We start from the raw sequence: 57671 nt of genomic DNA on the forward strand, positions 1-57671 counted from the left end.
ACCCGGGAAAACGGGCGACACCACTGCACAAAATTCGAAACCAGCCAAAAAAACCAGCCACCACACACGAAGTGCGCAGCAACCAGCAAATTCAACCAATCAAAAAACAATCGGTATCAACAAACTTGGCACACTATTGAGTTCTCAAACAACAGGAACAACCGGCACCAAACACGACCAAACCATCATGTCATCGCTCCGGAGCAACTTTTCAAGCCTACCCGCACCCACCCCGCAACCACAAATCCGCCGATTCCCGTCGTCCCCGCTCCCCGTTCCCGTCCACGTGGACAGGAGGTGAGCCTTGGTTCCGAGGTTGTCGGCCGACCAGATTACTTCGTCGGCGCGGATATAAACGATAGCACCGGCGGGGACCGGATGCAAAACAGCAGCGGACCCCGGGCCGGGGTCCGCTGCTGCCGTGGCGCGGGTGTCAGGAGGTGGCGGGCTTCAGGTACAGCACGCCGAGTGGCGGAACGCGGACGTCCCCATAGGCGGGCTGGCCGTTGTGCGCTCCCTCGCGGGCCGTCACGACCCCGGCGTTACCCACACCCGATCCGCCGAACTCCTCCGAGTCGGTGTTGAGCACCTCGGTCCACTCCCCTGCCCAGGGGAGTCCCACCCGGAACCCTTCGTGCGGGCCGCCGGCGAAGTTCGCGATGCAGACGAGCGGGTTGCCCTGGTGATCCCAGCGGATGAAGGACAGCGTGTTGTGCTCGCCGTCGTTCTCGTCGATCCACTGGAAGCCGGCGGGCTCGTTGTCGCGTGCATACAGTGCCGGTGTCTCCCGGTACACCGCGTTGAGGGACCGGACGAGCTGCTGGACTCCCTGGTGGGACGGGGTCTCCGTCAGCCACCAGTCGAGGCTGTGGTGCTCGGCCCATTCCGACTCCTGGGCGAACTCGGTCCCCATGAAGATCAGCTGCTTGCCCGGATGCGCCCACTGGAATGCGAGGTACGCGCGGACGTTCGCGAGCTGCTGCCAGCGGTCGCCCGGCATCTTGCGCAGCAGGGAACCCTTGCCGTGCACGACCTCGTCGTGGCTGATGGGCAGCATGAAGTTCTCCGTGTACGCGTACACCATGGAGAAGGTCGCCTTGCCGTGGTGGTACATCCGGTTGATCGGTTCCTCGGCGATGTACTCGAGGGTGTCGTGCATCCAGCCCATGTTCCACTTGATACCGAACCCGAGGCCGCCTGCGCTGGTCGCCCGGGTGACGCCGTCGAACGCCGTCGACTCCTCGGCCACCATGACGATTCCCGGAGCCCTCTTGTAGGCGGTCGCATTGACCTCCTGCAGGAACGAGATGGCTTCCAGGTTCTCCTGGCCGCCGAACTTGTTCGGACGCCACTGGCCTTCCTCGCGGGAGTAGTTGAGGTACAGCATCGATGCCACGGCGTCGACCCGGAGGCCGTCGATGTGGAATTCCTCGAGCCAGTACAGGGCGTTCGCGACGAGGAAGTTGCGGACCTCACGACGACCGAAGTCGAAGATGAGCGTCCCCCAGTCACGGTGCTCCCCGAGGAACGGGTCGCCGTGCTCGTACAGGGTTCCGCCGTCGAAGTTGGCCAGCGCCCACTCGTCCTTGGGGAAGTGCGCGGGGACCCAGTCCATGATCACGCCGATACCGGCCTGGTGCAGCTTGTCGACGAGGTACTTGAAGTCGTCGGGCGAGCCGAAACGGGACGTGGGCGCGAAGTAGGAGGTGACCTGGTAGCCCCACGATCCGCCGAACGGGTGCTCGGCGACGGGCATGAGTTCCACGTGGGTGAAGCCCTGCCAGGAGACGTACTCCACGAGCTGCTCCGCCAGTTCCTGGTAGCTGAGCCCCTGGCGCCAGGACCCCAGGTGCACCTCGTACACGCTCATGGGCCCGTTGTGCGGATCGGTGGCCGCGCGCGCCTGCATCCATTCGTCGTCACCGAAGACGTAGGTCGACTCGACGACCTTCGAGCCGGTGAGCGGCGGGATCTCGGTGCCCCGGGCCATCGGGTCGGCCTTCTGGCGCCACTGCCCGTCGTTGCCGAGGATCTCGAACTTGTAGCACGTGCCGGCACCGGCCCCGGGGATGAAGATCTCCCAGATCCCCGTGCTGCCCAGCACGCGCATCGCGTTGACGCTGCCGTCCCAGCCGTTGAAATCGCCCATGACACGGACTGCGCGGGCGTTCGGAGCCCAGACCGCGAACGAGACGCCCTGGATGTCTCCGAGGACGGACGAGTACCGCCGGACATGCGCGCCGAGCGCGGTCCACAGGGTCTCGTGCCGGCCCTCACCGATGAGGTGCATGTCGATCTCGCCGAGGGTCGGCAGGAACCGGTAGGGGTCGTCGACGGTGACGGGGTCGCCGTCGTAGGTCACCTCGAGCCGGTAGTCGGGGACGTGCCCGGGGTTCTCGGCCGGCAGCGCGCCGACCCAGATCCCGTTGTGCTCGTGGGTCAGTTCCGTGCGGCCGGTTCCGGTGACGACGACGACGGACCGGGCGAGGCGTCGCAGCGTCCGGACGGTGACGACGTCGTCGCTGCTCAGGTGCGCACCGAGCACGGCGTGGGGCTGGTGGTAGGAGCCCTCGGAGACCTGCTGCAGCACGGACGGCTCGACCGCGGCGGGCGTGAGGTCGGCTGCCGGGGCCGGGGATGGACCCTTCGCCTCCGGGGCCACGTCCTTCGCCTTGTCGGCGATGTCCGCGGTGGCGCTCTTCGCCTTGTCGGCTACCGCCTTCGCGGTCTCGGTGACGGCCTTTGCTGCCTTGCCCGCGAGGGTTTCCTTGCCTGCACCCTTGGCGGGACCGGCTTTCTTGGGGGGATTCATGTCAGCTGCTTTCGTGGCGTCCGCACCGGGATGTGCCCCCAGCGCGCGTCGGACATCCCGGACGGGCATCTCGACCCAGTCCGGTCTGTTGCGGATCTCGTAGACGACTTCGTACAGGGCCTTGTCGAGCCAGAGGGCGCGGAAGAGCGGACCGTCGGTGTCGACGGGCGTCCCGGCTTCCTCCGCGTACCCGGCGAGGAACGCCTCGCGGGCGGCGACGGACCACCGCTCCGTCTCGGCCGCCGCGGGCGAGCCGACCGGCGCGGCTCCCCGGGACGCGGCAGCGTATTCGAGCGAGCGGACCATGCCGACGACGTCACGCAGCGGCACGTCCGGGACGCTCCGCTCGGCCGTGGGCCGGAGGGGCTCGCCCTCGAAGTCGATGACGAGCCAGGTGCCGTCCGGCGCCTGCAGGACCTGACCGAGGTGCAGGTCCGCGTGGATCCGCTGCAGGGGCGGGATGTCCTCGAGCGTCTCCACGGCGCGGATGATGCGCTCCACCTCTGCGCCGAGCGGTCCGACGGCGTCGCCGGCCTCCTCCCAGGCCCAGCGGATGCGCGCCGCGAGGGCCTCCCTGAAGTCCTTCTTCTCGGCGTCGGTCGCCATGCGGTGCCCGAGGGCGACGTCGAGCTGCCGGTGGATCCTCGCGACGGCCTGACCGAGCCCGCGGGCCTCCGCGGTGAAGTCTGCGGCGGTGGATGCGGCGAGGGACGCCGTGCGCCAGGCGTCGGTGCTGCCCTCCACGAAGTCGCGCAGCACGCTCACGTGCCCCGTGACGTGGGAGCCGGGTTCGGCGCCGGCGTGCTGCCAGGTGCCCGTCACCCAGCTGAAGGTGTCCGGCGTGTCGGTGGAGCCGCCCGCGGTGAGCTGGGCGCTGAGCTCCACGTCGGGGCTCTCGCCCGCAGCGAGTACCCGGAAGAACTTCACGATCATGGAGCCGGGCCCGGAGCCGTAGATCACCGAGGTGTTCGACTGCTCGCCCTGCAGGATCTTGACGGGCTGGACGGTGCCGGGCTCCTGGTGGGCCGGCGCCTTGATGGCGACGCCGTTCAGGCGGCCGTCCGAGGTGCTGCCGGCGCTGAGCATGAAGTCCACCCAGAGGCGCACGAAGTCGGCGTCGTGTGTCGCGTCATAGGCCCACCGCGGACCCAGGTCGGGGTGTTCCACCTGTCCGATCAGGCCGGACGCGCCGTCGTCGAGCGGTTCGCTCCGGTAGCTGATCGGCACGCTGACGACGTCGGTGCGCCGTCCGGAATCGACGGCGAGGAAATGGAGCTCGAAGCGGGCTGTGCCCGTCGGGTCCTCGAGCACCGTGCCGCCGACGACCGTCAGGTCCACCGACTGGCCCCGTGCCGGGAACCATCGCTGGGTGGGAAGCCACGCCGTGAGGATCTCCGGGATGAACGGTGTGTGCGCCGCCATCATCGGGTCGCCTCCGGGACGGGGATGACCGGGAGTGCCTGGGTGTGCGGGGAGGACGTGTTGGAACTGGCGGAGCGGACGCGGAGCCAGAAGAAGTCGTGGCTGCCGAGCGTCAGGGTGACCTCTCCGTCCTCCGCGAACGCCGGGAACACCGAACCACCGAAGAGGTCCCGCAGTCCGCGGCCCGCGAACTCGGGAAGCCGCATCCTCGCCGCGACCGGGTGCTGCGAGAGGTTGAAGACGCACAGGACCGATTCCGCCTGCTCGCCCTCGGTGTTGCCCTCGTCGATCTCCCGGAGGAAGGCGAGCACATGCTCGGACTCGACGGCTACATGGCGGTAGGAGCCCAGCCCGAACGCGGGGTGGGTCTTGCGCACCGCCAGCATCTGGCGCACCCAGTGGAGCAGTGAGCTCGAGCTGGCCATCTGCGCTTCGACGTTCACGTGGTTGTAGTGGTAGACGAGCGACTGGACGACCGGCAGGTACAGCTTGCCGGGATCCACCGGGGAGAAGCCCGCGTTGCGGTCCGGGTTCCACTGCATCGGTGTGCGTGACGCGTCGCGGTCCTCCAGCCAGATGTTGTCGCCCATGCCGATCTCGTCCCCGTAGTAGAGGAACGGGCTGCCGGGCAGGGACAGCAGGAGGGCGTGGATGAGCTCCACCTCGGCCCGTGAATTGTCCAGGAGCGGGGACAGGCGACGGCGGATACCGACGTTCGCCCGCATGCGGGGGTCCGGCGCGTACCAGCCCAGCATGGCCTCGCGTTCCTCGCTGGTGACCATCTCGAGCGTGAGCTCGTCATGGTTGCGGAGGAAGGTGCCCCACTGCGCCCCGGCCGGGATGTCGGGCGTCTCCTTCATCGTCTCGATGATGGGCGCCGCCTTCTGGTCGCGCAGCGCGTAGAAGAGCCTCGGCATGATCGGGAAGTGGAACGCCATGTGGCACTCGGGACCGTCCGCGTCCCCGAAGTACTCGACGACCTCGTCCGGCATCTGGTTGGCCTCGGCGATGATGACGCGGCCCGGGTAGGTCTCGTCGACCATCGCTCGCAGACGCTTGAGGAACTCGTGCGTCTTCGGCAGGTTCTCGCAGTTGGTGCCCTCCTCCTCGAACAGGTAGGGGATGGCGTCCGCGCGGAAACCGTCGATGCCCTGGTCGAGCCAGAACCTCACGACGTCGAAGATGGCTTCCTGCACCTTGGGGTTCTCGAAGTTGAGGTCCGGCTGGTGGCTGAAGAAACGGTGCCAGAAGAACTGCCGACGCACCGGGTCGAACGTCCAGTTGGACTCCTCGGTGTCGACGAAGATGATGCGCGCGTCCTCGTACTTCTCGTCGGTGTCACTCCAAACGTAGAAGTCCCCGTAGGGTCCCTCGGGGTCGCGGCGCGATTCCTGGAACCAGTGATGCTGGTCCGAGGTGTGGTTCACGGGCAGGTCGATGATGACCCGGACGCCGCGGGCGTGTGCCTCGGCGACGAGCCGCTTGAAGTCGCTGAGGGAACCGAATTCGTCGAGGACGTCGTAGTAGTCCGAGATGTCGTACCCGCCGTCCCGCAGCGGGGACTTGAAGAAGGGGGGCAGCCAGAGGCAGTCGACACCGAGCCACTGGAGGTAGTCCAGTTTCTCGATCAGGCCGGACAGGTCGCCGGAGCCATCCCCGTTCGCATCGGCGAAGCCGCGCACCAGAGCCTCGTAGAAGACCGCCTTGCGGTACCAGAGGGGGTCATGGGCCAGTCCAGGTGCATTGAGCTGGAAGGGGTTGGGCACTAGTGCTGCCTCCTGATCGAGAGAATGTGGGCCGGTTCCACGTGGGCGTCCAGCCGGACGTAGTTGTGCTCGCCCCAGGCGAACGTCTGTCCCGTGATGAGATCGTCCACGAGGAACGTACCGCTCTCGTCGAGATCCGCAGCATCGAGGCCCAGCTTCGCCAGGTCGAGCGACACCGTGCTCTCCCGGGTGCTGTGGGGATCGACGTTGACGACGACGATGATGGTGTCCTTGCCCTCCGCCGTCTGCTTGTGCTTGACGAAGACCAGCGTGGCCGGGTCGGTGCTGCTGTGGATCGACAGGTTCTCGAGATCACCGAGCGCGGGGTGCGCGCGCCGGATGGCGTTGAGCCGCGTGATGAACGGGGCCAGCGAGCGGCCTTCGGCCTCCGCGGCGGCGTAGTCCCGCGGACGGTACTGGAACTTCTCGTTGTCGATGTACTCCTCGGCACCCGGCCGGGCCACGTGCTCGAACAGCTCGTAGCCGGAGTAGACACCCCAGAGGGGGCTCGCCATGGAGGCGAGCACGGCCCGGATCTTGAAGGCGGCCGGTCCCCCGTACTGGAGGTACTCGGTGAGGATGTCCGGGGTGTTGACGAAGAAGTTGGGCCGGAAGTACGCCGGGGAGACCTGGCTGATCTCGGTGAAGTACTCCTCGAGCTCCGTCTTGGTGTTGCGCCACGTGAAGTAGGAGTAGGACTGCTGGAACCCGGCGCGGCCCAGGGCGTGCATCATGGGCGGGCGCGTGAAGGCCTCGGCGAGGAAGATGACGTCGGGGTGCTTCTTGTTCACCTTGGCGATGAGCCACTCCCAGAACTGCACGGGCTTGGTGTGCGGGTTGTCCACCCGGAAGATCTTCACGCCGTGCTGGACCCACATGAGGACGATCCGCAGGATCTCCTTCGACAGGCCCTGGGGGTCGTTGTCGAAGTTGATGGGGTAGATGTCCTGGTACTTCTTCGGCGGGTTCTCCGCGTACGCGATGGTGCCGTCGATGCGGGTGGTGAACCACTCGGGATGAGTCTTGACCCATGGGTGGTCGGGTGCGGCCTGCAGCGCGAGGTCCAGGGCCACCTCGAGACCGAGCTCGCCGGCGCGTGCGACGAAGGCATCGAAGTCCTCGAAGGTGCCGAGGTCGGGGTGGATGGCGTCGTGGCCACCGTCCGCGGATCCGATCGCCCAGGGCGAGCCCGGGTCGCCGGGGCCGGCCGTGAGGGTGTTGTTAGGGCCCTTGCGGTGCGTGTGTCCGATCGGGTGGATCGGCGGCAGGTAGACGACGTCGAAGTTCATGGCGGCCACGGCGTCGAGGCGCTTGGCGGCCTCACGGAACGTGCCGGAGGTCCACTGCGCCGTCTCCGGATCGTAGGTGGCGCCTTCCGACCGCGGGAAGAACTCGTACCAGGCGGCGCGGCCGGCGAGCTCCCGCTCGACGTCGATCGGGTACGCCCGCGAAGCGGTGACCAGCGAGCGGAGGGGCCGGCGGGCGATCGCTTCGTGGATCTGGGGCGTCAGGCCGGCGGCGAGACGCTCGTCGACGGCCAGGGAGGTGTCGGAGAGGGTCGCGGCGGTGCGGCGGAAGAGAGCCGCATCGCGTGCGCTGCGCTCCCCTGCCGCGCGGGTGAAGAGCGCTGCGCCCTCCATCAGCATCAGCTCGACGTCGACGCCGGCCGCGATCTTGATGGTCGCGTCGTGCTCCCATGTCCCGAAGAGGTCGGACCAGCCTTCGATGGTGAAGGTGTGAAGGCCCTTCGTGCGCGGGGTCAGGATGCCCGCCCAGCGGTCCAGCCCCGAGCCGACCGGTGTCATCCGGATGCGCTGCACCTCCTTGCCCCTGGGGTCGTACAGGACTGCCGACACACCCAGCTGGTCGTGTCCTTCCCTGAAGACGGTCGCGCCCACGGCGATGTCCGAGCCGGGAAGCGCCTTGGCAGGGAAGCGTCCGTCCTCGACGACGGGACTGACCGCGGTGATGGGGATGCGGCCGAACCGCAGTCCTTCGGGATAAGGGGCATTTCGGTTCTGGTCGGTTGTGGTGGTCACCCGTACGACGTTAGCGAGTAATGGCCTGAATTGCTAAGGGAGCTTTGCGTAACATCGGCGCCGATAACACATCGAGCAAGCGTTTACGCAACGCTTCCGCGCTACTGCTCGGCAAGTGCGCTAGCGTAATCGGGGTGAAGGCAATCCGCAGATTTACCGTCCGAACCGTCCTCCCCGAGAAGATCGCACCGCTCGGCAAACTCGCGGGCAATCTGCGCTGGTCGTGGCACCTGCCGACCTCGCGCTTGTTCGAGGAGATAGACCGCGCGGCCTGGGAGCAGAGCGGCCACGATCCGGTGTCCTTCCTGGGCTCCGTGACACGCGAGAAGCTCGAGCAGCTCGCCGACGACGAGACGCTGGTCCAGCGCATCCAGGAGGTGGGTGCCGATCTCGACGACTACCTGACGAAACCGCGCTGGTACCAGGGGCTCGGCGACGACGCTCCGCGCAGCATCGCGTACTTCTCCCCCGAGTACGGCATCGCCGCGGTCCTCCCCCAGTACTCCGGCGGCCTCGGGATCCTGGCAGGCGACCACCTGAAGTCGGCCTCCGACCTCGGCATCCCCCTGATCGGCGTCGGCCTGCTCTACCAGTCCGGCTACTTCAAGCAGTCCCTCTCGCAGGATGCCTGGCAGCAGGAGACCTACCCCGTCCTCGACCCGGACGGCCTCCCCCTGACCCTGCTCCGCGAGCAGGACGGCTCGGCCGCGAAGGTGGTGCTGCCGCTGCCCAACGGCCGCCAGCTCTCCGCGCACATCTGGCGTGCCGACGTCGGCCGCGTCCCGCTCCTGCTCCTCGACTCCAACGTCCCGGGCAACGACGAGGCGGCGCGCAACGTCACCGATCGCCTCTACGGCGGTGGCGGCGACCAGCGGCTGCAGCAGGAACTGCTCCTCGGCATGGGCGGTGTGAAGGCGCTGCGCATTTTCGAGCGGCTCACCGGCACACCCGCGCCCGAGGTGTTCCACACCAACGAGGGCCACGCCGGCTTCCTCGGCATCGAGCGCATCCGCGAACTCATGGATCCGTCCAACGAGACGCCCATGAGCTGGGAGGAAGCGCTCACGGCCGGCCGGGCCTCGACCGTCTTCACCACCCACACCCCGGTGCCGGCCGGCATCGACAGGTTCGACCGCGCGCAGATCGAGCACTTCTTCCACGCGGGCCTCGCGCCCGCCGTCCCGACGGACCGCGTCCTGGCCCTCGGAGCGGAGAACTACGAGGACGGCGACCGCTCGAAGTTCAACATGGCCGTCATGGGCCTCCGCCTGGCCCAGCGCGCCAATGGTGTGGCGAAGCTGCACGGCGAGGTGTCCCGGGGGATGTTCTCGGGGCTCTGGCCGGGGTTCGACACCCAGGAGGTGCCGATCACGTCGGTGACCAACGGCGTGCATGTGCCGAGCTGGGTGGATCCCGAGATCGCGGACTTCGCCCGTGCCAACTTCGGTGCCGAGTCCGTCCTCGACCCGCAGTGGAACAAGGTGTACGACGTCCCGGACACCGACATCTGGGCGCTGCGCCGCAGCCTCCGCTCCAACCTCGTCGACGACGTGCGCCAGCGCCTGCGCTCCTCGTGGAAGAAGCGTGGCGCGGCCGACGCCGCCTTGAAGTGGACCGATTCGGTGCTGGACCCGGACGTCCTCACGATCGGGTTCGCGCGCCGTGTGCCGACCTACAAGCGCCTCACGCTCATGCTGCGTGACCCGGCCCGCCTGAAGGCCCTGCTCCTGCACCCGGAGCACCCCATCCAGCTCGTGATCGCCGGCAAGTCCCACCCCGCGGACGAACAGGGCAAGCGGATGATCCAGGACCTGGTCCGTTTCACCGACGACCCCGAGGTCCGCCACCGGATCGTGTTCCTGCCCAACTACGACATCGCGATGGCACGCACCCTGTTCCCCGGCTGCGACGTCTGGCTGAACAACCCGCTCCGACCCCTGGAGGCCTGCGGCACCTCGGGCATGAAGGCCGCCATCAACGGCGGCCTCAACCTGTCCGTGCTGGACGGCTGGTGGGACGAGATGTACGACGGCGACAACGGCTGGGCGATCCCGACGGCCAACAACGGGGCCTCCGCCGATGCCCGCGACGACATCGAGGCGAGCGCACTCTACGACCTCCTGGAGACGCAGGTCGCTCCGCGCTTCTACTCACAGGTCCCTGCCGAGGGAGCCGGGGCCGCCGGCCCGTCGGAGCCCTCGCGCGACGGCGTGCCGCACCAGTGGATCGCGATGATCAAGCACACCATGGCGACCCTCGGTCCCGCGGTGTCGGCCGAGCGCATGCTGCAGGACTACGTGGAGAAGCTCTACCGCCCGGCCTGGCGTGCCGGCCACGCCGCAGCGGCCGACAACTACTCGCTCGCGAAGCGGACCGCCGCGTGGCGTTCCCGTGTCCAGGGCAGTTGGCCGGCCGTCCAGGTGGAACACGTCGATTCCACCGGCGTCACGGAGTACCCGCAGATCGGTGACTCGCTGACGGTCGACGCCTACGTGTCCCTGGGCGGGCTCGACCCGGACGACGTCGCCGTCGAGGTGGCCTACGGCCGTGCCCTCGAGACCGACGAGCTGAGCGACGTCACGGTCAAGGACCTGGAGGTCGCAGAGAACCTCGGCAGCGGGCGCTACCTGTTCAGGGGCGGCATCCGGATCGACCACTCCGGCTCCTTCGGATACACCGTCCGCGTGCTGCCGAAGCACGCGACCCTCGCCACGAAGGCGGAACTGGGACTCGTCGTCAACGCCTGACCGTCTGCCGCCTGCAGGCGGTGCAGGACGAAGCCCGGGACCGGATGGTCCCGGGCTTCGTCGTGAACGGACCTCGCTCGGGCCGGCCGCCGGTCCGCGCCCACCCTTTCCGGTCCGCGCCGGACGGGCACTGCTCAGGGATGGGGGCGCGTCAGCAGCGATAGATGCGCACCGAGTCGGCGGCGACCGTGTCGGCGTCGCCGGACCGCAACCGCACGCGGGCGGGCATCGGTTCGCGGGAGGCGGAGTCGAAGATCGGACTGAACCAGCGCGGCTGTTCCTGTTCTATGCCCTGTCCCTGCAGGATCCAGGCCGAGGGCAGGTGGATGCGTGTGTCCTCGAGCGAGCCGTTGATCACGACGAGCCCGTCCACCGTCCCGCCGGCCGATCCGAGGATCAGCTGCACGGTCCTGGTCCGCGGGTCCTCCCACTCGTGCGCGGTCATCGGGAGCCCGGCGGCGTTGAACCACAGCAGGGTCGACTGGTCGCCGCGGGACGGGAAGGACGGCGGCTGCTGGGCCAGGAAGGCCCGTCGGACGGCCAGCAGCGTGCGGGTCGAATCGAGCAGGCGCCGGGATGCGGCGTCGTCGGGCCAGTGCATCCAGGCGAGCTCGTTGTCCTGGCAGTAGGCGTTGTTGTTCCCGGCCTGGGTGCGTCCGAACTCGTCGCCGGCCGTGAGCATCGGGACCCCCAGCGAGATGAGCAGCGAGGCCATGATGTTGCGCGCCGTCCGCTCGCGGGCCGCGAGGATCGCCTCGTCCTCCGTGCGGCCCTCGGCACCATGGTTGTAGCTGCGGTTGTCGTTGTGGCCGTCGCGGTTGCCCTCACCGTTGGCCTCGTTGTGCTTGCGCTCGTACGCCGTCAGGTCCGCGAGCGTGAAGCCGTCGTGGGCGGTGACGAGGTTGACGGAGGCGAGGGCGCTGCGGCCGGAGTGTGCGAAGGTGTCCGCCGAGCCGGCGAGGCAGCCCGCCAGGCGGGCGGGCGAGGACCCGGTGCCGCCATGGGTCAGGGAGGCGATATCGCGAAGCCAGAAGTCACGCACGGTGTCGCGGAAGCCGTCGTTCCAGTCGGCCCAGCCGACGGGGAACCGCCCGGTCTGCCAGCCGTGAGGGCCGATGTCCCACGGCTCCGAGATGAGCTTCGTGCCGCGGAGCGCCTTGGAGGCGCCCGCCGCGACCAGGAAGGGGTGCCTCGGGGTGAAGGCGTTGTGCTCGTCGCGGGACAGCGTGACGGCGAGGTCGAACCGGAATCCGTCGATCCGGCATTCCTCCACCCAGTAACGCAGCGAGTCCAGCGCGAACTCGACGACGCGGGGCTGGGAGAAGTCCAGGCTGTTGCCGCAGCCGGTCGTGTCCACGTAGTGGCCGGCGTGGTCGTGCCGGTAGTAGTCGAGATCGCCGAGTCCGCGCCAGCAGAGGGCCGGCCGATGCTGCTCACCCTCCGCCGTGTGGTTGTACACGACGTCGAGGATCACCTCGAGTCCGGCCTCGTGGAGCGCGCGGACCATGCCCTTGAACTCGTCGAGCACCGCGGCGGGGCCCGCGGCCCGTGCGGCCGCCGTCGCGTAGTCGGTGTGCGCCGAGAAGAACCCGAGGGTGTTGTACCCCCAGTAGTTGCTGAGGCCCAGCGGCTCGAGGTGCGGCTCGTCGAGGTGGAAGTGGATGGGCAGGAGCTCGACGGCGGTCACCCCGAGGTCGCGGAGATACCCGACCATGGCCGGATGCCCCAGCCCCGCGTACGTGCCCCGCAGCTCCTCGGGGATGTCCGGGTGGAGCTTCGTGAGCCCTTTGACGTGGGCTTCGTAGATGACGGTGTCCCGCCACGGGGTCTGGGGCCGTTCGCTCGTTCCCCAGTCGAAGGCGTGCTCGAGGAACACGGAGTAGTAGGAGCGCGACGTCGGCTCGTCCACCCCGGGCGGTGTGTCGACGACCTCGATCGCACGGGAGTAGGGATCGAGGAGCAGCTGCGCCTCGCCGACCGCACCCGGCAGCTCCTTGCCCGTGGGCCAGAAGGCGTAGAGCGAGCCCGGGGACACCGGGCCCACGACGCCGTGGTGGACGCCGCCGTCGAGCCCGACCAGCGTCTCCGACGTCCAGGACCCGTCAGCGCGGCGCCAGTGCACGTCGATGGACGGGATGGCCGGCGCCCATACCGCGGCGTTGGCATGCGTGTCCCGACCCCAGGCGCCGGCGATGGCCTGGAGTCCGAGCGGGAACTCGCGCGACGGATGGGGCGACGGCGCGGGATTCACCATCGACGGTCAGGCGGAGCGCTGGCGGGAGACCTCGTACAGCGTGATCCCCACCGCCATCGAGGCATTGAGCGATTCCATGGCGGAGTCGATCGGGATGGACACGATCTGGTCGCAGTTCTCACGTACCAGGCGGGAGAGGCCCTTGCCCTCCGAGCCGACGACGATGCAGATGGGGTCGCGGCCGAGGGACAGCTCCGGGAGGGAGACATCGCCGTCGCCGTCGAGCCCGAGGACGAAGATGCCCTTGGACTTGAGGGACTTCAATGCCGAGTTCAGGTTGCCGACGCGCGCCACGGGGACGCGTACGGCGGCGCCGGCGCTGGTCTTCCAGGCGGACGCCGTCACGCCGACCGCGCGTCGCTCGGGAACGATCACGCCGTGGCTGCTGAAGGCCGACGCCGAACGGATGATGGCGCCGAGGTTGCGGGGGTCCGTGATGCCGTCCAGGGCGACGAAGAGCGGCGCGTTGCCGATGTGCCCGCGCCGGAAACGCTCGATGGTCTCGTCGACGAGGTCGAGCGCGTCCGCATACTCGTAGGGCGGGATCTGCAGCATGAGGCCCTGGTGCACGGCGCCGTCGGTCATGCGGTCCAGCTCGGGCTTGCCGGTCTCCATGACGGGGATGCCGCGCTCGGCCGCCATCTTCAGGGACTCGCGGACGCGGTCGTCCATCTCGACACGGATGGCGACGTGCAGGGCCTTGGCCGGGATGCCCGCGCGAAGCGCCTCGACGACGGAGTTGCGGCCGGTGACGACCTCTTCGGCGGCCTTGCCCTTCGTGCGGCCGGTGCCGGCACTCTTGCCGCCGGCCCGCTTCGCCGCCGAACGTTCGGCCAGCTCCTTGTTCTTGAACGACTTGTGGTACGGGCGGTCCTCCGCCTTGGGAGTGGGGCCCTTGCCCTCGAGCGACTTGCGTCCGTGGCCGCCGGTGCCGATGGTGGGGCCCTTTTTCGTTTTGCGAACCGCGCCTGGACGTCCGTGACTGGCCATGGAAGAACACCTTTATATAGAAGAAGAATCGACTCCAGTTTACGCGGAGCGCGTCGACTGCCTCAGCACGCCTCGTCCCGGCGCTATCCGGGCGTCGACCGGCGCTGTCGGGGAGCTCCCGGTCAGTCCCCCGACAGCGACCAGGTGGCGCCGTCGGCGGAGTCCTCGAGCGTGATCCCAGCAGCTGCCAGGGTGTCGCGGATGCCGTCCGCCCTCGCCCAGTCCCGGGCACTGCGGGCGGCGCTGCGTTCGTCGATGCGGTCGACGACGAGGGCGTCGAGAGCCGCGGCTGCCGCCGTGTCCCCCGCCGTGACGGGGGCTCCGGCGTCGTCGAGCCCGAGCACACGGGTCATGGCGACGACGGCGGCGAGGGCTGCGCGCACGGCGTCGTCGTCACCCTCGGCGAGGCTGGTGTTGCCGGAGCGCACCGTGGTGTGGAGCACAGCGAGGGCCTGGGGGACGTTGAGGTCGTCGTCCATCGCGTCCGCGAAGGCCGCGGGGAGGTCGGCCGGGGAGAGTGCGTCACGGTCCGGGGCGCCGACGCGCGCGGACGCCTTCGAGATGAAGCCGTCGATGCGGGCCACGGCGGCTGCCGCCTCCTGCAGAGAGGTCTCCCGGTAGTCGAGCACCGAGCGGTAGTGTGCCTGGCCGAGGTAGTAGCGCACCACGCGGGGACCGGCGGCATCGATCATCTCCTGCGGGCTCACGGTGTTGCCGATCGACTTCGACATCTTCTCGCCGCCGTAGGTGACCATCCCGTTGTGCATCCAGAAGCGGGCGAAGGCGTGCCCCGCGGCCTGGGACTGGGCCATCTCGTTCTCGTGGTGCGGGAAGCGCAGGTCGAGCCCGCCGCCATGGATGTCGAACTCCGTGCCGAGGTACTTGGTCACCATGCTCGAGCATTCGAGATGCCAGCCGGGCCGGCCTGCACCCCATGGGCTCGACCACGACGCCGTCGGCGGGTCGGATTCCTTGGACCCCTTCCAGAGCGCGAAGTCGCGCGGATCCTTCTTGCCCCGGGGATCGGCGTCGGGGGCGGCCTGCATGTCGTCGATGTCCTGCCGCGTCAGGCTGCCGTAGGCGGGCCAGGAGCGGACGTCGAAGTAGACGTCACCGGAGCCGTCCGGTGCCGGGTAGGCGTGGCCGCGGTCGATGAGGAGCTGGATGAGGGCGTGCATCTCCGGGACGTGGCCCGTGGCCCGCGGCTCGTAGGTGGGGGGCCGGACGCCGAGAGCCGCATACGCCCGGTGGAACTCCTGCTCGAAGCGGAACGCGAGCGCCCACCACGATTCCTCCGGCACCAGGGACGGGTCCTCGTCCGTCGCCCCGGGGCGGAAGGAGTCCTGGGACCGGGCGAGGATCTTGTCGTCGATGTCCGTGACGTTCCGGACCACGGTGACGCGCAGTCCCCGCGCCTCGAGCCAGCGCGTGAGCTGGTCGAAGGCGATGGCGGAGCGCACGTGCCCCACGTGGGGCATGCCCTGCACGGTGGCGCCGCAGTAGTAGAGACTCGCCCTGCCCGGTTCGAGGGGTTCGAAGGGGCGCACCTCGGCGCGGGCGGTGTCATAGAATCGCAGGCTCACCGGTCCAGATTACCCGCCGACGGGCTTCACTCTTGCGGAGCGGGAGGAGCCGCCCGGGCAGCGGACCGGACGACGACGGCGGTGGCGATGGCCGCGACGCCCTCCCCCCGGCCGGTGAGGCCGAGGCCGTCGGTGGTGGTCGCCGAGATGCTCACGGGTGCCTGCGCGGCGTCGGACAGCACGGCCTCGGCCTCGGCCCGGCGCGGTCCGAACTTCGGTCGGTTGCCGATCAGTTGCACCGCGATGTTGCCGATATCGAACCCCGCCGCGCGCACGATCCCCGCGGCGGCCGAGAGGAGGGTATGGCCCGAGGCGCCGGCGTACTCGGGGCGGTCCGTACCGAAGTGCGTCCCGAGATCGCCGACTCCGGCCGCCGAGAACAGGGCATCGGCCGCCGCGTGGGCCACCACGTCGCCGTCGGAATGTCCCGACAGTCCGCGCTCCCCCTCCCACAGCAGGCCTGCCAGCCAGAGCGGGGCGGCCGGCGTGCCGGCCGCGGGCTCGGCTGCGAAGGCGTGGACGTCGACGCCGATCCCGGTGCGGGGAAGGTGGAGGTGCTCACTCAGGTACACGGCTGCTCCTGCTGGTGGGGATGGCGCCCGGGGCCGGGTCGCTCGGGCCCCGGTCGGACCGCTGGGCGCTGCCGGCAGCCCTCTGTGCGAGGACTGCTTCGGCTATGACGAGATCGAGCGGGGTCGTGACCTTGAACGCCAGGGAGTCCCCCTCGACCACCCGTACCGCGTGGCCGAGTGCCTCCATGAGCATGGCGTCGTCCGTGATGCCGGGGCGCGCTGCGGCGTCGCCGGCATGGGCCGCCCGGAGAGCACCGGCGTCGAAGCCCTGGGGGGTCTGCACGGCCCGCAGTGCCGCGCGATCGGGGGTTGCCGTGACGAGGTCGCCGTCGACGACCTTGACGGTGTCGACCACCGGCAGGACCGGGATGACCGCCGTCGCACCCTCCGCGACGGCGGTGGCGACCCGCCGGAAGACGGCAGGAGGTGTGAGCGCCCGCGCGGCGTCGTGGACCAGCACGACGCCGACCGTCGGCGGCAGGGCGTCGAGCCCGGCACGCACGGACGCCGTCCGCGTGGATCCCCCCACCACTGCCGAGACGACGACCGGGGGATGCGCCAGTACGGCGTCCCCTGTGCTCCCGGCCGGATCCGGACTGTCCGTCGCCGCGCCGGAGGCGGTGTCGGCCGTGCGGGACGCTGCGCTGCGGGCGGCTGCCTCCGCGACGACGGCAGCCAGGACGTCGTCGCCCTCGGGAAGCACCACGACGACGGCGGTCGCGACGCCTGCCAGGAGCACGGCGTCCACCGCGTGGTCCAGGAGGGTGCGTCCGCCACAGAGGACGCGGGCCTTCGGGATGCCGTGGCCGAGGCGTTGTCCGGAGCCGGCGGCGACGATGACGACGCCGACCTCGGCCGGGGTGCGGTGCTGGGGATTCATCTCGGACACTCCGTCACCCTATGACAGCGCAACAAAAAAGAGGGACCCGGAGGTCCCTCTTTCGTGGTCGGCCCATCTCCTAGGAGGCGAGGACCTCGTCGAGAACGCTTGCGGCCTTCTCCTCGTCGGTCTTCTCGGCCAGTGCGAGCTCGGAGATCAGGATCTGCCGCGCCTTGGCGAGCATCCTCTTCTCGCCGGCCGACAGGCCGCGGTCGTGATCGCGGCGCCAGAGGTCACGTACCACCTCGGCGACCTTGATGACATCGCCGGAGGCGAGCTTCTCGAGGTTCGCCTTGTAACGGCGTGACCAGTTGGTCGGCTCTTCGGTGAACTCGGCCCGCAGGACGTCGAACACATGCTCGAGGCCCTCCTTGCCCACCACGTCGCGAACCCCTACGAGGTCGACGTTCTCTGCTGGTACTTCAATCGTCAGATCGCCCTGGGCCACCTTGAGCTTGAGATACATCTTCTCTTCGCCCTTGACGACACGCATCTTGATCTCCTCGATCTTCGCTGCGCCGTGATGCGGGTAAACAACTGTTTCGCCGACCTCAAAAACCATGTGGACTTTCCCCTTTCCCGGGAATCAGTTTATCACGGCAACGACACGCCGATGAGCGCGTTTTCGCAGGTCAGGGGCTCGAATCAAGCGGAAGTGTCTATCATTCGCCTCTTGACGGACCGGGCATTAAGTGATCCGGGGCTCCTGCGCAGCCGAAACCGACACCACGATCGGACGGCGTTGCCGATAGTCTGTCCTGTAGGTCCCCTCCGGATTCCGTCCCTGTCCCACCTGTTCAACCCCAGGAGTTTGTGCTGTGAATTTCGCACCGAAGAACCGAGTGCAGCGGTCCGTGGCTGCCGGCGCCGTGCTGGTGATGCTGGGTGTCTCCGGCTGCACCTTCACCACCGAACAGTCCACGACGACCCAGTACGCCGCCTCGGATGGCATCGTGAAGGATTTCGGACCCGTCCTGCTGCGCAACCTCCTGATCGTGGGCAGCGAGGACGAGGCCGCGGGGCGGATCGTCGGTACCGTGTTCAACACGACAGACCAGCCCGTGGACCTGTCCATCCGGGCAGATGGCATCGAAACCACCATCACCGTCGAGGGAGACGGGGAGTTCAGGTTCGAGGACGAGACCGAGGACGACGCCACGCTCGAAGGGCTGGAGAACAACCCCGGCTCGCTGGTCGACGTCGACTTCGAGGTCGACGGCGAAGAGGCCACCTTCCAGGTGCCCGTACTGGACGGGACCCTCGAGGAATACCGCGACTTCGTACCCGGCGGCTTCACGCCCCGGCCGAGTGAACCCGCGGCGACCGAGGAAGCATCCGAGGGCGAGGAAGCAGCCGGGGGCGAGGAAGCATCCGAGGGCGAGTAGCCCGCAGCACCGTGACTGCCCGCACCCGATCGATCGGGTGCGGGCAGTGTCATTTCGGCGGGCCCTCACGCCTTTCGGCCGGCACCGGGGTCCAGGATCATCCTGGTCCGGGGGCCGGACTCAGGGCTCGAACTTGTAGCCAAGCCCCCGCACGGTGATGAGGTAGCGGGGATTCGAGGGATCGGGCTCCACCTTGCCACGCAGCCGCTTCACGTGGACGTCGAGGGTCTTGGTGTCCCCCACGTAGTCGGACCCCCAGACCCGATCGATCAGCTGGCCGCGGGTCAGCACCCTGCCCGAATTACGGAGCAGCATCTCGAGCAGCTCGAACTCCTTCAGCGGAAGTGCCACCTGGTCGCCGTCGACACTTACGACGTGCCGTTCGATGTCCATGCGGACCGGACCGGCCTGGATGGTGTTCGAGATCAGTTCCTCGGGTTCGCCCTGGCGCCGCAGCACTGCTCGGATACGGGCCACGAGTTCACGGGAGGAATAGGGCTTGGTGACGTAGTCGTCAGCCCCGAGCTCCAGTCCCACCACCTTGTCGATCTCGGCGTCCTTCGCGGTCAGCATGATGACCGGGACGCTGGAGCGCTGGCGGAGCTGCCGGCAGACCTCGGTACCGGGCAGTCCCGGCAGCTGGAGATCGAGCAGCACGAGGTCGGCGCCTGAGCGGTCGAACTCGGTGAGGGCGTCGAGGCCGTTGTCCACGACGGACACCTCGTACCCTTCCTTGCCGAGGAGATAGGACAGCGGGTCGCTGAACGACTCCTCGTCCTCAACGATCAGAATTCGGCTCAAGCCTTGACTCCCTGCTCATGGGCAGCACTGCTGCCCTTCTTTCCTGGCTTCCGCTCGACCGACGGGACGGCACCGTTGCCGACGTCGCCCGGGGCAGATTCGTCCGCTGCGGCGTCGTCGTCCACGGCGCCCTCCATCTCGGGCAACCGGACCGTGAAGGTACTGCCCTGTCCGGGCTGCGACCACACGGTGACCTCGCCGCCGTGATTGGACACCACATGCTTGACGATGCTGAGACCGAGGCCTGTGCCGCCGGTCTGGCGGGACCGGGCGGCGTCGATGCGGTAGAAGCGCTCGAAGATGCGTTCCTGTTCCTCGGGCGTGATGCCCGGGCCCTGGTCCGTGACCGACACCTGCACGAGGCCGTCCCGGGACCGGAGTCCCACGCCCACCCGCGTACCCTCGGGCGAATAGCGGATGGCGTTGTCGATGAGGTTGCGGAAGGCCGTCATGAGCAGGTCGCGGTCACCGTGTACGGGGGTGGAGACCGATCCGCCGACCACCATGTCGATCTGCTTGCTCTCGGCGGGAAGCTTGTTGCGGTCCACGGCTTCGGCGACGACGGAGTTGATGTCCACCGGCTTGCCGCGGCGGACGACGTCGGCCCCCTGGAGACGGGAGAGCTCGATGATGTCCTGCACCAGCGCGGACAGGCGGCTGGATTCCTTGTGCATGCGCTGGGCGAAGCGTCGGACGGCCACCTCGTCCTCGGCGGCGTCGTCGATCGCCTCGGCGAGGAGGGAGATCGCACCCACGGGCGTCTTGAGCTCGTGGGAGACGTTCGCGACGAAGTCGTTGCGGATCTCCTCGGTGCGGGTGATCTCGGTGCGGTCGTCCGCCAGGATCAGGATGTACTCGGCGCCGAGGGCCGCTACACGGACCTGGACCACGATCGTCCCCTGGCCGAGGGGGCCACGCGGCAGTTCGAGTTGCTGCTGCTCGATCACGCCGTCGCGCCGGACGCGGGCCGTGAGCTCGAGGAGCTCGGAGTGCACCACGGTATGTCCCCTGACGAGGCCGAAGGCGTAGGCCGCGGGACTCGCGCGGACGACGCCGTCGATCGCGTCCACGATCACGTACGCCCTGCCGATGATGGAGAGGACCTCCGCGGCGCCGTCGGGCAGGGAGGGCTCGTCCTCGTAGTGGAGTCGCAGCCGTTGTACCTCGCTCGCGCGGAACGCCGCCATACCGGTCACGCCGAGGGCCAGGCCTACCAGCCCGGCCACGAGCGTCAGGAGAAGGGGGTCCACGGACCTAGCTTATGCGCTGGTATTTCGGGTCCGCCCCATCCGGTGGCGTTGGGCGAGGGGTTCAACTAACGTTCACACAATGCGGAGAAACAGTTCACCGCTGGCTGGAAGGGTCGTCGGCAGAACTGTGGGAACGGTTCGATTCGAAACTTCCAGGGAAGGACGCCTACGTGCGTAAGGTTTTTCAGGCCGAGCTTCATCAGATCGGCGAGGAGCTCATCGAGATCTCCCAACTGGTGACCGAGGCCATTCAGAAGGCCAACAGTGCTTTCCAGGGCGCCGACACCGAGCTTGCACAGGAAGTGATCGCGGCCGATGCGCGCATCGATTTCCTGCAGAACTCCCTCGACGAGCGGGCCATCGACATCCTCGCACTTCAAGGCCCGGTGGCGTCCGATCTCCGCATGATCGTGGGTGCGCTGCGCATGAGCGCGTCGCTGGAGCGGATGGGTGACCTCGCCCGTCACGTGGCCCAGCTCGCCCGTCTGCGTTTCCCCGCGAACGTGATCCCGGAAGGTATTCGCGGGACCTTCGACGAACTCGCCGAACTCGACGTGCAGATCGCAATGAAGGTCAAGGAGCTCCTCGAGACGCGCAACCTCGATCTGACCAACGAGATCAGTGCCGCCAATGCCCGTGTCAACGAGCTGCACGCCAGCGTCTTCAAGGCTGTCGCGGCCGACGACTGGTCCGAGAGCGCACCGACGACGGTGGACGTCACCCTCGCCAGCCGGTACTACGAGCGTTTCGCGGACCACGGCGTCTCGGTGGCCCGGAAGGTCACCTACCTCGTCACGGGAGAATGGCATCCTACCGCTCCGCTGAACTGACTCCTCCCCGGTACTGACACGACGACGGCGGCCCCGCAAGGGCCGCCGTCGTCGTGTTCGTGCGTGCGTCGAGGCGCTGGCGCTAGTGCTTGCCCTGGTTCGCGACGGCCTCGATCGCGGCGGCCGCGGCGTCGGCGTCGAGGTAGGTGCCGCCTGCCTTGACGGGCTTGAGGTCCTCGTCGAGCTCGTACACGAGGGGGATGCCCGTGGGGATGTTCAGCGAGGCGATGTCCTTGTCACTGATGCCGTCGAGATGCTTGACGAGGGCCCGGAGCGAGTTGCCGTGGGCGGCGATGAGCACGGTCCTGCCGGCCTTGATGTCCACCGTGATGTCCGATTCCCAGTACGGCAGGAAGCGCTCGAGGACGTCCTTCAGGCATTCGGTGCGCGGCACGGCGTCGCCGAGATCGGTGTAGCGGGGGTCGGCGGCCTGCGAGTACTCGCTGGCGTCGTCGAGCGGCGGCGGCGGCGTGTCGTAGGACCGGCGCCATTCCATGAACTGCTGCTCGCCGTACTCCGCGAGGGTCTGGGCCTTGTCCTTGCCCTGCAGCGCTCCGTAGTGGCGTTCGTTGAGCCGCCAGTTCCTCTTGACGTCGATCCAGCTGCGGTCAGCGGCCTCGAGGGCGAGGTTGGCGGTGATGATGGCGCGCTTCTGCCGGGACGTGTACACGATGTCGGGAAGGATGCCGGCTTCGGTCAGGAGGTGGCCGCCGCGTGTTGCTTCCTCGCGTCCCTTCTCCGTGAGGGCGACATCCACCCAGCCGGTGAAGAGGTTCTTCTCGTTCCATTCGCTCTGGCCATGGCGCAGCAGGATCAGTGTGTAGGTCATGGGTCCTAGTCTGCCGCATCGTGTTGCGGCGGTCATGCTGCAGCGTCGTGTGACGATCGGGGGTGCAGACCCCGGGACGGTGCAGGGCGCTCTGCATGAATCCGGGGGAACGCGCACGGGCCCGGGGCTCCCGGCACGGCGGCACTCCTCCTGTGCCCTAGTGTTGATGGGTGCCTTCGCGTCTCCGTCCCCCCAAGCCCCTGGGGACCATCACCCGCGGCACCACCAACCCCAACCGGCTTCGCCGCGTCGATCGCTGGCTCGCCGGATCCCATGGCTCCCGGCTGCGCCGGACTGCCGACCCGCTCGTGGTCGACCTCGGCTACGGCGCCGCTCCCGTCACTGCCGTCGAGCTGTTCACCCGCCTTCGGTCCGTACGCGACGACGTCGAGGTGGTCGGCATCGAGATAGACCCGGCGCGCGTGGCGAGCGCCGAACCCCTCGCGCGCCCCGGCCTCAGCTTCCGACAGGGAGGCTTCGAGTTGCCGCTCGCCGGCCGGCGTCCCGTCGTCGTCCGTGCATTCAATGTGCTGCGGCAGTACGGCGAGGACCAGTACGGGGCCTACTGGGACGAGGTCCGAGGACGCCTGGCTCCCGATGGTCTGCTCATCGACGGGACGTGCGACGAGATAGGGCGCCGCTCCACCTGGGCGGCCATCGGGCCGTCGGGACCGGAGTCGCTGAGCATCTCCCTGCGGTTCGGTGCGTTTACGCTCCCGTCCGATGTCGCGGAAAGGCTGCCGAAGGCGCTGATCCACCGGAACGTGGAGGGCGAGCGGGTGCACGGATACCTGCAGGCGCTCGACCGGTCATGGCTCGACGCCGCGTCCCTCGCATCCTTCGGGAACCAGCAGCGGTGGATGGCGATGTGCGCAGCGATGAGGGCAGCGGGCTGGCCGCTGCGGGACGGGCCCTCGCGATGGCGTCTGGGCGAGGTCACCGTAGCCTGGGACGCGGTCGCTCCGGGGTAGGAACGGCTACCAGGGACCGTACGGGCCCTGATTGCCGCCGCGACCCGAGGTCTGGCTGACGGCCGGCTTGACGTCGGCGAGGTACACACAGGCCGCGATGATGGCGACCAGCTGGAAGAGGTTGAAGCCGCTCCCGCCACCGAGCACGGACAACAGGCCGACGACAACGGCGCCACCCGTGAGTGCCAGCCAGAACCCCTTGGTCCGCTTGAACGCGGCTTCGAAGGCGGTGCCGGGACGCCGCACGCAGTCCGAGAGGGCCCACATTTCGATGCCGAGGGCCACGACGCCCAGGGCGAGGTACAGGTAGGACTGGATTGCAAATACGAGGGCCACGGAATCAGCTTAGCTGGCTTGCCTCGGACGCGGTGCGGATGACACCGCAGCCGGGACTTCCACGTCGGATGCGGCGAGCCTGCGCCCCGCCGTCGTGCCCCCTGTCGCATCCGTCTGCACGTCCGTCGCCCTGTTCGTCCTCACGTCCACCGCCCTGTCTCTCGTAACGTCGGCCGTCAGGTCGGTGTGCACGTCCGCCGCCACATACGCCGTCACCTCCGCCGCCCTGTCGGCCGGCGCGCCTGCCGGCCCGTCTGCCGGCCCGTCTGCCGTCACGTCCGCCGGCGTGCCCGCCGCCCCTTCGCGCGGCTGCCGTTCCGTCCGCTGGCACGCCCGCCGTCTAGTCCGTCATCCAGTCCGTCATCTAGTCCGTCATCCAGTCCGTCAGCGTGCCCGTCTTGCCCGCCGTCGCGCTTGCAAGCTGATCGCCCGACGCCTGCCGGAGGGCCTGATCGAGGTCCGCCCACAAATCCTCGGGGTTCTCGATACCCACGGACAGGCGGACGAGTGCTTCGGGGACGGTCTTCGGCTCGGCAGGCTGTCGCCGACGGCGTTCGATGAGTGACTCGACGCCGCCCAGCGAGGTCGCCGGAAGCCAGAGGCGCACGGCCGCGACGAGGGCATCCGCCGTCGCGACGTCGTCGAGCTCGATACTGACGATCCCGCCGAAACCTTTGAACTGGCGGGCCGCACGCTCGTGCCCGGGATCGGCGGGAAGGCCCGGATATCGCACGCGGCGGACGACAGGATGGTCCCCGAGGAGGTGCGCGAGGAAGGCCGCGGTGGCCTGACTCCGCTCCATGCGCAGTGCGAGAGTGCGCAGTCCGCGCAGTGCGAGCCAGACCTCGAAGGGCCCGGCGACAGCACCATGCAGGGTACGGTGCGCCAACAGTCGCTCACGGAGTGCCGAGTCGGAGGTGACCAGCGCGCCGAGGACGACGTCGGAATGCCCGGCCAGCCACTTCGTGACGGAGTGCAGCACGACGTCGACGCCGGACTCGAGGGGGCGGTGGACGATCGGCGTGTTGAACGTGTTGTCTGCGACGACGATCGCGCCGGTCGCATGGGCTGCGTCGGTCAGTACCGCCAGGTCGGCGACCTCGAGCATCGGATTGGTGGGACTCTCCAGCCACAGCATCACCTGACCTTCATCGAACCGCGCGGCGAGCGCGTCAAGCTCCGCGAGGACACCCGCCGTGTCGGCGACGTCGACGGTGTGCAGTTCGAACCTGCCCTGTGCTGCGAGATCGGCGGCGAGACTGATCGACCCGGCATAGGCATGCCGTGGCATCACCACCGCTCCCCCGGTCGGGACGAGGGACAAAGCGGCCGCTGCCGCACCGAGGCCGGAGCTGAAGACGAGGGCCGGGAGGCCTGCTGCCTCGAGTGCACCGAGCGCTTCCTCGAACGGATCCCAGGTGGGGTTGGAGCCACGGGCGTAGATACGGTCGCCCGGGACGGGGGCGCGCGTCTCGTGGTAGGTCGTCGAGAGCACGATCGGCACGTTGACCGGGGCATCGTGCTCGCGTGGGGGTCTGCCTGCCGCGACGGTGAGGGTGTCCGGGGCGAGCCCGGTGTGCGGCAGATCCTCGCGAGATGTCGTCATGGGGTCAGCGTAAATGGGGGGAGCGCGTGCCTGAAAAAGAGGGAGGTCACAATCGCCGGCCCCGTGCGGTCCCCCACCCGTCGCGCTCGCCTGGATGACCGGCGTCACGGCGTCCCGCCAAGTGTGAGCTCGCGGTGCCGATTCCGCCGCGGAGTGCGATCGGGGTCGATGTAGGGCGGTGGCGTGAACCAGGGGATGCCGTGCTTCATCTGAATACTCCAGTTGCCCCGCTCGACGAGCCGGTGGTGGAAGGAACACAGGAGGCATCCATTGGAGACGTCGGTTCTTCCGCCCTCGGCCCACGGTGCGATGTGGTGTGCCTCCGACCAGACGGCCGGGACAGTGCAACCGGGGAAGGCGCACCCCCTGTCCCTGGCGACCAGTGCTCGCCGCTGGGCCACGCCGAAGAACCTTCGGGCACGACCGACGTCGAGGACCTCCCCGTGCCCTCCCAGCACGACCGGGATGATGTCCGCGTCGCACGCGATCTTGCGAACGATCCGCGCGGTGACAGGACCACCGAAGACGCTGTAGCCACCTTCGGGATGCGTTCGTGAAGCGCCTGAGGGGTCGCTGAAGCCTGCGGGTCCCGTGTCGCGCTTCGGACGACCGTCCTGCGCCGACTGCCGGTCCTGCCAGGAGCGCACGACCCGCCCGAAGTCCCCACCCGACCCGTCCTGCCCGAAGTCCCCACCCGGCCCGTCGTCCGATGAATCGACCGCACGCCCGTACGAGCCTCGTGCTCGCCGCCGGACCACTCCGCGGCTACGCAGGTCCTCGGTGAGAGCCCGGTAATCGATGGTGACCATCACCTGCGGTCGATGGCCGCCGGTGGCAGGAAGTGTGTCCGTGGCGAGGGCGACCTGGCAGGCACCGACCAACCCGTCGAGGTGGCGTTGGGGCCGGGTCCGACGTTCCCACTTCGACGCGGAGTCGGCCGGCAGCGGGTCGTTCGACATCGCCCCACCTGGCACCGACGGCACCGGCCCTGCGGGAGCGCCGATGCCGTCGGTGCCACTGCCGTCAGGGTCGGGAACGCCGGTGCAGTCGTTCCCGGCTTCCGCCCGGGGCTCGCCCCCTCCTGGGCCACCGCGGTCCCGCGCGGTGCGCGGGTTGGTGGCGGTGTTCATGACGGTGAGGAGGTACTCGAACTGTTCGTCGTCCGCCGCGATCTCGAGCCGGTGCAGTCCGCGTCGCCTGCCCCGCAGGAACACGCCCTGCTGTGCCTTCAACAGCTCCTCGGTGGGCTCGGCCCCGTCAGGATCGAGGACGGATTCCCATCGTCGGATGACCACGTTCAACAGATCGGCATCCGATTCCGCGGCCTGTGCGGCCAGGCCCTCCTCCATGGCCTGCAGTTGCAGGGTCGAGGCACAGGGCCGGACGCGTTCCACCGCATCACTGATACGGGTTGCGGCGTAGGAACTGATCACACCGGCCCTGAACCCGTCCCCGACGGATTCGAGCATGGCGGGGCAAGGCTCACCGGTGGCCGTTCGTCGTGGAAGCACCGACTTCCCGAGGCGGATCCGCCGTTGCGCCTCCTGCCGCGTGATACCCAGGCGGGCACGGAGATATTCGGCAGTGTCCCTGAACTCGTGGCTGTCACCGGGAACGGCCAGAGGACCGCTCCAGCCCAGGCCCTGCCGGGTCTCCCCGACCCTCGCGATCCCCTGCTGATCCGCCGCTGCCGCACCCACCACCTGCAGGTACTCGACCAACCGGGCAAGGTGCTCCACAGCCCCCAGTGCCGCAGCAAGATCGGCCGTCGAGGCCAGACCGGCTTCGACCTCGAACTGCTCGGCGATATGTGCCAGGTGGGACTGCACCCCGCCGACGGCCTGCGCCGTCGTCGATCGTGCCTCTGCTACTGCTGTCGCCATGGGACCAGCGTATTAGTACGGAGATTCGAATAATCGGGGGTCGCTCCGGATGTGGACAACTCTCGCGAATCATCCCTGGAAAGGCACACGAAGCACGCAACGCCGATCGTGTGACCTCGATGTCACGGGCACTCGGTAGGCTGGGCGCGTGACCTTTCCCCTCCCGCACGGGCTTCCCGGGCTCTTCATCGCGCTCGAAGGCGGCGACGGCGCGGGCAAGTCCACGCAGGCCGCACTGCTCTGCGCGGCCCTCGAATCCGGTGGGCGCACAGTGATCCGCACACGTGAACCCGGGGGCACTGCCATCGGGGAGAAGCTGCGCTCCCTCGTCCTCGACCACGGCCACGGCCAGATCGACGCGCGCACCGAAGCCCTCATGTTCGCGGCCTCGCGGGCAGCCCACGTCCAGCAGGTGATCGTGCCCGCACTGGAACGCGGCGACGTCGTCGTCTGCGACCGTTTCATCGACTCCTCGGTCGCCTACCAGGGTGCCGGGCGCGGACTGGGTGCGCAGGCCGTCCTGGACGTGAACCTCTGGGCCACCGACGGGCTCCGCCCAGACCTCACCGTCCTGCTCGACGTCGAGCCCGCCGAAGGGCGGAGCCGCCGCACCACCGGCGCGGCCGCCGAGGACCGCCTCGAGTCGGAACCCGACGACTTCCACGCCCGGATCCGCGCCGCCTTCCTGGACCTCGCCCGCGCGGAACCCGAACGCTACCTCGTCCTGGCTGCGTCGGGGACGCCCGAGGACCTTCACCGCTCCATCCTCGGAGCCCTCCCCCGGGTCTCGGCATGAGCGCCGTGACGCACAGCCTCCCCGCATCCGGAGTGTGGGCGGACCTCCGCGGGCAGGAACAGGTGGTCGAGCAACTGCGCCGTGCCGCGGAATCCGGTACACCGACGCACGCCTGGCTCTTCACCGGCCCGCCCGGCTCCGGCCGGTCCAATGCCGCCCGCGCTTTCGCCGCCGCCCTGCTCTGCGAGCGCGAGAATCTCGCCGAGCGTGGTTGCGGCACATGCAAGGCCTGCCACACCGTCCTCTCCGGGGCACACGCCGATCTGACCAACGTCACCACCGAGAAGGTGACCATCAGCATCGACGAGGCACGTGAACTGGTCCGCAAGGCACAGGACAAACCGTCGACCGGGCGCTGGCGGATCATCATCGTCGAGGACGCCGACCGCATGCAGGAGCGCAGCACCAACGTGCTGCTCAAGGCCATCGAGGAACCGCCGCCGCGGACCATCTGGCTGCTGTGCGCTCCGAGTCCCGGCGACGTGCTCGTCACCATCCGCTCCCGGTGCCGGTCCGTCGGCCTCCGCCTACCCCCCGTGCAGGACGTCGCCGATCTGCTCGTCGCCCGCGACGGGATCGATCCCGCGACGGCGGAAGCGGCCGCCCGCGCCGCCCAGAGCCACATCGGCATCGCGAAGAGGCTCGCCACGGACGACGGCGCCCGCGGGCGCCGCAACCAGATCGTCCGGCTCCCGCTGACACTGCGCTCGGTGGCCGGTGCCATGCGTGCTGCTGCGGACCTGGTGAAGCTCGCCGAGGCGGAGGCCCAGAGTTCCTTCGAGCAGCGCGACGCCGAGGAGAGGACAGCACTGCTCACCACCCTCGGCGCTCCCGAGACGGGTGTCCTGCCGCCGTCGATGCGCGCACAGGTCAAGCGGTTGGAGGACGATCAGACGCGACGGGCCAAGCGTTCCAAGAACGACTACTTCGACCGCGCGCTGACGGATCTCATCTCCTTCTACAGGGATGTGCTGATGCTCCAGGTCTCCAGCGGGCAGATGCTCGTCAACGAGCCCCTGCGGCCCGAACTCGAGGAGTTCGCCCGCCGGGAGAGCCCCGAAGACACCCTCCTCCGGCTCGAGTCCATCAACGAAGTGCGTTCCCGGCTCGTGAGCACCAACGTGTCGCCGCTGCTAGCGATCGAAGCGATGACGGTGAGCCTCCTGTCCCGGAAGGACCTCGACCGATGACCAGCGGACCGCTCCACCTCCCCGGCCGCGGCCCCCGCAGCATCCTCGACAGCAGCCCCCGTAGCCCTCTCGGCCGCGCCGCCGCGCTCCTCGCCGCATCCACCGCCGTCGTGCTGGGGCTTTCCGGATGCATGCTGCTGGCACCCGATGACGGGCCCGCCCCGCCTGCGGGCGGGCTCGAGACCGCCGACCCCGCCGCGATCGGTGACGTGGCCGAGGGCCTCCGGACCTTCTACACGCAGGACGTGCGGTGGGAGAGCTGTGAGGGATCGTTCTCGTGCGCGACGATCGAGGTGCCCCTGGACTACACCGACCCAGGGCGGGACAGCATCGAGATCGCGGTGATCCGCGCCGATGCCTCGGGTGAGGCGCAGGGGACGATCCTCATCAACCCGGGCGGACCGGGCGGCTCGGGCTTCAACATCGTGAAGGACTCCCTCGACTACGTCACGAGTGACCGCCTACGGGAGGACTACGACGTCGTGGGCTTCGACCCCCGGGGGGTGAACAGGTCCAGCGCCGTGGAGTGCTACACCGACGCCGAGCAGGACGAGGCGCGGCAGGAGACCTACCCGGCCGAGGCCTCCCCCGATGAGCTCCTGGACCTCATGACGGCGGACGCGGAGGAGTTCGCGGACCTGTGCGCCGAACGCACGGGTGAACTGCTGGGCTTCGTGGACACCGAATCCGCCGCACGGGACATGGACATCCTGCGTGCCCTCGTGAGCGACGAGAAACTGAACTTCCTGGGCTTCTCCTACGGGACGCAGCTCGGAGCGACCTACGCGGAACTGTTCCCGGAGCGGGCCGGGCGCCTCGTCCTCGACGGCGCGATCGACCCGTCGCTGAGCAGCGAGAACATCACCCTCGGCCAGGCCCGCGGCTTCGAGAACGCCCTGCGCGCCTACGTCGCCGACTGCCAGCAGGGCCCGGAGTGCCCCTACACCGGGACGGTGGACGACGGTATCCGGCAGATCCAGGACCTGTTCGCCGCTGTCGAGCGCGAACCGATGACGGCGGAGGACGGCCGCCTCGTGCCGATCTCCACCTTCGTCCAAGGCTTCATCCTGCCCCTGTACGACAACGGCAACTGGCCCACGCTCACCCAGGCCGTCTCCGACGCCCTCGACGGCGATGCGTCCACCATGCTCTACCTCGCGGATCTCGCCGCCGAACGTGGGCCGGACGGCACCTATGCAGGCAACTCGACCGCGGCGTTCCTCTCCGTCAACTGCCTCGACTACCCGATGACGAGCGATCCCCTCCAGATGCGCACCGACGAGAACGAACTCGTCTCGGCATCACCGACCTTCGGCCGGTTCCTCGCGTTCGGCGGCGTCACCTGCGCCCCCTGGAAGTACCCGCCGGCCCTCGGCCCCGCGCCTGTGGAGGCTGCCGGCGCCGATCCGATCGTCGTCATCGGCACCACCGGCGATCCGGCGACGCCGTACGAGTGGTCGACGGCACTGGCGGACCAGCTGGAGTCCGGCGTCCATGTGACGTGGGAAGGCGAGGGCCATACCGCGTACGGCCGCTCCAACGACTGCATCCTGGACCTGGTCGATGATTTCTTCATCGACGGGACGGTCCCGGAGGACGGCGTCCGCTGCTGAGGAGTCAGTTCCGCTGCGTGACGCCGAGGCCGTCCGGCGAGCCCGGCAGGTCGATGGATCGAGAAGCGGCCGCGGACGCATGGCGCGGCGCATCGCCGGCGGGAACACCGAGCGGCGCGGCGACGGCGGGCCCTGCCGCAAGCCATCGGGGCAGGTGGCACATGGAGGGCAGCACGACGTCGGCGCCCGCGAGCCGCAGCTCGGCCTCGGGGTGGGCGCCGGTCAGGACTCCGACGACGGCGCCCGCCCCCGCGCGCCGTCCCGCGACGACGTCCGACGTCGTGTCCCCCGCGGCCAGCACGGAGCGCACGTCCTCGATGTCGAGCGCGAGGACCGCGGTGAGGATGATGTCGGGGTAGGGGCGGCCGCGTCCCGCGTCCGAGGGGCACAGGCTGAGATCCGCCAGCCCCATCCAGCCGAGGGACTCCAGGATCATGTTCTGGGTGTGCCGGCCGAACCCGGTGGCGAGGCAGATCCTGAGCCCGGCATTCCGCAGCTCCAGGATCGCTTCCTCGGCGCCGGGGATGGGCTCCACTCCGTGGCGTGCCAGCAGGTCGTCGTACGCCGTCTCGAAGGTCCGGTTGACCTGGGCCGCGACGGCGACGTCGGGAAACAGGCGCCGGAAGACGAGCTCCTTCGACGTCCCCATCTCCTGACGGGCGTACGCCGTCATCCGGTCGAAAGCGCGGGTGCCTTCCTGCACCCCGTGCGAGGTGAGGGTACGCGTCAGCGCTTCGTCCTGCAGTCGGCCCTCGTCCACGGTGGTTCCGGCCATGTCGATGACGGCGAGCGAGAACGAACGGTCCTGTGTCATGCGGCATCCCCCTTGGTGGCCGCCCCGCTCCGATGCGGGACAAGTCTGCTGGCCACACTCTCCGAGGGTGCTGACGCGTCACCGTCCGCAAGGCTGACGGCGCGTGAACTGTTGGCGAACTCCCGGGCAGGGACACCATTTTGACCGCGGGCCGACCCCTCCTATAAAGTTGTGCCTTGTGGATCGGCCCGGACGATGTTCCCGGTCAGGAAGCATTGCCTCCTTAGCTCAGTCGGTAGAGCGTCTCACTCGTAATGAGAAGGTCGCCAGTTCGACTCTGGCAGGAGGCTCCACGATCGCCCTGGTTGGTCCGCAACCAGGGCTTTTTCGTGTCCGGATACTTCTCCGCCTCCAGGACGGCGAGTGCCGGGAACCATCGGTGCGGCGAGCGCCGGGGCACACGCGTCACCGGGCCGGCCGACCCCGGCAGGCCTCGGACCGGTGGCGTTGGACCGCAAGCGGCGGAGGTTCCGCGGCGACATCGGCCGGGCCGCCGTGGGTCCGCGGCATGGTGGAGGCGTGGGTCAGGCCTCTGGCAGCCCCCGTCAGGGATTCGGCTGGTCGGCGCCCGCGTCGTCGGCGGAGACCTTCGCCCCGGACTGCAGCAGGGCTTTCAAAGCATCGGCGCCGTCGGCCCCGGCCGACGCGGCCGCCAGGTTCGCCTCGGTGACCGCGCGGAGCACTTCCTCGCGCTGGATCTTGACGCCCCGAGGAGCGTCGATGCCGATGCGCACACCATCACCGCGGGAATCGAGCACGGTGATGACGATGTCGTCGCCGATCAGGATCTGCTCGCCGACCTTTCGCGTTAGTACAAGCACCGTGTCACTCTATCCCGGCCGGCTCCGCACGACGTCGACCGCCGCCCGGCCTGCGCGGCCCGGCAGGCGCAGAGGCGGACGCCGGTGCAGAGGCCGAGACAGGTGGAGCCTCCCCTGCGGGGCGCCCCTCCAGCCATCCGATGGGGAGACCGAGCGCCTGCACGGTCTCCGGCGTCGCCGTGCCTGCCGACCCGACGACGGCGAGCCCTGCCGGAGCGAGCCCGGCACGCTCCATGCTGCGTCGTAGCGCCCCGACCCACGCCGCGGTGTCCGCCTCCTTGCGCCCGGCGTCGACGGCGAGCCATACCTGGTCGGGCCTCAGCGCGAGCAGGGCGCGACCGTCCGCCACGGGATCCTCCGAGGACAGCGCGACGAAAACGGCGTGGCCGCCGTCGACCCCCGCCGCACGAGCGGCATTCGCCTCCAGGCTGTCATCGACGGATCGGGCCTCAGGACGTACCCAGTGCGGCGGTCCCGAGACCGCGACGGCCGTGGGCGCTCCCCTGCCCAGGACGGTGGCCATCGAGGAGGCAACCCCCCACGCTGTGGCGGGCGCTCCGATGACGACGACGAGATCGCCGGGTGCACGCAGCACCGAGGGCGCGGGCGGCGCGGCGGCGGGCGCACGGAGGACCTGGCCACGGACGTCGGGCAGATCGGTCGGGTCGCCTGCACCCTCCCGGAGGAACGCGGCTCCGGACTCGGATCCGGACCCGGGCCGGGACGGATCGGCGTCCGGCTTCTCGGCCACCACGTCCGGGTCCACGGCGAACGACCGCCGGGGTTCAGCGGTTCCAGTCCCGGAGGATCCTCCGGGAGGGTGCTCGGCCACCGCATCCGGCCCCACGGCGAACGACCGCCGCGACCCGGCCGCCCCGGTCCCGGATGTAACCGGCGCGACCGGCGCGACCGGCGCGACCGGCGCCGAGGAGGATACCGGCGTTACCGGCGCGGGGTTCGTCGCGAACGTCAGCTCGTCCATGAGTGCCGCGAAGAGACCGGAATCCGTGGAGACCGCAGCCGGAAGCGAGTTGCCGCGCTCCTGGGTCCCGCCGCGGTCGGCGTCGGGCCCTCCCGCGATACGGACCTCGTCGAGTTCGGCCTGCTGGAGGAGAGCATCGAGGCCTGAGGGGGCCACGACCGCGCTCCGGCGTCCGCGAGGCCGGCCACTGGAGGCACCGCCCCGCCGCACGGCACCGGCACCACCGGAGGAACCGTCGCCCACGCCCTCGCGAGAACCACCGTCGCCGTCGGGCTCCGGCACCTCGACCACGATCTCGTAGTGCTTCCGCGCGAGGACGCCGCGGATCCCACCGACCGTCACGAGTTCCGCGGACACGATGAGGGCGCGCGGACCGTACAGCCCTGCGACCTTCGCCTTCAGCTCCTCGAGGGAGGGACCCTCAAGATGAAATAACTGCGGTGCCACGGACCACTCCTACTGTCTCGATCGCGACGTTGGCACTCGTGACCTCCTGATAGGACAACACCGGCAGGTTCGCCGCCTGCGGTCCGACGAGCCGCCTGAGGGCCGGCCGCAGCGCGGGCGCACACACGAGCACGGCGGAGTTCCCGGCTGTCTCGATGTCGGCGACCGTCGACCGGACGGAGGAGAGCACGGCGTCGGTCCGCGCAGGATCGAGCATGATCTGTGTGCCCTGATCGGACGGCCGGAGCCCCTCGAGCATCGACTGCTCGAGCAGGGGGTCGATCATGATCACCCGCAGCAGCGTGCCGTCGAGGTACTGCTGGGTGACCGCCGGCCCGAGGGCCAGCCGCGCCGCCTCGATGAGGCCCTCGGGCTCGGAGGACGATTTGGCCTTGAGCGTCAGCGCCTCGTAGATGCGGGCGAGGTCGTTGATCGGCACCTGCTCGGACAGGAGTCCCTGCAGGACGCGCTGGACCTCGGCCAGGGACAGCAGCCCGGGGACGAGCTCCTCGACGGCCGATGGGTTCACCTGGCGGACGCCGTCGGTCAGCACCCGGACATCCTCGCGGGACAGCAGGCGCGCGGCGTTCGCGGTGATGACCGAGGACAGGTGCGTCACGAGCACGGATACGCGGTCGATCACCGTGGCGCCGGCCAGCTCCGCGTTGTGCCGGAGCTCGGCGGGCACCCACTTCCCGGCGAGTCCGAAGACCGGCTCGACGACGGCGGTGCCCGGCAGGTGCGCGAGGTGGTCGCCGAGGGCCAGGACCTTGCCGCGCGGAGCTTCACCACGCCCCGCCTCGACACCGGCGATCTTGATGACGTACGTGGCCGGAGGCAGCTCCACGCTGTCCCGCGTGCGCACCGGAGGCACCACGACGCCGAGTTCGAGGGCGATCTTGCGCCGTAGGGCGCGGACACGGCCGAGGAGGTCGTCCGGCGCCCCGGTGACGACGTCCACCAGGTCTGGCGCGAGCAGCACCTCCAGGGAGTGGACGCGCATCTGCTCCAGCAGGTCGTCGGTGTTGTCCGTCGACGGCCGGGCCGCCTCGGCCTCGAGCGCGGCGGCGGCCGTCCGGGCGTCGGCCTCGGACTTCCTGATGCTCTGCGCGATGACGATCAGGCCCGCGCCCACCACGATGAAGGGCAGCTTCGGCATCCCCGGGATCAGCGCCATGACGACCGCCGCCGCACCCGCGATGCGCAGGGCGTTCTGCGACTGGCCGAGCTGCTGGGCCGCGGTGGAACCCATGTCCGCCTCGGCGTTGGAGCGCGTGACGATCATGCCGGTGGACACGGCCATGAGCAGCGCAGGGATCTGGGTGACGAGGCCGTCGCCGATGGTGAGCAGGCCGTAGGTGGTGAGCGCCTCGGAGACGGGCAGGCCGTCCTGCAGCATCCCGATCGCGATGCCGCCCACGAGGTTGATGATGATGATGATGATGCCGGCGATCGCATCACCCTTCACGAACTTGGACGCACCGTCCATGGCCCCGTAGAAGTCGGCCTCCGCAGAGACCTCGGCGCGCCGCTCGCGGGCCTGCGTGTCCGTGATCAGCCCGGCGTTGAGATCGGCGTCGATGGCCATCTGCTTGCCCGGCATCGCATCGAGGGTGAAGCGGGCTCCCACCTCGGCCACGCGCTCGGCGCCCTTGGTGACCACCACGAACTGGATGACCACGAGGATGAGGAAGACCACGGCTCCGATGATGATCGATCCACCGACCGCGACGTGCCCGAACGCGGCGATGACCTCCCCGGCGTAGCCTTCCCCGAGGACGAGACGGGTGGAGGCGACGTTGAGGCCCAGGCGGAACAGCGTGGCCACGAGCAGCAGGGACGGGAACACCGAGAAGTCCAGCGGCTTGCGGATGAACATCGTGTTGAGCAGGATCACCAGTGCGAGCAGGATGTTCACGATGATCAGCAGGTCCAGCAGTACCGAGGGCACGGGCACCACGAGGAGCAGGATGATGCCGACGACCCCGACGGGCACGAGGAACTTGGGGGCGGATGAGCGCATGGTCTAGAGGCCTCCGGCGGTTGCGGGTCGGACGGGCAGGGTGTGGACGCCGCGCGCGGCTCCCCTGGTCTTCAGGGACATGACGAACGCGAGGATGCGGGCCACCTGGTCGTAGTTCTCGAAGGGGATCTCCTGGCCGAGCTCGCACGCGGCGTGCAGCGCTCGGGCGAGCGGGATGTCGGAGACCATCGGGACGTTCTCCTTCTCCGCTTCCTCGCGGATTCTCGCGGCGATCACCCCGGCACCCTTCGCGACGACGCGCGGCGCGGAGCGTCCGGGTTCGTACTTCAGGGCGACGGCGACGTGCGTCGGGTTGACGAGGACGACGTCGGCCCCGCCCACGGCGGCGATCATGCGGTTCCTGCTCATGGCGAGCTGGCGTGAGCGCCGCTGGGACTTGATGAGGGGGTCGCCGTCCGAGTTCTTGTTCTCGTCCTTGACCTCCTTCTTGGTCATGCGGGTCTTCTTGCGGTTGCGGCGCTGCACCACCAGGACGTCCATCGCCGCGAGGGCGAGGCCTGCGACGACGGCGGCCTGCAGGAGTGCCGCCGTCCCCTCCCCCGCGGTGTTCAGGAGGGCAGCCACCGACAGCCCGCCGGCCGCCATGAGCACGGGCATCAGGTTCTGCACGACGACGACGAGCACCAGGCCGACCACGCCGGTCTTCAGGAGCGCCTTCGCGCCCTGCCAGAGGGCCTGCCCGCCCAGGATCCGCTTGAGGCCGGTGACCACGTTGAACTGCTCGAACTTGCCGGAGAACTTCTTGACGTGGATCCCGCCCTGCAGCGCCGCGGTCCCGAGGACGGCGACCAGCAGCACACCGAGGAAGGGGCCGAGGGTCCCGGCGAGCGAGGCGCCGCCGTCGGCCAGGGCGTCCAGGGCGGCTGCGGGGTCGGGGCTCGCAATGGTGTCGGTCACGCGGACGAGTTGTTCGGTGGCGGCGTCGGCCGATCGGGAGAGGAGGGAGGGCAGCATGAGGGCGGCCGCCCCGACGCCGATCCACGCCGTGAAGTCCTCGGACTTGGACAGCTGGCCCTTCGAGCGGACGTCCTTCATCCGCTTGTCGGTGGCCTGCTCGGTCTTCTCCCCGGAGTCCTCCGCCATCGTCAGCCCACCCCCATCAGGAGTTCGGCGGCGGTGTCCGCGAGGGTCGAGACCACCCGCGGGAGCGCGATGAACACCACGCCGCCGAGGCTGAGCGTGATGAAGATCTTGAGCGGGAAGCCGAGCGCGAACGCATTGAGCGCGGGGGCCACACGCGTGAGGAGCCCCAGGCCGACGTCGGCCAGGAAGAGGACGACGATGAGCGGCCCGGCGATCTGCACCGCGGCCAGGAACATCCCGGTCACGGCGCCGGTGAGTGCCTCCGCGGGCTCCGCGAGGTCCAGCCCGCCGCCGAGTGGCAGGGCGTCGAAGGTGCGCACGAGCCCGCCGATGATCAACTGGTAGCCGTCCGAGGTGAAGAGCAGCGTCAGGGCCGTCAGCTGGAACAGGCGCGCGAACTGGGCGCCGTTGACCATGGACTGCGGGTCGAAGCCCTGGGCCAGCGAGAAGCCGCCGAAGAGGTCGATGAGGCTGCCGGCGGACTGGACCGCGGAGAACACGACCAGGACGAGGAAGCCGAGTGCGGCACCGACCACGAGTTCGAGGACCAGTGCGCCGATGTACTGGCCGGTCCCGCCGGTCTCGTAACCGGCCTCGACCGTCGGGGACACCGCGAGGGCGAGCCCGACGGCGAGCATCGCCTTCACGCGTGCGGGGATGCCCTTGTAGGAGAAGGGCGGCGCGATCACGAGGAACGCGACGATCCGCACACCCGCGAGCATGATCGCTTCGATGCGGGACTGGTCCAGGACGATCTCCATGTCAGCCGCCCCCGAGGAGCCCGGGGATGCGCTCGAACATCTCGTGCGTGAAGGAGATCATCTCGGAGATCATCCAGTGGCCGCAGACGAGCAGGGCCAGGCACACGGCGGCGGCCTTCGGGACGAAGGAGAGCGTGACCTCCTGGATCTGGGTGATGGACTGCAGCAGCGAGATCGCGAACCCGACCACGAGGGCCGTCAGGAGGACGGGCGCGGACAGCTTCGCGGCGACCCAGATCCCGGCGAGACCGATGTCGAGGACGGCGTTGGTATCCACGTCAACCGCCCTGGTAGCTGTTGATGAGGGCCGTGATGATGAGGCCCCACCCGTCCACGAGGACGAACAGCAGGATCTTGAAGGGCAGCGAGATCATGACCGGCGGCAGCATCATCATGCCCATGGACATCAGGGCCGCGGAGACCACGAGGTCGATCACGAGGAACGGCACGAAGATCACGAAGCCGATGATGAACGCGGCCCGCAGCTCGGAGATCATGAAGGCGGGGATCAGGGTGGTCAGCGGGACGCTCGCGGCGTCCTCGGGATTCGGTTGCCCGGCGGCCCGCGTCATGAGCGCCAGGTCCTCCTCGCGGGTGTGCGCCAGCATGAAGGTCTGCAGCGGTCCGGAGCCGTCCGTGAGTGCCTCCGTGAACGTCGTCGAGCCATCGAGGTAGGGCTGGACGGCGAGGTTGTTGATCTCGGTGAGGACCGGCGCCATGATGAACAGCGACAGGAACAGGGCGAGCCCCGCGAGCACCTGGTTGGGCGGGATGGACGGCAGGGACAGGGCGTTCCGGGTCATGGCGAGCACCACGAAGATCTTCGTGAAGGACGTCATCATCAGCAGCAGGGCCGGCGCCACCGACAGCAGGGTGATGCCGATGAGGGTCAGGACCGCGGAGCTCGGTGCACCGTTGACGCCGTTGATCTCGACCGAGAGCCCGTCGTCGCTGCCCGGCGCCACGGGGGCGGTGGGGTCCGCGGGTGCGGACGGCGCCGTGGGTTCGGGGACACCCGGGTCCAGTTCGCCCGCATGGCCGGCGGGGGCACCGAGGAGGACGACGACGACGGCGAGCACGAGGGCCGCAAGCGCCGTGAGCACCGTCGGGAACGGCGCGCGGAAGGACCGGGCGGGGAAGCACCGGGCGGAGCGTGCACCCGCGTCAGAGCGCACGGCCACGCCCGGAGCGGGGTGAGGTACGCCGGCGAAGCGTGCCGGGCTGACCGACGGCAGGAACGCCGTCGTCACCCGACCCGTCCCTGGCGCAGGAAGGCTGCGGTCTGCTTCCAGGTGGCCGGCGCGAGGATCGAGCCGTGCAGTGGTGCCGTGGGGCGCACGGGCTCGACCGCCCGGGCAGCCCGGGCCGCACGGCGTGTGGCGGGCACCGGATCGTTCCCGGTCGTGGCGAGGCGCAGCGATGCGGCGAAGTCCGCGTCGGGTGCCGGGCCGGAGGAAGGATCCGCTCCGGAGTCTCCGGACGGGACCGCACGGGGCGGCAGGGCGACGGCGTCGGCCGCGGGAACGGCCTGCAGCGTCCGCGGGGCCGCAGCGGAGTGCAGTACCGACACCGCCTGCTCGGTGACGCCCAGGTAGAACCGGGTGCCCTCGGCGTCGACCACCACGAGGGAGGCCTTCGCGCCGAGGCCCTGGCGGGCGACGACGGACACGAGGTCCGCACCGGCCCGCGTGCCGTTGAGCTTCGAGACCTTGCGGTGCAGCACGAAGAGCAGCGCGAGGACGACGCCGAGGGACAGCAGCACCCGCAGCGCGAGGACCACGACGTCCACTAGAGGGCGCCGTCGGTGACGTCGAGGATCTGCGTGATGCGGACGGCGTAGTCCTGGTCGACCACCACGACCTCGCCGTGCGCGACGAGCCGGCCGTTGAGCAGGACGTCGGCAGGAGCACCGGCGGAGCGGTCGAGTTCGATGACGGCCCCGGGTTCGAGGTCCAGGACGTCCCGGACGGACATGCGGGTGCGGCCGATCTCGACCGTCATGGCCATCTCCACGTTGCTGATGCGCCCGAGGTTCGCCGCGCCGGCGGACGCGGAGGAGCGGCGGGGGGCGGCGCCGGGCCGCGCGCCGCGCAGGCGCAGGGCGAACCATCCCACGGTGCCGGAGGGCCCGGCGAGCCGGAACACGGAGGTCTCGGCGTCGCGGAACAGCGGCAGGGCGTCCTGCACGGCGGGGGCGCCGAGCACGCCGTCGCCGAGGGACGAGGAGGCGGCCTCGAGCGCCGGCACGAGCACATCGGCCGGGGAGACGAGGGGTGACGACGTGCCGGCGGCCGCGGCCAGGGGCTGGGTGTCGATCAGGACGACGGCGAGGTCGGCGGAGGCCGCGCCCACGAAGGACGCGACGACGGCGGTCGACGCGCTGGCGGACGGCACCTCGGAGGCGTTGCAGGTCTGGGCCGTGAGCGGCCCGGGAAGGGGCAGACGCGCGGCGAGGGATGCGGCGGCGTCGAACTCGGCGGTGGTGGTGTTCATGGTGCGGGGTTCTCCTCGGTGGTCACTACTACGCAGGCAAGACGGGATCCGTTCTGGCCCAGGGCGGCCTCGCCGAGCCGCTGCCCGTTGACGGCGAGCTCGAAGGGCCGGTGCTGCGGATGCGGCAGCTTCAGGACGTCCCCGACGGCCAGGTCGAGGATGCGTGAGGGCAGGACGGGCAGCGCCGCGAGCTGTACGGCGACGTCGACGGGCACGTGCGCGACCTGCTGTTCGATCAGCTCGCGGGCGTCCTCGCCGGTCGCGGTCGGGTTCGTGTCCCCGAGCTGTGCGAGCAGGAGCTGCGCGGGGATGGCGACCGTCGCGGGGCAGGACCGCTCGCCGACGCGGATCTCGAAGGTGCCCACGATCATGAGCTCCGTGGTCGAGGCCGCCTGGGCGAACTGCGAGTTGTACTGGAGGGAGTCGATCCCGAGCTGGTGCGTCAGCACGGACCCGAGCGAGTAGTGGAGCCCCTCGAGGGCGTCGTCCATGAGCCGCCGGATCAGGGCCTGCTCGATCTGCGTGAACTTCCGTTCGCCCGGAGGCACCGTCCCGTGGCCGCCGAGCATGGAGTCCACCCAGAACAGGCCCGCGGAGGCGGGGAACTGGATCACGGCCTTGCTCGTGTGGTCCGGGATGGTGCACAGGACCATCGCCGTGGTGGCGGGCAGCGACGCCGCGTACTCGTTGTAGGTCTGCATGAGGACCTGCTCGCTCGTCACCTGCGAGATCACGCGGACCTTCGCGGTGAGCTGCGTGCCCCACTGGCGCGCGAAGGTCTCGAACGCGAGTTCGAGTACTCGGGAGTGCTCGCGGGCGAGCGTGGTGGGCCGGCGGAAGTCATAGACATCCACCGCCCTTGCGGGTGCCGAGGGCACGCCAAAGGAGAGTTGTTCCTGGACCGTCACGCCAACGACTATCGGACGACGTCGGCCGGTCGTTAGCGGTTCAGGTGCCGCCGGTGATTCCCGGGATGAGAGCGCGCACGCTCTCGGGTTCGTCGGAGTGCACCACGATGTCCACGCGGCGGTTCAGTTCGAGCTCCGCCTCGGTGGTGCCGGGCGCCAGCGGCCGCGATTCGCCGTAGCCGATGGCCACCAGGCGGGGCGCGGGGACTCCGCCGGAGTCGATGAGGTTCCGCACCACGTTGACGGCCCGTTCAGTGGACAGTTCCCAGTCGAGCGGCCGCGGCACGGAGTCGGGCAGGCGCGCGGTGTGTCCCTCGACGCCCACCTCGTTGGGGATGGTCGCCAGGATCGGTCCCACGCTCTCGAGCACGCGCTGCGTCTGTTCGGTCAGCTGCGCGCTGTCCGGGAGGAAGAAGGTCTCGGAACTGACGAGCCGGATGGTGAGGCCACGCTCGTCGATCACGTAGCGGACGGCCGTCTCGAGGTCCCGCTCGCGCAGCCCGGCGTCGATCCGCTCCTGCAGTGCCCGGAGGTTCTCCACTTCCGCCGTCGCGCGCTCGCGGTCCGTCGTCGGCTCCGCAGCGTCCCCGCCGGCCGATGGTGAGGGCGACGGCGTCGGTGCGGTGGTCTCGGACGCTCCGCCGGCGGACGGCGACGGCGACGGCGTCGGGACGGCGACGTCCGCGGCTCCGGGTTCGTCCTTCGGTGTCTCCGGGGCGACGTCCGCGAGTGCGGCTCCCCCGGTGAAGGACTCCCCCTCGGCGTTGACGTTCTCCGCGGCGACGACGGTTCCCTCCGCCGTGTCCACGGTCGCGGTCTCGACCGTGCCGAAGCCCGTGGCGAGCGAGGCACGCAGCTGTTCGAACTTCTGCTGGTCCACACTGGACATCGCGTACAGGACGATGAACATGCACATCAGCACGGTGACCATGTCCATGTAGGACGCCATCCAGCGCTCGTCCGGATGTTCCTCGCCGTGCTCTTCGCTGCGCCGGCGGCGGTGCGGGCGTCTGCTCACGCCGCGGCCTTGCCCTGCGCGGCCGGCCCGTCGGCGGCGCCCTTCGCGCCCTTGCCGGAATCCCTGCCACCCTTGCCCTGCGCATGCTGCGGCACCATGGCCTTCAGCCGCTCGCCGAGCAGGCGGGGCTGGCTGCCGGCCTGCACCGCGAGGACTCCCTCCATCAGGAGCGTCATGCGCGCCGTCTCCATCTCACCCAGGCGCTTGATGCGGGTGCCGATGGGCAGCCACAGGAAGTTCGCCGAGAGCAGCCCCCAGAGCGTCGCGACGAAGGCGGCGGCGATCATGGGCCCCAGCTTGTCGGGGCTGGAGAGGTTCTCGAGCACGTGGGTCAGCGAGACGACGGTCCCGATGATGCCCACCGTCGGGGCGTAGCCGCCGAGGCTCGCGAAGAACTTCGAGGCCGTGCGGTGCGTCTGGGAGGCGGAGTCGATCTCGTCCTCGAGGATCTCGCGCAGCTCCTCTCCATCCGTCCCGTCCGCGATGTTCTGGAGAGCCCCGCGCAGGAAAGGGTCGCCTACGGTGTTGGCTTCCTCCTCGAGCGCGAGCAGACCCTCACTGCGGGCCTTCTCCGCGAGGACCACCACGCTGTCGATCGTCTCCTGCGGCGGGACGGTCTTGCCCATCATGGCCGGCGGGACGGCCTTCACCGCGACCAGGAAGTCCTTGAAGGTGCCGCCGGCGATCCCGATGGCGATCGTGGCGCCGAACACGAGGATCATGGGCGCCGGCAGCAGGAGCGCCTCGACGCTCGCGTGCTCCAGGGTGATCATCGCGTACAGCGCGCCGAAGGCGACGAGGATACCGATGATTGTTGCGGGATCCATTACGTGGTCCTTGGTCTGAACTGGACGGGCTCGCCGGCACCCTCGGTGCCGGCCGACCCGCTCTGGCTGGTGTCGGTGGGGGCCGCGGTATCCGCATCTCGGACGAGGCCGAGCGGACGCTGGGCTGCCTGGTCCCTGCCCTCGGACGGGTCACCGAACGGGTCGCCGGGCATGAACCGCGCCAGCGAGATGATGCGCGCGCGGTACGCGGCGATGAGTTCGATCACCTCGATGAGGGACTCCGTGACGATGTACTTCGCGCCGTCGACCATCACGAGCGTGGTGTCCGGATTCTCGTGGATGCGCTCGATGAGGTCAGGGTTCACCGCGAACTGGCTCTCGTTGAGCCGGGTCACCACGATCATCGGACATCCTGGGGTCGGGACACCCCGGCGGGGTCTCTTCCTCCCACTGTCGGCACGGGCACCGGCTTCGTAAGGGCGGGCACCCCGCGGACGCCATGGTGGACCAGCGCGGGGTGGGAGACGAGCTTCTTCTCCCGGGTGTCGGGTCACCAGGCCGACCCCGCGGTCCCCGGAGGCACGCCGGCACCGGGAGTCGTGGCGCGGAGCAGCCGCCCGGCGGGCCGCCGATCAGGCGGGCGGGTGCTCGGGTGTGCGGGTGCGCGAAGCGGTGAGGACACCGATGGTGGCGAGTACGGCCATCACCAGAGCCATCTCCGGGTAGCCGCCGAGCACTGACGCGAGCGCGGGGCCCGCGGCGGGAGCCAGCGCTCCGACCACGGTCACCGGCGCCGCGAAGACGCCCTGCAGGGCGCCGAAATTCCGTGTTCCCCACCGGTCCGATACGGAAGTGGCCAGCAGGAGCGTGTTACAGCCGCGCACCATCCCGGCGATCACCACCACGATGACGAGCAGTCCTGGTGGGCCCGGTATCAGCGCCAGGGCCCACACCGATGCGGCTCCGACGGCGGTGAGCACCACGGTCCGAGCCACGGCTGACGTGTTCGACGGCAGCGCCGAGTACACGATCCGGCCGATGACCTGCCCTACCCCGATCAGGCCGAAGGCCACTGCCGCACTCTGGTAACTCACCCCGCGCTCCAGGAACAGGGCTACCAGATTGAAGGTGACCGCGTAGAGGGCGAGCGTCGAGAGGGCCATGGTGGCCTGCAGCAGACGGAACGGCCGGCTTCGGGACACCATACGAGTGTCCTGCGGCGGCCCTGCCCCGGCAGGTGGAGCGGCAGTGGAAGACCAGTGGGCGTTGAGGAAGAACCAGTGCAGCGGGATCGTCACGACGGCCAGGATCCCCGCCAGGACGAGGTAGGCGGTCCGCCATCCCAGCCCGTCGATCAACGCCGCAGTGACAGGCGCGAAGATCGTCGACGCGAACCCCGCCACCAGGGTCAGAGCCGTCAGGGCCCGCACCCTGGACGGCCCGAACCAGCGGGTGATGACGACGAACGCCGGCTGGTAGAACACTGCAGCCTGCGCGAATCCCGCGACGATCCACGCGGCAGCGAACACCGGGAAGTTCGGGGCCAGACCCACCAGCACCAGCGCCACGACGCCTATGACACTTCCGATACTCATCAGAAGCCGTGGCCCCGTCCGGTCCAGCGCACGCCCTACCCGCACACCGGCGAACGCGGAGACGATCAGTCCAGCCGAGAACGCGGCCGTCATCGCCGGCACGGACCAGCCGGTGTCCTTGCTGATCGGGACGAGGGCCACCGGCAGCGAGTAGTAGAGCAGGCCCCAGCTCGTGGTCTGCGCGACACACAGTGCCGCCAGACCCCCACGCGGCCGATCCCGCTCGACACCCATCACCAGATAACCCTAAAGTCCCCCGCGACCTCTTCTTGCTCATCCATTGCCCGTGGGACTGCTGCTGCCCGCCACGCCCCAGCCCCCGGCACACGCTCCCCTCTACTGCAGCAGGCCGAGTCGGCGTTCACTCCGGGCCGACTCGGCCTGCTGCAATCATGCGACCTCTGGTGGAGGCAGCGTCCCCTGCAGCCTTGGACGGCAGCCCTTCGGGACCATCGGTGAGCCGGGGGACGGCATGGAGTTCCGGATCATTACCTCTTGAGGTTCGTGAGCTCCTGGAGCACTTCGTCCGACGTCGTGATGATGCGCGCGTTCGCCTGGAAACCGCGCTGCGCCACGATGAGGTTCGTGAACTCCTGGGAGAGGTCCACGTTGGACATCTCGAGCGATCCCGCGTCGAGCGATCCGAGGCCGTTGCTGTCGGCGGTGCCGATCTCCGCCGCACCCGAGTTCGCCGTCGCGCGGTAGGAGGAGCCGCCCGCCTTCTCCAGGCCCGCGGGGTTCGTGAAACCGGCAAGCGCCACGCGTCCGAGGGGCTGGCGGGAGCCGTCGCTGAACGCACCTATCAGGGTGCCGTCGGGGCCCACGGTGAAGGACTCGAGGGTACCGGCCGCGGAGACCTCACCCTTCCGGGGCATCCGCAGATCGCTGACCGGGCCACCCTCCTGAAGGACGCCGTTGACAGCGGGCCATCCCTGGACGATGGAGCCGTCCGGCGTGACGAGCCTGCCGTCCGCGTCGGGAGTGAAGGCACCGGCACGGGTGTAGAGCGTCTCCGCGCCGTTGCGGGTGATGAAGAAGCCGTCGCCGGAGATCATCATGTCCGTGGCGCGGCCAGTTGCCTGGGTGGAGCCCTGCGAGAAGTTGGTGATGATGCCGGCCACCTGCGCGCCGAGGCCCACCTGGGCGGGGTTGGTGCCACCGAGGGCTTCCTGCGGAGCACCGGCCCCCTGCGTCAGCTGGGACAGCGTGTCCTGGAACTGGGTGGCGGAGGCCTTGTAGCCCGTGGTGTTGACGTTGGCGATGTTGTTGCCGGTGACATCGAGCATGGTCTGGTGGGAGCGGAGCCCCGAGATGCCGGAGTAGAGCGAGCGAAGCATGATGGTGCCTTTCGAAAGCGGAGCGGGCGGATCAGGAAGTAGGGTGCGGGATCAGGAAACGGGTGCGGGCGCCGGCGCAGGGAGCACGCCCACGCCGGAGACGAGGTCGAGGGCGATGCTCTTGCCGCCGATCGTGACGGTGGGTACGGGACCGCTATAGGAGACGGCCGTTGCCAGGCCGCGGGCCTCGACGCCGTCCGCCCCCGTGTAGGAGACCTCGTTGCCGATCAGCGCGGCCGCCGAGGAGCGCATCTGGAGGTGGAAGTTCTCCTCGCTGACGCCGGTCATCTGCGTGATCTTCTCCATCATGGCCAGCTGCGTGGTCTGCGCGATCATCTCGTTGGTGTCCATGGGAGCGCTGGGGTCCTGGTTGCGGAGCTGGCTGACGAGCAGGGACATGAACACCTCGGAGTCCATGGTCTGCTTCCGGGTTCCGGTGGCCGGGGCCTCGGTGGGGGCGAAGGTCGCGGACGCGACGGGGTCGATGGGCATGGTGTCCTTCCGGGTCAGGCGAACAGATCGAGGGTGGAGGAGCCCGCGGCGGGGCTCGGGGTCCAGGGGGTGCCCTGCACCGGGCGGTGGATCGCTGTGGCGGCATGGCCGGACGGCTCGTCGCGCCGCTCGTCCCTGCGGTCCTCGGGCGTGCCGGTCCCGAGATCGAGCGATGCGGACAGGCCCGACGACAACGCCTCGCGCCGCAGGTCCGGCATGGCCTGCTTGAGGGCCTCGCGCCCGACGTCCGTGGAGGAGAAGAACTCGAGCCGCGTGCCATCCGGGGCGAAGCTGGCGCGGATGGTGATGGGTCCGAGATCGTCGGGTGCGACGGTGACGGTGATGGTGCTCGTCCCGCCCGGGGCGTCGGCCGCGGACTGGGCGAGCGCGAACGCGTGGCCGCCGAGTTGCTGCGGCAGGGGTACCGTGGCCGGTCGGACCGGAGCCGCTGCTGCCGCATCACCGGCTCCGACGACGGCGGCCCCGGACACCGGCGGCAAGGGCACGGGCAGTTCGGCGCGTCCGGGTGCCGGCTGCGGGGCCGCCCCGGCCTGCTCGATGATCCCGTCGGCGGCCGTTCCGTCACCGGCCTGGGTCGGCGTGCCGGAATCGGTGGTGTCCTGCATGCCGGCCACCGCTGCGGGGGCGTTCGCCTCGGGTGTGGGGTCGGATGCAGGCACGACGCCGTCCGCCGGAACGGTAGGAGCAGTAGGAGCAGTAGGAGCAGCTGCGACGCCTGGGCCGGTTGGAGCAGGTGCGGCGCCTGTGGCAGTAGGAGCCGCTCCGGCGCCCGTACCGGCGGAACCCGCCGTGGCACGAGAAGCCGACGACGACGCCGGGACGGTGTCTGTGCCTGCGTCTGTGGCTGTGCCTGTGCCTGTGTCTGCCGATGGCGCTCCGGTGTCCGTGCCCGACGTCGCCGCACCGGAAACGGCTGTTGCCCGCGGCGTCCCCGTTCCCGCGTCCATGACCGGCCTCGCCTCGCTGTTCTCCTCCGTCGGCACCGCGCCGGGGACCGTTCCCGGAATCGCCCGTGCAGGGGATACCGGGCCACCGGGTACGCCGGCATCGCCACTGGACGACGCTGCGGCTCCGGGGACGGTAGGGCCGGTGGTCGCCTCGACGGCAGGGGGGACCTCGGGACCCGGCGATGTCTGCGTGGCCGGTCCGTCCCCGTGCCCGGGCGCCGGGGCGGACGCTGCCGAGGCAGTGGTGACGCTCGACGTCATGGCTTCCGTGGATCCGGCACCTGGAACCACTGCTGCAATGACAGTGTCGGTTCCCTCCGCAGCGGAGGCTGCCGGTATCACCCTCGAGCCGGCGTCCGGGTCGTGGGGACGGCTCGTGGGACGGACACCGCCTGGGGCGTCGTGATCCGGGCGATTCGCTTCGGCATGCGCGGTCGGGCGAGCTCGGCTCACGGCCGGGCCCGAGCCGGGTCCGGCTGCCGTGCCCGCTGCAGGACCGGAGACACTGCCAGGAACAGGGCCGGAGGTGCGGCCGACAACCGGGGTGGCGGTGCGATCCGTCGCACGCCCCGCGGCGCCGCCCGCGACATCGCCACCACGGCCGATCCCGCGCTCGCCCGGGCGCTCCCCCGCATGCCTCCGGTACAGCTCGCCGAAGGACGACGCCGAGTGCGTGTCCCGGGATCCGGCACCCGGGCGCGACGGATCCGCTGCCGCGCGCGGAACGGCTGCCACGGGAAGCCCCTGCACGGGGGTCATCGCGCCATGCTCGCGAGGAAGGCCGCCTGGGCCGCGTAGGCCGGCTCGGCAGACTCCGGAGTTGCGGCAGCGCCGACCACCGGGGCCGCCACGGACGCGGCTCCGGCGGGAGCCGTCGGCAGGAGGCGGCGGATGGTGGTGATGTTCGCGTCGGTCTCCCACATGTCCCGGACCGCGACGGTCTTGCCGGGCTGCGGGGCGTCGATCGCCTTGCCTCCCCCGAGGTACATGGACACGTGGCCGCCCTCGAGGCTGAACAGCAGGTCGCCGGGCTGTGCCTCCGCGAGCGACGGGACGTGGGTCCCGGCGTTCATCTGGTCCCAGGTCACGCGCGGGATCTGGATGCCGATATCCGCGTATGCGCGCTGCACGAAGCCCGAACAGTCGAGGCCGGACGCGGGGTCGGTGCCTCCCCACACGTACGGGACGCCCTCGTAGGACCGCGCGGCCTCGATGAGCCGGGCCGCGTCCGCCGATGCCGGAACGGGTACAGGTGCGGTGCCTGCTCCGGCGACGGGCGCCGGGGAACCGACAGCGGGTGCGACGGCGGGCGCCGGGTCGACGGCCTCGGCGGCTGCAGCACCGGAAGCACCGGAGACACCCGCGAGTGCATCGGCGAACAGGTCCGCGGTGCTACTCGCCGGTGTTCTGGACGAACCTGCCGAGGTGCCGCCCGTCGCCGCCGCTGCCGGAGCGGCCTGCGCCCGCGCCGCCGGGGCGGAGAGCATGGTCAGGGTGGACTGGATCTGCTGGATGCGGCCTACCGCGTCGGTGATGGTCATGGTCTCTCCTCTGCACTGCGCCGGGCACTGCTGACCGAGGCGAGTTCGTCGAGGACACGCTGCTCGGCACCGATCAGCGCCGTCGCCTCCGCGTCCCGGTGGCGGTCCTCGAGTTTCTCGAGGCCCATGGTCGCCGCTCGAGCGGCGCGGTACTGGTCCTGCGCGCGGCACTGCTCACCCTGCAGCTGCTGCTCGAGAGCGTGCAGGTCGGCGAGCATGCTGCGGGCCGACGCCCGGGCCGCGGCCACCGCGTACAGCGACGCCGAGCCGGCGGGGCTGATGTCCGTGCCGTCGAGGGCGTCGCTGAGGTCGTCGGAGCGGGTGCGCGAAGCCCGGAGGCGTTCGTTCGCTGCCGCCAGGGAACCCGCGGCCTCTTCCTCCCGCAACTGGCGCAGCCGGAGCAGGCCCGCGAGGGGGAACTGTCGTGCCATCAGGAGACTCCCATCGATGTCGTGAGGCCGGCCAGGCGGTTCCAGGCGTCGTCGAACGGGGTCTGCTCGTCCATCCGCTGCTGCAGGAAGGCGTTGATGCCGGCCTCGTGGTTCAGGGCTGCGTCCACGAGCGGGTTGGACCCGCGGGCGTACGCACCGACGTCGATGAGGTCCTGGGCGGCTTTCCGTGCGGCAAGGGTCCTGCGCAGCACGGCGGCCACCGCAGCCTGCTCGCGCGTGGTGACACGGGATGCCACCCGGGAGATGGAGGCCAGCGGGTCGATCGACGGGAAGTGTCCTGCGACGGCGAGCTTGCGGTCGAGCACCACGTGCCCGTCGAGGATGGACCGCGCGGCGTCGGCGACGGGCTCGTTGTGGTCGTCGCCGTCCACGAGCACCGTGTACATGCCGGTCACGGAGCCTGCCGCGCCGGTCCCCGCCCGTTCGAGGAGCTGGGCGAGCAGCGAGAAGGTGGAAGGCGGGTAGCCGCGGGTGGCGGGGGGTTCGCCGACACTGAGGCCGATCTCGCGCTGGGCCATCGCCACCCGTGTGAGCGAGTCCATCATGAGCATGACGTCGGCGCCGCCGTCGCGGAACGCCTCGGCGATCCGCGTGGCCACGAACGCGGCGCGCAGGCGGAGGAGTGCCGGCTCGTCCGACGTCGAGACCACCACGATCGACCGGGCGAGGCCTTCGGCGCCGAGATCGTCCTCCAGGAAGTCCCTGACCTCGCGGCCGCGCTCGCCCACGAGGGCGATCACCGAGACGGCGGCGTCGGTGCCGCGGGCGATCATGGACAGCAGCGAGGACTTGCCGACCCCGGACCCGGCGAACAGCCCCATGCGCTGCCCGCGGCCCACGGTGGTGAGCGTGTCCATCACCCGCACGCCGAGCTGGAGGGGTTCGGTGATGCGGGTGCGTTCCAGCGCCGGCGGCGGGGTGTTGTCCAGCGACACCCATGCGACGTCGGTGAGCGGGCCGCGCCCGTCGATGGGCCGGCCCACGCCGTCGAGCACGCGGCCCAGGAGGCCCGGTCCCACCGGCACCAGCAGCGGGCCTCCCTGGGCGCGCACGGGCGCTCCCGCCTGGATGCCCGAGAGGTGGGCGTACGGCATGCAGCGCAGCCCGGTGAGCGAGGCGGCGACGACCTCGGCGTCGACGGTCCCGGAACCGGCTGCAGGATCGCCGATCGTGACGACGTCCCCGATGGCGCAGTCGAGGCCCACGACATCGACGCCGAGCCCCACGACGGAGGCGACCCTGCCGTACCGCTGCGGCGCGGCGGCGGCGAGTGCGTGCCCCACGGCGTCCTCGATGGCGAGGCTCATGCGGCCCCCCCGGCGGCCAGGGCGGACCGCACACGGGCGAGCGCCGTACCGAGGCACGCGTCCACATGACCGTCCGGGCACTCCGCGACGGCGTCGCCGCGCTGGAGAGAGGCATCGGGCACGAGGCGCACGGCGGCCGGGGTGTCCCCCGGGGTGAGCACGGCCAGGTCCGCGGGATGCAGGCGCACGGCACGCACCTCCACACCCTCCGCTCCCCGGAGGGCACGCGCGACGGCGGCACGCGCCGAGGACGGCCCGTCCTCCAGGGCACGGCCGAGCAGGGCCTCGGTGATGCCGACGGCGGCGTCGAGGATCCGGGTGCGTGCCTCGTCGATGACCGGGGCGGTCCGCGCGTCGAAGGCCCGCGCGGCCGTGTCCAGGACCCGCAGGCGCTGCGCGAGGACAATGTCCGCCTGCGCTCGGGCGGCGGCGTGCTCGGCGTCGAGCCGCGCCCGATGCTCGGCGAGTTCGGCGCGCGCGAGGGCCAGCCCGTCGGCGTACCCCGCGGCGTGGCCCTGGGCGACGGCGGCATGGTGCGCGGCCTGGCCCGAGCCGGGGCCGAGACGTGGGAAGGCGAAGGGTGCGAGGGCGTCAGTCGACATACTCGTCCTCGTCCCCGCGCTGGATGGTGATGGTGCCCTGCGCCTCGAGATCGCGGATGGCGCGCACCACCTCGGCACGGGCCTCCTCGACCTGCGACATGCGGACGGGACCGACGGCGCGGATCTCGTCGTCGAGGATCTCCCGGTTGCGCTCGGAGACGTTGGAGCGGATCACGGTCACCACCGCCTCGGCGGCTCCCTTCATCGCGAGGGCGAGGACGGCTGAATCGATCCCGCGCAGGACCTGCTGGACGTCGCGGCGCTCGAGGTGGACGATGTCCGCGAAGGTCAGCATGCGCGCGCGGACCTCCTCGGCCAGCACCGGGTCGCGGAGCTCGAGGCCGTCGAGCAGCGCACGTTCGGTGCTGACGTCCGCCCGGTTGATGATGTCGACGAGGGGCTGGATGCCGCCGATCGCCGTCGTTCCCCGGCGCGGAGCCGCGACGGCGCCGGCCCTGATCTTGATGGTGTCGGCCACGATGGACACGGCCTCCGGTGTCGCGGAACCCATGGTCGCGATGCACTGGGCCACGTCGGTGCCGGTGTCCTGGTTCAGCCCGGTGAGAACGGTGGACGCGTGTTCGGGCCTGAGGTGCGCCAGGACCAGGGCGATGGTCTGCGGGAGCTCGCCCTCGAGGACCGTCTGGATCTGGCCGGGCTCCACGCTGTCGAGGAACTCGAACGACTTGCCGGCCGCCGTCGAGGCCAGGCGCCCCACCACGCCCGCCGCGCGCTCCGCGCCGAAGGAGGACTCGAGCAGCCCGATGGCCACGTCCATGCCGCCGCGCGTGCGGCGCAGGCCGCTGGTGGTGATCTCGTGGAACTCCGCGAGCGCCTCCTGCGCCGCGGCGGGTTCCACCCGGCGCAGGCGCACGATCTCGGCGACGATCTCCTCGGCCTCGGCCTCGGACATCTGCTTGAGGACCTCCGCCGCCCGGTGCTGGTCCAGCTGCATGAGCACCATGGCCGCCTTCTGGGTCCCGGTCACGGCGGCGCGGGCGAGGGTGCTCATACGCTCTGCCTGTCATCCATCATGCTGCGCAGGAACTCGGCCGTCTTCGCGGGGTCCTGGGACGCGAGGGCCTCGACCTCCGCACGCATGCGCTCGAGGTCGGATTCCGCCGCCCCTGCCTGGAGAGCGGCCTGCACCGCGGCGACGTCGATCGTGGTGGTGCTCGGGGCCGGCTCCAGGGGGGTGAGCAGAGCGGGCACGGGATCGATCGCGGGGGTGCTGGGCGCCGGGATCGCCGGGTAGACGCCCTGCAGCTCCCCGAGGTCGAGCGGTTCGCGTCGCTGGCGGCGCGAGCGGCGTGCGTAGATGATGAGCGCCACGATGGCGACGAACAGGATGGCCGCCACGATGGACAGCGTCCGGATGAGGTCCGCCCGCTGCTGTGCCGCGGCGGCGGCCTCGGCCTCGGCCAGCGCATCCGCGGCGGCGTTGGCCCCGGCGTCGCTGAACGGCAGTTCCTCGACCGTCACCACGTCGCCGCGGGCTGCGTCCACGCCGGCGGCGCTGGAGACGACCGCGGTGAGCGCGGCGACGTCCATGTTGGCCGTGGCACCCCGGTTCACGGCGACGGAGATGGTCTGGCGGTTGATGCCGCCGGCGGGCACCGTGGTGGACTCCGTGGTCTTGTTCACGGCGTTGTTGCGTGTGCTCGTCTCGGAGTTGAAGGTGCCGTCGCCGTCGGCGCCGTCCTCCGGCACAGCGATGTTGTCCGGGCCGAGGACGCCGGCCCGGGCGCCTCCGGCGCCCTCGTATTCCTCGGTGGAGGTGGACTCGTTGAGGGCGGGAGCGTTCTCGGGCGTCGTGAAGGTCTCCTCGACGCGCTCGGCGCTCTCGCGCTGCATGTCCGCGGCAACGGCGACGGTCGCGTTGCCGACCCCGACCACGCGGTCGAGCATGGCCTGCACGGAGGCCTGGATGCGCTGCTCGTAGTCCGAGGCCTGCTGGTCGCTGCCGCCGGTGGCGCCGACGCCGACCGCGGACAGCACCCGGCCCTCGGAATCGATCACGGCGACGTCGGCGGCGTCCATGCGGTCGATCGAGGCCGAGGTGAGGTGCGTGATCGCCTGCACCTGGTCGCTCGAAAGGGTGGCGCCCGGGTTCGTCTGCACGAACACCGACGCCGTCGGCTTGCCCTGCTCGGCCACGAAGACGGTGTCCTCGGGGATGGCGAGGCGGACGGTCGCGGCCTTGACGCCGTCGATCGCGGAGACGGTCGCGGCGAGCTCTCCCTCGAGCGCCCGCTTGTAGGTGGTGGACTGCTGGAACTCGGAGGACGTGACCCCCATGTCGTCGAGCAGCGAGTAGCCGCCGGTGGAGGACGACGGCAACCCCGCGGAGGCCGCCTTGATCCGCTGGTCGTAGACGGCGGTCTCGGGGACGAGGATGGTGCCGCCACCCTGGGTCAGCTCGTACGGCACGCCGTCGGTCTGCAGCTGGTCCACGATGGTGCTGGCGTCCTCACCGCTCAGCCCCGAGAACAGCGGGGTGTAGGAGGGCTTCGAGAGCCAGGACGTGAGCGCGATCCCGCCGAGCACCAGCACGGCGACGCCGATGATGGCGATGGTGCGCTGGGCGATGGTGAAACTCTTCACGGCGTCACCCAGACGGGTGGCGGCGGTGGACAGGGGCGTGGGCATCAGGCCTGCATCCTCATGATCTCGTTGAAGGCGTCAACGCCCTTGTTCCGGACGGCCGCGACGAGCTCCAGCGTCACCTGGGCGCGCGTGGAGGCGAGGGTGGCGTTGTGGATGTCGGTGAGGTCACCGGTGACGGCCTGCACCGAGAGCGCGTTCGACGCCGACTGCAGGCCCTGGATGTTGTCCACGGCGGAGGTGAGGGAGGTCGCGAACCCCTCGCCGCCGGTGTCGGACACGGCGCCGGCGGACGGCAGGTAGGAGGTGGCAACGGGCTGGACGGCGCCGATGGCGGGGACGGGCATCAGGAGCGTCCGATCTGGAGTGCGGCTTCGTAGGTGGCTTTGGCGCGGTCGACGACGGCGGCGTTGGCCTGGTAGCCGCGCTGCGCCATGATGAGCTGCCCCATCTGGGCGCTCATGTCGATGTCGGGGTAGCGGACGTAGCCGTCCGCGTCCGCGAGGGGGTGGGTGGGTTCGTGGACCAGACGGCCCTCGGCACTGCCGAACTCGGTCCCGGCGACGTACGCGCCCTGTCCGTTCCCGTCGGCGCTCGCCGTGATGTAGCGCTGCTGGAAGGCGGCGCCGTCGGTCGAGGTGACCGTGTTGGCGTTGGCCATGTTGTCCGCGACGGCGTCGAGCCACTTGCGGTGCAGGGTGAGTCCCGTGCCGGAGATTCCGATGGCGTCGAAGGTCATCAGTTGGTCCTCAGTGCGGTGCGGATGCTGGTGAAGGGGCCCTCGACGGCGCGGGCCGCGAACTGGAAGCGCAGCACGGTGTCGATGTTGGAGAGGGTCTCCGTATCCATGTTGACGTTGCTGCCGTTGAGCCGGGTGGGTTCGAGGGAGGTGTCGGTGGTGGCCTGCACGCTGCCGTTGCCCATCGACACCGACCGCGCGAGGGCGTCCTCGAAGCTGACCCGCTGCGCGTGGAAGCCGGGGGTGTTGACGTTGGCGATGTTGTTCGCGGTGACGCGCTGGCGCAGGGCGAGCCCGTCGAGGGCACTGCGCAGGGCGAGCGAGGACACGGAATCGAGCACGGCGGCAGAACCTCTTCTTGCAAGGCTGAGCGGCCGATCCATGGCCTGGGGGTGAGCGATCCATGCTCACCGGGAACTATCGGTCGTGCCCGTGCCTGCCGTTAGGTACTCGCCGGTGGAACTTCAGCCCGTGACGTCGAGGTAGACGGCGGACTCCTGTGCGACTGTCGCTGCACGGACCGATCCGACGGCGCTGCGGTGGCGCCGCAGGGTCTCGGCGTCGGCGGTCAGGCGGGTGAGCACGGCCTGCTGGCGTTCGCTGATGCGCTGCGCACGCGGAAGGAGCTCGGCGGGGATGGGACCGTCGACCTGTGGCGGTATCCAGCCGGCGAGGACGGCGGTCTGACGCATGAGGTCGCCGGCCGCCGGGTTCCCCGCGTCGTCGAGCACCGAATCGGGCGCGGCCTCCAGTGCGGTTTCGAGCGCGTCGAGAACAGTGGTCCAGGCCGTGAGAGCTGCGGTAGTCATCGGACTGTCGGGATCAGCCGACACCGAGCACTCCGAGGGAGCGGGGCGCGTCCTGGCCCTGCTGGAACGCGGGAGTCTGGCCGGTTGGCTGCGTGTGACCGGTGCGGGCCGCCTCGTGCCACGCCTGACGCAGAGGCTCGAGGATCTCGGCGCACTCCGCGGTCTTCGCGCGGTCCCGCCGGGTGTTGGCCTCGACCAGGGTCTGCCGTACATAGGTATAGAGGGACATAAGGCCTGCCGCGCCGTCCCAGACGTCCGTGCGCAGCGAGGACATCAACTCGCCCACGATGTCCTGCGCGTGCAGCAGGTTCTCCGAGGCTTGCGTCCACTCCGCCGCCTCCTGGGCGGCACCGGCCCGCGCGAGGTCGAGCAGCAGGCGGTCGTAGAGCATGGTCAGTAGCCCCGCGGGGGTGGCCGACAGGACGGCGTCCTGCACGTACTGCGACCGCTTGGCCTGGTATCCGTTCATCTGCAGCATCTAGAGCCCGCTTCCGGTCGGGAGGCCTGCCAGCTGGGATGACAGCCAGTCCCCCTGTGATTGGAGTTGTGAGAGCTGGACCTCGAGTGCCGAGTAGGTGCGTTCGAGGGTCGCCCGGCGCTTCTCGAGCCGGGTGTCCCAGCCGGACACCTGGTCGTTGAGGCTGCGGACCGTCGATTCCTGGCTCTGGATCCGGCGCGTGAGTTCGCCGTCGAACTTGTCCGAGGCCGCTTTGCCGGCGTCCGCGACCCGCGCGGAGAGTTGGGCGAGGGCGTCCTTGACGACGGCCGGATCCTTCGCAAGCGCGGCGGCGAACTTCTCCGCGTCGAACTCCACGGTCCCGGAGCGGGTCAGCGTGATACCGAGCTCCGATGTGGACTTGCCGTTGATGGGCGCCGTCGCCGCCGTGAGCATCGACTGGGTGATCCCGCGGACGGCGCTGTCGCCCGTGAACCGGCCCGACGTCGGCGCCGCGCTGGCTGTTGCGCCCGGGGTGACTTTCGTATTGGCGTCCACGAAGGAGAAGACACCCCTTAGCGCGTCGACGAGCTCCTTCGCCTTCGTGGAGGCGGCTTCGGTGTCGCGGGAGACCGTCACGGACACCGGTTCGCTGGTGGTCTTGACGACGGTGACGGAGACGCCGGGGAGGATGTCCGTGAAGGTGTTCGACGACGACGTGATGGTCTGCTCGGCCGCCGTGCCGCCCCACAGGACCACCTCGGCGTCCTGCGCTGTGCGGACGGTGGCCGCGCCGGCCTCGGTGAAGAGGTCGGTCGCGGTGCCGGCGGCGACGTCGGCTGCGGTTCCCCGGAAGACCTCGAACCTGTGCTCGGCGCCGGGTTCCTGCGCGGTGAACTGGAGCCGGTACTGCTGCACGCCGGCGGCGTCCTTGCCGGCGCTGACCTTCGTGGCGGTGATGCCGACGTCGGCCTTGTTGACCTGGGCGACGACGTCGTCGAGCGTTCCGGTGGTGGCGAGTTCGGTGGTGGTGCCGTCCTTCGCCCGCAGGGTGAGCGTGGAGGCCTCCGTGGAGAAGGCCGTCATGGCCGCGGTGACGGAGGACTGGGACTGGGCGAGCTGCCTAACGGTGAAGTCGAGGGTGCCGGCGCCGGCGGAGGACGTCGCGGTGGCGGTGGCGGCATCGGAGCTGCTGGCGACCTTGTAGAGGTCGAGGGCTGCGGGCTTCGCGGTCTTCGTGGCGAGCTCGGTCAGGGAGCTCAAGCGGGTGTTCAGCTGCTGCAGGGCGGTGACGAAGCCCTGCGTCGAGGTGGCCTTGGCCTTGAGGATCGTCTGGGGGCGGGCCTCCAGCTGCATGAGCTGGTTGATCATGTTCGTGGTGTCCAGCCCGCTGGCGATGCCGTCGATGGAGAACGCCATGGGTCTACCTCTCGGGTGGGGCTGGAAGGTGCTGCTGATTCGACTGCAGGTTCATCTGCGAATTCCTCGGGGCTTTTCGCGGCGAATGCACGGCGGCGGGACCTCTCGGTCCAGGATCGGTCCCGCCACCGTGCACTCTTGCCTACGAACTCACCGCCTAGCGGAGGAGCTGAAGGACACCCTGGTTCATCTGGTTGGCCTGCGCGAGCATCGCGGTACCGGCCTGCGAGAGGATGTTCGAACGGGTGAAGTCCGCCATCTCCTTCGCCATGTCGGTGTCGGTGATACGGGACTTGGCCGCCGAAAGGTTCTCCTGCGACACGTTGATGCTGTTGATCGCGGACTCGAAGCGGTTCTGCGAGGCACCGAGCTCGGAACGAGCGGTGGACACCGCCGTAATCTGGTCACCAATAGCTTCGATTGCAGCCGTTGCACCGGCAGCGTCACTGAGGTTAAGCGTCCCAAGACCGGTCACGACGGTGCCAACGTTTGCGACCGTCAGGTCAACGGAGATGATGTCGGAAGCACCGTATCCCGCACCGACCTGGAAAGACATGGTGCCGGCCGTTCCCGCGCTGCTGTCAAGCAGCTTGATCCCGTTGAAGTTCGTCGAATCACCGATGCGGGTCAGCTCTTCAGTCAGCGCGGTGACTTCG

53 protein-coding genes and 1 tRNA gene (1 of these 54 running past the window's edge) are annotated in these 57671 nt (G+C 69.8%); 8 read left to right on the forward strand and 46 right to left on the reverse strand.

Annotated elements, in window-relative coordinates:
• Positions 1-433: 433 nt before the first annotated feature.
• Genes glgB through AC4D2F_RS14180 form a run of 3 tightly spaced genes read right to left on the reverse strand, consistent with a single transcriptional unit; the run spans position 434 to position 8039 of the window.
• Entirely contained in the window at positions 434-4237 is a 3804-nt protein-coding gene (glgB, locus tag AC4D2F_RS14170; RefSeq protein ID WP_490911109.1) for a 1,4-alpha-glucan branching protein GlgB, read from the reverse strand.
• Positions 4234-6000: a maltose alpha-D-glucosyltransferase gene (treS, locus tag AC4D2F_RS14175; RefSeq protein WP_104166856.1), complete on the reverse strand. Its 1767-nt coding sequence runs from the start codon at positions 5998-6000 to the stop codon at positions 4234-4236. The genes glgB and treS overlap by 4 nt, the downstream gene beginning before the upstream one ends.
• Positions 6000-8039 (reverse strand): alpha-1,4-glucan--maltose-1-phosphate maltosyltransferase, encoded by a 2040-nt coding sequence (locus AC4D2F_RS14180; protein ID WP_490911110.1) that lies wholly within the window; start codon positions 8037-8039, stop codon positions 6000-6002. Before AC4D2F_RS14180 ends, treS begins: the two co-directional genes overlap by 1 nt.
• Positions 8040-8173: 134 nt before the next feature.
• On the opposite strand from AC4D2F_RS14180, the gene glgP reads away from it, so the two are divergent.
• Positions 8174-10786, forward strand: coding sequence for an alpha-glucan family phosphorylase (gene glgP, locus AC4D2F_RS14185; protein ID WP_104166860.1), 2613 nt, complete (start codon positions 8174-8176; stop codon positions 10784-10786).
• Positions 10787-10937: 151 nt separating this feature from the next.
• Here the strand turns inward: glgP and glgX are convergent, their stop codons facing one another.
• The 6 genes from glgX to AC4D2F_RS14215 all read right to left on the reverse strand — a co-directional run bounded on the left by glgX (position 10938) and on the right by AC4D2F_RS14215 (position 17627).
• Complete coding sequence (glgX, locus tag AC4D2F_RS14190; protein ID WP_490911111.1) at positions 10938-13040, reverse strand: glycogen debranching protein GlgX; 2103 nt, start codon at positions 13038-13040, stop codon at positions 10938-10940.
• A gap of 6 nt (positions 13041-13046) precedes the next feature.
• A complete protein-coding gene (gene rlmB, locus AC4D2F_RS14195; RefSeq protein WP_104166864.1) occupies positions 13047-14030 on the reverse strand; it encodes a 23S rRNA (guanosine(2251)-2'-O)-methyltransferase RlmB in 984 nt (327 codons plus the stop codon).
• A gap of 122 nt (positions 14031-14152) precedes the next feature.
• A complete protein-coding gene (cysS, locus tag AC4D2F_RS14200) occupies positions 14153-15613 on the reverse strand; it encodes a cysteine--tRNA ligase (RefSeq protein WP_490911112.1) in 1461 nt (486 codons plus the stop codon).
• 26 nt (positions 15614-15639) lie between these two features.
• On the reverse strand, positions 15640-16185 hold the full coding sequence (gene ispF / locus AC4D2F_RS14205; protein ID WP_490911113.1) for a 2-C-methyl-D-erythritol 2,4-cyclodiphosphate synthase: 546 nt from the start codon (positions 16183-16185) through the stop codon (positions 15640-15642).
• Positions 16172-17065: an IspD/TarI family cytidylyltransferase gene (locus tag AC4D2F_RS14210; protein ID WP_490911609.1), complete on the reverse strand. Its 894-nt coding sequence runs from the start codon at positions 17063-17065 to the stop codon at positions 16172-16174. Before AC4D2F_RS14210 ends, ispF begins: the two co-directional genes overlap by 14 nt.
• Positions 17066-17144: 79 nt before the next feature.
• Entirely contained in the window at positions 17145-17627 is a 483-nt protein-coding gene (locus AC4D2F_RS14215; protein ID WP_043443336.1) for a CarD family transcriptional regulator, read from the reverse strand.
• A 256-nt stretch (positions 17628-17883) separates the two neighbouring features.
• Here AC4D2F_RS14215 and AC4D2F_RS14220 point away from each other — a divergent pair, with 256 nt between their 5' ends.
• On the forward strand, positions 17884-18450 hold the full coding sequence (locus AC4D2F_RS14220; RefSeq protein WP_490911114.1) for a hypothetical protein: 567 nt from the start codon (positions 17884-17886) through the stop codon (positions 18448-18450).
• Between the two features lie 120 nt (positions 18451-18570).
• On the opposite strand, the gene AC4D2F_RS14225 is transcribed toward AC4D2F_RS14220, so the two are convergent.
• Positions 18571-19251, reverse strand: coding sequence for a response regulator transcription factor (locus tag AC4D2F_RS14225; RefSeq protein ID WP_104166874.1), 681 nt, complete (start codon positions 19249-19251; stop codon positions 18571-18573).
• Positions 19248-20501 carry a sensor histidine kinase gene (locus AC4D2F_RS14230; protein WP_490911115.1) on the reverse strand — a complete coding sequence of 418 codons (1254 nt, stop codon included), beginning with the start codon at positions 20499-20501 and terminating at the stop codon, positions 19248-19250. The genes AC4D2F_RS14225 and AC4D2F_RS14230 overlap by 4 nt, the downstream gene beginning before the upstream one ends.
• A gap of 170 nt (positions 20502-20671) precedes the next feature.
• On the opposite strand from AC4D2F_RS14230, the gene phoU reads away from it, so the two are divergent.
• Positions 20672-21331, forward strand: coding sequence for a phosphate signaling complex protein PhoU (gene phoU / locus AC4D2F_RS14235; protein WP_490911116.1), 660 nt, complete (start codon positions 20672-20674; stop codon positions 21329-21331).
• Positions 21332-21413: 82 nt separating this feature from the next.
• Here the strand turns inward: phoU and AC4D2F_RS14240 are convergent, their stop codons facing one another.
• The gene (locus AC4D2F_RS14240; protein WP_490911117.1) at positions 21414-22160 is read right to left on the reverse strand and encodes a phosphoglyceromutase; all 747 of its coding nucleotides are present in this window, start codon (positions 22158-22160) and stop codon (positions 21414-21416) included.
• 170 nt (positions 22161-22330) lie between these two features.
• Here AC4D2F_RS14240 and AC4D2F_RS14245 point away from each other — a divergent pair, with 170 nt between their 5' ends.
• Complete coding sequence (locus AC4D2F_RS14245) at positions 22331-23131, forward strand: class I SAM-dependent methyltransferase (RefSeq protein WP_490911118.1); 801 nt, start codon at positions 22331-22333, stop codon at positions 23129-23131.
• A 6-nt stretch (positions 23132-23137) separates the two neighbouring features.
• Here AC4D2F_RS14245 and AC4D2F_RS14250 read toward each other — a convergent pair whose 3' ends face one another.
• The 3 genes from AC4D2F_RS14250 to AC4D2F_RS14260 form a co-directional block, all read right to left on the reverse strand.
• Positions 23138-23467, reverse strand: a complete 330-nt coding sequence (locus AC4D2F_RS14250) for a DUF2516 family protein (RefSeq protein ID WP_490911119.1) — start codon at positions 23465-23467, stop codon at positions 23138-23140.
• A gap of 364 nt (positions 23468-23831) precedes the next feature.
• Positions 23832-25073 (reverse strand): trans-sulfuration enzyme family protein, encoded by a 1242-nt coding sequence (locus AC4D2F_RS14255; protein WP_490911120.1) that lies wholly within the window; start codon positions 25071-25073, stop codon positions 23832-23834.
• A gap of 104 nt (positions 25074-25177) precedes the next feature.
• Entirely contained in the window at positions 25178-26956 is a 1779-nt protein-coding gene (locus AC4D2F_RS14260) for a DUF222 domain-containing protein (protein WP_490911121.1), read from the reverse strand.
• A 148-nt stretch (positions 26957-27104) separates the two neighbouring features.
• Here AC4D2F_RS14260 and tmk point away from each other — a divergent pair, with 148 nt between their 5' ends.
• From tmk to AC4D2F_RS14275, 3 genes are read left to right on the forward strand one after another with little or no spacing between them, the layout of a single operon-like run.
• The gene (gene tmk / locus AC4D2F_RS14265; protein ID WP_490911122.1) at positions 27105-27752 is read left to right on the forward strand and encodes a dTMP kinase; all 648 of its coding nucleotides are present in this window, start codon (positions 27105-27107) and stop codon (positions 27750-27752) included.
• Positions 27749-28942, forward strand: coding sequence for a DNA polymerase III subunit delta' (locus AC4D2F_RS14270; protein ID WP_490911123.1), 1194 nt, complete (start codon positions 27749-27751; stop codon positions 28940-28942). Before tmk ends, AC4D2F_RS14270 begins: the two co-directional genes overlap by 4 nt.
• On the forward strand, positions 28939-30555 hold the full coding sequence (locus AC4D2F_RS14275; RefSeq protein WP_490911124.1) for an alpha/beta hydrolase: 1617 nt from the start codon (positions 28939-28941) through the stop codon (positions 30553-30555). The genes AC4D2F_RS14270 and AC4D2F_RS14275 overlap by 4 nt, the downstream gene beginning before the upstream one ends.
• Positions 30556-30559: 4 nt before the next feature.
• On the opposite strand, the gene AC4D2F_RS14280 is transcribed toward AC4D2F_RS14275, so the two are convergent.
• Complete coding sequence (locus tag AC4D2F_RS14280) at positions 30560-31369, reverse strand: HAD family hydrolase (protein WP_490911125.1); 810 nt, start codon at positions 31367-31369, stop codon at positions 30560-30562.
• A gap of 217 nt (positions 31370-31586) precedes the next feature.
• On the opposite strand from AC4D2F_RS14280, the gene AC4D2F_RS14285 reads away from it, so the two are divergent.
• Positions 31587-31662: transfer RNA gene (locus AC4D2F_RS14285), tRNA-Thr, on the forward strand.
• 252 nt (positions 31663-31914) lie between these two features.
• On the opposite strand, the gene csrA is transcribed toward AC4D2F_RS14285, so the two are convergent.
• The 30 genes from csrA to AC4D2F_RS14435 form a co-directional block, all read right to left on the reverse strand.
• Positions 31915-32190, reverse strand: coding sequence for a carbon storage regulator CsrA (csrA, locus tag AC4D2F_RS14290; protein WP_104166898.1), 276 nt, complete (start codon positions 32188-32190; stop codon positions 31915-31917).
• 4 nt (positions 32191-32194) lie between these two features.
• A complete protein-coding gene (locus AC4D2F_RS14295) occupies positions 32195-33619 on the reverse strand; it encodes a hypothetical protein (protein WP_490911126.1) in 1425 nt (474 codons plus the stop codon).
• A complete protein-coding gene (locus AC4D2F_RS14300; protein WP_104166902.1) occupies positions 33594-35642 on the reverse strand; it encodes a flagellar biosynthesis protein FlhA in 2049 nt (682 codons plus the stop codon). The genes AC4D2F_RS14295 and AC4D2F_RS14300 overlap by 26 nt, the downstream gene beginning before the upstream one ends.
• A gap of 3 nt (positions 35643-35645) precedes the next feature.
• Positions 35646-36746: an EscU/YscU/HrcU family type III secretion system export apparatus switch protein gene (locus AC4D2F_RS14305; protein WP_104166904.1), complete on the reverse strand. Its 1101-nt coding sequence runs from the start codon at positions 36744-36746 to the stop codon at positions 35646-35648.
• Between the two features lie 2 nt (positions 36747-36748).
• Positions 36749-37507, reverse strand: a complete 759-nt coding sequence (gene fliR, locus AC4D2F_RS14310; RefSeq protein WP_104166906.1) for a flagellar biosynthetic protein FliR — start codon at positions 37505-37507, stop codon at positions 36749-36751.
• Between the two features lies 1 nt (position 37508).
• Entirely contained in the window at positions 37509-37784 is a 276-nt protein-coding gene (fliQ, locus tag AC4D2F_RS14315) for a flagellar biosynthesis protein FliQ (protein ID WP_104166908.1), read from the reverse strand.
• 1 nt (position 37785) lies between these two features.
• On the reverse strand, positions 37786-38610 hold the full coding sequence (gene fliP / locus AC4D2F_RS14320; protein WP_490911610.1) for a flagellar type III secretion system pore protein FliP: 825 nt from the start codon (positions 38608-38610) through the stop codon (positions 37786-37788).
• A gap of 143 nt (positions 38611-38753) precedes the next feature.
• The gene (locus tag AC4D2F_RS14325; RefSeq protein ID WP_490911127.1) at positions 38754-39296 is read right to left on the reverse strand and encodes a FliO/MopB family protein; all 543 of its coding nucleotides are present in this window, start codon (positions 39294-39296) and stop codon (positions 38754-38756) included.
• Positions 39296-40000 (reverse strand): flagellar motor switch protein FliN, encoded by a 705-nt coding sequence (gene fliN, locus AC4D2F_RS14330; protein WP_490911128.1) that lies wholly within the window; start codon positions 39998-40000, stop codon positions 39296-39298. Before fliN ends, AC4D2F_RS14325 begins: the two co-directional genes overlap by 1 nt.
• Positions 39997-40908: a flagellar motor switch protein FliM gene (locus AC4D2F_RS14335; RefSeq protein ID WP_490911129.1), complete on the reverse strand. Its 912-nt coding sequence runs from the start codon at positions 40906-40908 to the stop codon at positions 39997-39999. The genes fliN and AC4D2F_RS14335 overlap by 4 nt, the downstream gene beginning before the upstream one ends.
• 40 nt (positions 40909-40948) lie before the next feature.
• Positions 40949-41926 (reverse strand): flagellar motor protein MotB, encoded by a 978-nt coding sequence (locus tag AC4D2F_RS14340; protein ID WP_490911130.1) that lies wholly within the window; start codon positions 41924-41926, stop codon positions 40949-40951.
• On the reverse strand, positions 41923-42753 hold the full coding sequence (locus tag AC4D2F_RS14345) for a motility protein A (protein WP_490911131.1): 831 nt from the start codon (positions 42751-42753) through the stop codon (positions 41923-41925). Before AC4D2F_RS14345 ends, AC4D2F_RS14340 begins: the two co-directional genes overlap by 4 nt.
• Positions 42753-43118, reverse strand: coding sequence for a flagellar FlbD family protein (locus AC4D2F_RS14350; RefSeq protein WP_490911132.1), 366 nt, complete (start codon positions 43116-43118; stop codon positions 42753-42755). The genes AC4D2F_RS14345 and AC4D2F_RS14350 overlap by 1 nt, the downstream gene beginning before the upstream one ends.
• A gap of 228 nt (positions 43119-43346) precedes the next feature.
• Entirely contained in the window at positions 43347-44543 is a 1197-nt protein-coding gene (locus AC4D2F_RS14355) for an MFS transporter (protein WP_490911611.1), read from the reverse strand.
• A 254-nt stretch (positions 44544-44797) separates the two neighbouring features.
• Positions 44798-45646: a flagellar hook-basal body complex protein gene (locus tag AC4D2F_RS14360; RefSeq protein WP_104166923.1), complete on the reverse strand. Its 849-nt coding sequence runs from the start codon at positions 45644-45646 to the stop codon at positions 44798-44800.
• Between the two features lie 51 nt (positions 45647-45697).
• A complete protein-coding gene (locus tag AC4D2F_RS14365) occupies positions 45698-46138 on the reverse strand; it encodes a flagellar hook assembly protein FlgD (RefSeq protein WP_490911133.1) in 441 nt (146 codons plus the stop codon).
• Positions 46139-46152: 14 nt separating this feature from the next.
• Complete coding sequence (locus AC4D2F_RS14370; RefSeq protein ID WP_490911134.1) at positions 46153-46818, reverse strand: flagellar hook-length control protein FliK; 666 nt, start codon at positions 46816-46818, stop codon at positions 46153-46155.
• Between the two features lie 1043 nt (positions 46819-47861).
• On the reverse strand, positions 47862-48647 hold the full coding sequence (locus AC4D2F_RS14375) for a C40 family peptidase (protein WP_490911135.1): 786 nt from the start codon (positions 48645-48647) through the stop codon (positions 47862-47864).
• Positions 48644-49078, reverse strand: coding sequence for a flagellar export protein FliJ (locus tag AC4D2F_RS14380; protein WP_490911136.1), 435 nt, complete (start codon positions 49076-49078; stop codon positions 48644-48646). The genes AC4D2F_RS14375 and AC4D2F_RS14380 overlap by 4 nt, the downstream gene beginning before the upstream one ends.
• Positions 49078-50406 carry a FliI/YscN family ATPase gene (locus AC4D2F_RS14385; RefSeq protein WP_490911138.1) on the reverse strand — a complete coding sequence of 443 codons (1329 nt, stop codon included), beginning with the start codon at positions 50404-50406 and terminating at the stop codon, positions 49078-49080. The genes AC4D2F_RS14380 and AC4D2F_RS14385 overlap by 1 nt, the downstream gene beginning before the upstream one ends.
• Positions 50403-51008, reverse strand: a complete 606-nt coding sequence (locus AC4D2F_RS14390; protein WP_490911140.1) for a FliH/SctL family protein — start codon at positions 51006-51008, stop codon at positions 50403-50405. The genes AC4D2F_RS14385 and AC4D2F_RS14390 overlap by 4 nt, the downstream gene beginning before the upstream one ends.
• On the reverse strand, positions 50998-52020 hold the full coding sequence (gene fliG, locus AC4D2F_RS14395) for a flagellar motor switch protein FliG (protein WP_104166937.1): 1023 nt from the start codon (positions 52018-52020) through the stop codon (positions 50998-51000). The genes AC4D2F_RS14390 and fliG overlap by 11 nt, the downstream gene beginning before the upstream one ends.
• Positions 52017-53657: a flagellar basal-body MS-ring/collar protein FliF gene (fliF, locus tag AC4D2F_RS14400; protein WP_104166939.1), complete on the reverse strand. Its 1641-nt coding sequence runs from the start codon at positions 53655-53657 to the stop codon at positions 52017-52019. Before fliF ends, fliG begins: the two co-directional genes overlap by 4 nt.
• Positions 53657-53959: a flagellar hook-basal body complex protein FliE gene (gene fliE, locus AC4D2F_RS14405; protein ID WP_490911142.1), complete on the reverse strand. Its 303-nt coding sequence runs from the start codon at positions 53957-53959 to the stop codon at positions 53657-53659. The genes fliF and fliE overlap by 1 nt, the downstream gene beginning before the upstream one ends.
• Positions 53959-54351, reverse strand: a complete 393-nt coding sequence (locus AC4D2F_RS14410; protein WP_490911144.1) for a flagellar basal body rod protein FlgC — start codon at positions 54349-54351, stop codon at positions 53959-53961. Before AC4D2F_RS14410 ends, fliE begins: the two co-directional genes overlap by 1 nt.
• A complete protein-coding gene (locus AC4D2F_RS14415) occupies positions 54351-54692 on the reverse strand; it encodes a flagellar basal body rod protein FlgB (RefSeq protein WP_104166945.1) in 342 nt (113 codons plus the stop codon). The genes AC4D2F_RS14410 and AC4D2F_RS14415 overlap by 1 nt, the downstream gene beginning before the upstream one ends.
• A 123-nt stretch (positions 54693-54815) precedes the next feature.
• Entirely contained in the window at positions 54816-55160 is a 345-nt protein-coding gene (locus AC4D2F_RS14420) for a hypothetical protein (RefSeq protein WP_490911146.1), read from the reverse strand.
• A 13-nt stretch (positions 55161-55173) separates the two neighbouring features.
• Positions 55174-55638, reverse strand: coding sequence for a flagellar export chaperone FliS (gene fliS, locus AC4D2F_RS14425; RefSeq protein ID WP_490911148.1), 465 nt, complete (start codon positions 55636-55638; stop codon positions 55174-55176).
• Positions 55639-57015 carry a flagellar filament capping protein FliD gene (fliD, locus tag AC4D2F_RS14430; protein ID WP_490911149.1) on the reverse strand — a complete coding sequence of 459 codons (1377 nt, stop codon included), beginning with the start codon at positions 57013-57015 and terminating at the stop codon, positions 55639-55641.
• Between the two features lie 157 nt (positions 57016-57172).
• Positions 57173-57671, reverse strand: partial view of a flagellin N-terminal helical domain-containing protein gene (locus tag AC4D2F_RS14435; RefSeq protein WP_490911150.1) — the 3' portion only. It continues 341 nt past the right edge of the window; only the last 499 of its 840 coding nucleotides appear in the window; its start codon lies beyond the right edge, outside the window; the stop codon is at positions 57173-57175.

This window comes from Arthrobacter sp. TJ-263, from assembly GCF_058269155.1.

Bases quoted from the DNA above. Each gene is read 5' to 3' on its own strand.
- glgB (WP_490911109.1), bottom strand. From the start codon at position 4,237: ATGATGGCGGCGCACACACCGTTCATCCCGGAGATCCTCACGGCGTGG.
- glgX (WP_490911111.1), bottom strand. From the start codon at position 13,040: ATGGTGAATCCCGCGCCGTCGCCCCATCCGTCGCGCGAGTTCCCGCTC.
- rlmB (WP_104166864.1), bottom strand. From the start codon at position 14,030: ATGGCCAGTCACGGACGTCCAGGCGCGGTTCGCAAAACGAAAAAGGGC.
- AC4D2F_RS14210 (WP_490911609.1), bottom strand. From the start codon at position 17,065: ATGAATCCCCAGCACCGCACCCCGGCCGAGGTCGGCGTCGTCATCGTC.
- AC4D2F_RS14215 (WP_043443336.1), bottom strand. From the start codon at position 17,627: ATGGTTTTTGAGGTCGGCGAAACAGTTGTTTACCCGCATCACGGCGCA.
- AC4D2F_RS14240 (WP_490911117.1), bottom strand. From the start codon at position 22,160: ATGACCTACACACTGATCCTGCTGCGCCATGGCCAGAGCGAATGGAAC.
- AC4D2F_RS14255 (WP_490911120.1), bottom strand. From the start codon at position 25,073: ATGACGACATCTCGCGAGGATCTGCCGCACACCGGGCTCGCCCCGGAC.
- AC4D2F_RS14260 (WP_490911121.1), bottom strand. From the start codon at position 26,956: ATGGCGACAGCAGTAGCAGAGGCACGATCGACGACGGCGCAGGCCGTC.
- AC4D2F_RS14270 (WP_490911123.1), top strand. From the start codon at position 27,749: ATGAGCGCCGTGACGCACAGCCTCCCCGCATCCGGAGTGTGGGCGGAC.
- AC4D2F_RS14275 (WP_490911124.1), top strand. From the start codon at position 28,939: ATGACCAGCGGACCGCTCCACCTCCCCGGCCGCGGCCCCCGCAGCATC.
- AC4D2F_RS14280 (WP_490911125.1), bottom strand. From the start codon at position 31,369: ATGACACAGGACCGTTCGTTCTCGCTCGCCGTCATCGACATGGCCGGA.
- AC4D2F_RS14300 (WP_104166902.1), bottom strand. From the start codon at position 35,642: ATGCGCTCATCCGCCCCCAAGTTCCTCGTGCCCGTCGGGGTCGTCGGC.
- AC4D2F_RS14305 (WP_104166904.1), bottom strand. From the start codon at position 36,746: ATGGCGGAGGACTCCGGGGAGAAGACCGAGCAGGCCACCGACAAGCGG.
- fliR (WP_104166906.1), bottom strand. From the start codon at position 37,507: ATGGAGATCGTCCTGGACCAGTCCCGCATCGAAGCGATCATGCTCGCG.
- fliN (WP_490911128.1), bottom strand. From the start codon at position 40,000: ATGAACACCACCACCGCCGAGTTCGACGCCGCCGCATCCCTCGCCGCG.
- AC4D2F_RS14345 (WP_490911131.1), bottom strand. From the start codon at position 42,753: ATGGATCCCGCAACAATCATCGGTATCCTCGTCGCCTTCGGCGCGCTG.
- AC4D2F_RS14350 (WP_490911132.1), bottom strand. From the start codon at position 43,118: ATGATCGTGGTGACCCGGCTCAACGAGAGCCAGTTCGCGGTGAACCCT.
- AC4D2F_RS14355 (WP_490911611.1), bottom strand. From the start codon at position 44,543: ATGGGTGTCGAGCGGGATCGGCCGCGTGGGGGTCTGGCGGCACTGTGT.
- AC4D2F_RS14360 (WP_104166923.1), bottom strand. From the start codon at position 45,646: ATGCTTCGCTCGCTCTACTCCGGCATCTCGGGGCTCCGCTCCCACCAG.
- AC4D2F_RS14365 (WP_490911133.1), bottom strand. From the start codon at position 46,138: ATGCCCATCGACCCCGTCGCGTCCGCGACCTTCGCCCCCACCGAGGCC.
- AC4D2F_RS14375 (WP_490911135.1), bottom strand. From the start codon at position 48,647: ATGACCATCACCGACGCGGTAGGCCGCATCCAGCAGATCCAGTCCACC.
- AC4D2F_RS14380 (WP_490911136.1), bottom strand. From the start codon at position 49,078: ATGGCACGACAGTTCCCCCTCGCGGGCCTGCTCCGGCTGCGCCAGTTG.
- AC4D2F_RS14385 (WP_490911138.1), bottom strand. From the start codon at position 50,406: ATGAGCCTCGCCATCGAGGACGCCGTGGGGCACGCACTCGCCGCCGCC.
- AC4D2F_RS14390 (WP_490911140.1), bottom strand. From the start codon at position 51,008: ATGTCGACTGACGCCCTCGCACCCTTCGCCTTCCCACGTCTCGGCCCC.
- fliG (WP_104166937.1), bottom strand. From the start codon at position 52,020: ATGAGCACCCTCGCCCGCGCCGCCGTGACCGGGACCCAGAAGGCGGCC.
- fliF (WP_104166939.1), bottom strand. From the start codon at position 53,657: ATGCCCACGCCCCTGTCCACCGCCGCCACCCGTCTGGGTGACGCCGTG.
- fliE (WP_490911142.1), bottom strand. From the start codon at position 53,959: ATGCCCGTCCCCGCCATCGGCGCCGTCCAGCCCGTTGCCACCTCCTAC.
- AC4D2F_RS14410 (WP_490911144.1), bottom strand. From the start codon at position 54,351: ATGACCTTCGACGCCATCGGAATCTCCGGCACGGGACTCACCCTGCAC.
- AC4D2F_RS14420 (WP_490911146.1), bottom strand. From the start codon at position 55,160: ATGACTACCGCAGCTCTCACGGCCTGGACCACTGTTCTCGACGCGCTC.
- fliS (WP_490911148.1), bottom strand. From the start codon at position 55,638: ATGCTGCAGATGAACGGATACCAGGCCAAGCGGTCGCAGTACGTGCAG.
- fliD (WP_490911149.1), bottom strand. From the start codon at position 57,015: ATGGCGTTCTCCATCGACGGCATCGCCAGCGGGCTGGACACCACGAAC.